This is a genomic window from Dryocola boscaweniae (assembly GCF_025215095.1).
Classification (GTDB): Bacteria; Pseudomonadota; Gammaproteobacteria; order Enterobacterales; family Enterobacteriaceae; genus Dryocola; species Dryocola boscaweniae.
In genome coordinates, this window is record NZ_JALHAP010000066.1 from 1 (window position 1) to 56,304 (window position 56,304).

The 56,304-nt window shown below is 47.4% G+C and carries 55 protein-coding genes and 6 pseudogenes; 46 read left to right on the forward strand and 15 right to left on the reverse strand.

All coding sequences use genetic code 11. The features are described 5' to 3' along the window. Positions 1-946, forward strand: a pseudogene (locus MUA00_RS01485) (Ig-like domain-containing protein); the annotation flags it as partial. 316 nt (positions 947-1,262) lie between these two features. Here MUA00_RS01485 and MUA00_RS01490 read toward each other — a convergent pair. Further along, positions 1,263-1,705 (reverse strand): annotated as a pseudogene (locus MUA00_RS01490) (transposase); the annotation flags it as partial. Between the two features lie 27 nt (positions 1,706-1,732). Here MUA00_RS01490 and MUA00_RS01495 point away from each other — a divergent pair. Next, the gene (locus MUA00_RS01495; RefSeq protein WP_271121368.1) at positions 1,733-2,212 is read left to right on the forward strand and encodes an adhesion domain-containing protein; all 480 of its coding nucleotides are present in this window, start codon (positions 1,733-1,735) and stop codon (positions 2,210-2,212) included. A gap of 325 nt (positions 2,213-2,537) precedes the next feature. Next, on the forward strand, positions 2,538-3,803 hold the full coding sequence (pilV, locus tag MUA00_RS01500) for a shufflon system plasmid conjugative transfer pilus tip adhesin PilV (protein WP_271121369.1): 1,266 nt from the start codon (positions 2,538-2,540) through the stop codon (positions 3,801-3,803). 106 nt (positions 3,804-3,909) lie between these two features. Here the strand turns inward: pilV and MUA00_RS01505 are convergent, their stop codons facing one another. Further along, entirely contained in the window at positions 3,910-4,755 is an 846-nt protein-coding gene (locus MUA00_RS01505) for a prepilin peptidase (RefSeq protein WP_271121370.1), read from the reverse strand. 318 nt (positions 4,756-5,073) lie between these two features. Then, entirely contained in the window at positions 5,074-5,640 is a 567-nt protein-coding gene (locus MUA00_RS01510; RefSeq protein ID WP_271121371.1) for a hypothetical protein, read from the reverse strand. 215 nt (positions 5,641-5,855) lie between these two features. Here MUA00_RS01510 and MUA00_RS01515 point away from each other — a divergent pair, with 215 nt between their 5' ends. The 3 genes from MUA00_RS01515 (at position 5,856) to MUA00_RS01525 (ending at position 8,493) form a co-directional block, all read left to right on the forward strand. Then, positions 5,856-6,296: a type III secretion system chaperone gene (locus MUA00_RS01515; protein WP_271121372.1), complete on the forward strand. Its 441-nt coding sequence runs from the start codon at positions 5,856-5,858 to the stop codon at positions 6,294-6,296. Then, positions 6,297-6,713 (forward strand): CesT family type III secretion system chaperone, encoded by a 417-nt coding sequence (locus MUA00_RS01520; protein WP_271121373.1) that lies wholly within the window; start codon positions 6,297-6,299, stop codon positions 6,711-6,713. Positions 6,714-6,945: 232 nt separating this feature from the next. Beyond that, positions 6,946-8,493, forward strand: a complete 1,548-nt coding sequence (locus MUA00_RS01525) for a hypothetical protein (protein WP_271121374.1) — start codon at positions 6,946-6,948, stop codon at positions 8,491-8,493. A 541-nt stretch (positions 8,494-9,034) separates the two neighbouring features. Here MUA00_RS01525 and MUA00_RS01530 read toward each other — a convergent pair. The 3 genes from MUA00_RS01530 to MUA00_RS01540 form a co-directional block, all read right to left on the reverse strand. Next, a complete protein-coding gene (locus MUA00_RS01530) occupies positions 9,035-9,223 on the reverse strand; it encodes a hypothetical protein (RefSeq protein ID WP_271121375.1) in 189 nt (62 codons plus the stop codon). Between the two features lie 228 nt (positions 9,224-9,451). Continuing rightward, positions 9,452-12,700: an inverse autotransporter beta domain-containing protein gene (locus MUA00_RS01535; protein WP_271121376.1), complete on the reverse strand. Its 3,249-nt coding sequence runs from the start codon at positions 12,698-12,700 to the stop codon at positions 9,452-9,454. 66 nt (positions 12,701-12,766) lie between these two features. Then, positions 12,767-13,462: a LuxR C-terminal-related transcriptional regulator gene (locus MUA00_RS01540; protein WP_271121377.1), complete on the reverse strand. Its 696-nt coding sequence runs from the start codon at positions 13,460-13,462 to the stop codon at positions 12,767-12,769. A gap of 232 nt (positions 13,463-13,694) precedes the next feature. On the opposite strand from MUA00_RS01540, the gene MUA00_RS01545 reads away from it, so the two are divergent. The 38 genes from MUA00_RS01545 (at position 13,695) to MUA00_RS01730 (ending at position 44,597) form a co-directional block, all read left to right on the forward strand. Further along, the gene (locus MUA00_RS01545) at positions 13,695-14,117 is read left to right on the forward strand and encodes a hypothetical protein (protein ID WP_271121378.1); all 423 of its coding nucleotides are present in this window, start codon (positions 13,695-13,697) and stop codon (positions 14,115-14,117) included. Then, positions 14,114-15,619 carry an EscC/YscC/HrcC family type III secretion system outer membrane ring protein gene (locus MUA00_RS01550; RefSeq protein ID WP_271121379.1) on the forward strand — a complete coding sequence of 502 codons (1,506 nt, stop codon included), beginning with the start codon at positions 14,114-14,116 and terminating at the stop codon, positions 15,617-15,619. Before MUA00_RS01545 ends, MUA00_RS01550 begins: the two co-directional genes overlap by 4 nt. Positions 15,620-15,625: 6 nt before the next feature. Continuing rightward, positions 15,626-16,849 (forward strand): type III secretion system inner membrane ring subunit SctD, encoded by a 1,224-nt coding sequence (sctD, locus tag MUA00_RS01555; protein WP_271121380.1) that lies wholly within the window; start codon positions 15,626-15,628, stop codon positions 16,847-16,849. Positions 16,850-16,859: 10 nt separating this feature from the next. Next, entirely contained in the window at positions 16,860-17,117 is a 258-nt protein-coding gene (locus tag MUA00_RS01560) for an EscE/YscE/SsaE family type III secretion system needle protein co-chaperone (protein ID WP_271121381.1), read from the forward strand. Then, on the forward strand, positions 17,104-17,469 hold the full coding sequence (locus MUA00_RS01565) for a hypothetical protein (protein WP_271121382.1): 366 nt from the start codon (positions 17,104-17,106) through the stop codon (positions 17,467-17,469). The genes MUA00_RS01560 and MUA00_RS01565 overlap by 14 nt, the downstream gene beginning before the upstream one ends. Positions 17,470-17,478: 9 nt before the next feature. After that, a complete protein-coding gene (locus MUA00_RS01570; protein WP_271121383.1) occupies positions 17,479-18,855 on the forward strand; it encodes a hypothetical protein in 1,377 nt (458 codons plus the stop codon). Next, the gene (locus MUA00_RS01575) at positions 18,855-19,334 is read left to right on the forward strand and encodes a hypothetical protein (RefSeq protein WP_271121384.1); all 480 of its coding nucleotides are present in this window, start codon (positions 18,855-18,857) and stop codon (positions 19,332-19,334) included. The genes MUA00_RS01570 and MUA00_RS01575 overlap by 1 nt, the downstream gene beginning before the upstream one ends. Continuing rightward, positions 19,331-21,280 (forward strand): type III secretion system translocon subunit SctE, encoded by a 1,950-nt coding sequence (sctE, locus tag MUA00_RS01580; RefSeq protein ID WP_271121385.1) that lies wholly within the window; start codon positions 19,331-19,333, stop codon positions 21,278-21,280. Before MUA00_RS01575 ends, sctE begins: the two co-directional genes overlap by 4 nt. A 17-nt stretch (positions 21,281-21,297) precedes the next feature. Continuing rightward, the gene (locus tag MUA00_RS01585) at positions 21,298-21,909 is read left to right on the forward strand and encodes a hypothetical protein (RefSeq protein WP_271121386.1); all 612 of its coding nucleotides are present in this window, start codon (positions 21,298-21,300) and stop codon (positions 21,907-21,909) included. After that, positions 21,890-22,315, forward strand: a complete 426-nt coding sequence (locus MUA00_RS01590) for a hypothetical protein (RefSeq protein ID WP_271121387.1) — start codon at positions 21,890-21,892, stop codon at positions 22,313-22,315. Before MUA00_RS01585 ends, MUA00_RS01590 begins: the two co-directional genes overlap by 20 nt. Positions 22,316-22,402: 87 nt before the next feature. Further along, positions 22,403-23,116, forward strand: a complete 714-nt coding sequence (locus MUA00_RS01595; protein ID WP_271121388.1) for a helix-turn-helix transcriptional regulator — start codon at positions 22,403-22,405, stop codon at positions 23,114-23,116. A 5-nt stretch (positions 23,117-23,121) separates the two neighbouring features. Further along, entirely contained in the window at positions 23,122-23,337 is a 216-nt protein-coding gene (gene sctF, locus MUA00_RS01600) for a type III secretion system needle filament subunit SctF (RefSeq protein ID WP_271121389.1), read from the forward strand. Further along, positions 23,334-23,582 (forward strand): DUF1039 domain-containing protein, encoded by a 249-nt coding sequence (locus MUA00_RS01605; protein ID WP_271121390.1) that lies wholly within the window; start codon positions 23,334-23,336, stop codon positions 23,580-23,582. The genes sctF and MUA00_RS01605 overlap by 4 nt, the downstream gene beginning before the upstream one ends. 26 nt (positions 23,583-23,608) lie before the next feature. Next, entirely contained in the window at positions 23,609-23,953 is a 345-nt protein-coding gene (sctI, locus tag MUA00_RS01610; RefSeq protein WP_271121391.1) for a type III secretion system inner rod subunit SctI, read from the forward strand. After that, a complete protein-coding gene (sctJ, locus tag MUA00_RS01615) occupies positions 23,950-24,792 on the forward strand; it encodes a type III secretion system inner membrane ring lipoprotein SctJ (RefSeq protein WP_271121392.1) in 843 nt (280 codons plus the stop codon). The genes sctI and sctJ overlap by 4 nt, the downstream gene beginning before the upstream one ends. Next, complete coding sequence (locus MUA00_RS01620) at positions 24,776-25,375, forward strand: type III secretion system domain-containing protein (RefSeq protein WP_271121393.1); 600 nt, start codon at positions 24,776-24,778, stop codon at positions 25,373-25,375. The genes sctJ and MUA00_RS01620 overlap by 17 nt, the downstream gene beginning before the upstream one ends. Then, a complete protein-coding gene (locus MUA00_RS01625; RefSeq protein WP_271121394.1) occupies positions 25,372-26,040 on the forward strand; it encodes a hypothetical protein in 669 nt (222 codons plus the stop codon). The genes MUA00_RS01620 and MUA00_RS01625 overlap by 4 nt, the downstream gene beginning before the upstream one ends. After that, the gene (locus tag MUA00_RS01630) at positions 26,027-27,091 is read left to right on the forward strand and encodes a TyeA family type III secretion system gatekeeper subunit (protein WP_271121395.1); all 1,065 of its coding nucleotides are present in this window, start codon (positions 26,027-26,029) and stop codon (positions 27,089-27,091) included. Before MUA00_RS01625 ends, MUA00_RS01630 begins: the two co-directional genes overlap by 14 nt. 5 nt (positions 27,092-27,096) lie before the next feature. Then, the gene (locus MUA00_RS01635) at positions 27,097-27,468 is read left to right on the forward strand and encodes a hypothetical protein (protein ID WP_271121396.1); all 372 of its coding nucleotides are present in this window, start codon (positions 27,097-27,099) and stop codon (positions 27,466-27,468) included. A gap of 5 nt (positions 27,469-27,473) precedes the next feature. Beyond that, entirely contained in the window at positions 27,474-29,510 is a 2,037-nt protein-coding gene (gene sctV, locus MUA00_RS01640; protein ID WP_271121446.1) for a type III secretion system export apparatus subunit SctV, read from the forward strand. Then, complete coding sequence (locus MUA00_RS01645; RefSeq protein WP_271121397.1) at positions 29,491-30,813, forward strand: FliI/YscN family ATPase; 1,323 nt, start codon at positions 29,491-29,493, stop codon at positions 30,811-30,813. Before sctV ends, MUA00_RS01645 begins: the two co-directional genes overlap by 20 nt. A 1-nt stretch (position 30,814) precedes the next feature. Further along, positions 30,815-31,201 (forward strand): hypothetical protein, encoded by a 387-nt coding sequence (locus MUA00_RS01650; protein ID WP_271121398.1) that lies wholly within the window; start codon positions 30,815-30,817, stop codon positions 31,199-31,201. Next, positions 31,188-31,643: a hypothetical protein gene (locus MUA00_RS01655; RefSeq protein ID WP_271121399.1), complete on the forward strand. Its 456-nt coding sequence runs from the start codon at positions 31,188-31,190 to the stop codon at positions 31,641-31,643. Before MUA00_RS01650 ends, MUA00_RS01655 begins: the two co-directional genes overlap by 14 nt. After that, positions 31,624-32,637 (forward strand): FliM/FliN family flagellar motor switch protein, encoded by a 1,014-nt coding sequence (locus tag MUA00_RS01660; RefSeq protein ID WP_271121400.1) that lies wholly within the window; start codon positions 31,624-31,626, stop codon positions 32,635-32,637. The genes MUA00_RS01655 and MUA00_RS01660 overlap by 20 nt, the downstream gene beginning before the upstream one ends. After that, complete coding sequence (sctR, locus tag MUA00_RS01665; RefSeq protein ID WP_271121401.1) at positions 32,621-33,283, forward strand: type III secretion system export apparatus subunit SctR; 663 nt, start codon at positions 32,621-32,623, stop codon at positions 33,281-33,283. The genes MUA00_RS01660 and sctR overlap by 17 nt, the downstream gene beginning before the upstream one ends. A 4-nt stretch (positions 33,284-33,287) precedes the next feature. Next, entirely contained in the window at positions 33,288-33,560 is a 273-nt protein-coding gene (sctS, locus tag MUA00_RS01670; RefSeq protein WP_271121402.1) for a type III secretion system export apparatus subunit SctS, read from the forward strand. Continuing rightward, positions 33,557-34,336 (forward strand): type III secretion system export apparatus subunit SctT, encoded by a 780-nt coding sequence (gene sctT / locus MUA00_RS01675; RefSeq protein WP_271121403.1) that lies wholly within the window; start codon positions 33,557-33,559, stop codon positions 34,334-34,336. Before sctS ends, sctT begins: the two co-directional genes overlap by 4 nt. After that, positions 34,333-35,391 carry an EscU/YscU/HrcU family type III secretion system export apparatus switch protein gene (locus tag MUA00_RS01680; RefSeq protein WP_271121404.1) on the forward strand — a complete coding sequence of 353 codons (1,059 nt, stop codon included), beginning with the start codon at positions 34,333-34,335 and terminating at the stop codon, positions 35,389-35,391. Before sctT ends, MUA00_RS01680 begins: the two co-directional genes overlap by 4 nt. Positions 35,392-35,922: 531 nt before the next feature. After that, positions 35,923-36,363 carry a CaiF/GrlA family transcriptional regulator gene (locus tag MUA00_RS01685; protein ID WP_271121405.1) on the forward strand — a complete coding sequence of 147 codons (441 nt, stop codon included), beginning with the start codon at positions 35,923-35,925 and terminating at the stop codon, positions 36,361-36,363. A 98-nt stretch (positions 36,364-36,461) separates the two neighbouring features. Continuing rightward, complete coding sequence (locus MUA00_RS01690; RefSeq protein ID WP_271121406.1) at positions 36,462-37,064, forward strand: TcpQ domain-containing protein; 603 nt, start codon at positions 36,462-36,464, stop codon at positions 37,062-37,064. Between the two features lie 281 nt (positions 37,065-37,345). Then, positions 37,346-38,665: a PilN family type IVB pilus formation outer membrane protein gene (pilN, locus tag MUA00_RS01695; RefSeq protein ID WP_271121407.1), complete on the forward strand. Its 1,320-nt coding sequence runs from the start codon at positions 37,346-37,348 to the stop codon at positions 38,663-38,665. 3 nt (positions 38,666-38,668) lie between these two features. Then, entirely contained in the window at positions 38,669-39,919 is a 1,251-nt protein-coding gene (pilO2, locus tag MUA00_RS01700) for a type 4b pilus protein PilO2 (RefSeq protein ID WP_271121408.1), read from the forward strand. Continuing rightward, positions 39,909-40,343, forward strand: coding sequence for a hypothetical protein (locus MUA00_RS01705; protein ID WP_271121409.1), 435 nt, complete (start codon positions 39,909-39,911; stop codon positions 40,341-40,343). Before pilO2 ends, MUA00_RS01705 begins: the two co-directional genes overlap by 11 nt. A gap of 2 nt (positions 40,344-40,345) precedes the next feature. After that, positions 40,346-41,857: a GspE/PulE family protein gene (locus tag MUA00_RS01710; RefSeq protein WP_271121410.1), complete on the forward strand. Its 1,512-nt coding sequence runs from the start codon at positions 40,346-40,348 to the stop codon at positions 41,855-41,857. A 14-nt stretch (positions 41,858-41,871) separates the two neighbouring features. Further along, positions 41,872-42,960 (forward strand): type II secretion system F family protein, encoded by a 1,089-nt coding sequence (locus MUA00_RS01715; protein WP_271121411.1) that lies wholly within the window; start codon positions 41,872-41,874, stop codon positions 42,958-42,960. A 23-nt stretch (positions 42,961-42,983) separates the two neighbouring features. Beyond that, positions 42,984-43,553, forward strand: coding sequence for a type 4 pilus major pilin (locus MUA00_RS01720; protein WP_271121412.1), 570 nt, complete (start codon positions 42,984-42,986; stop codon positions 43,551-43,553). A 76-nt stretch (positions 43,554-43,629) separates the two neighbouring features. Further along, positions 43,630-44,139, forward strand: a complete 510-nt coding sequence (locus MUA00_RS01725) for a type IV pilus biogenesis protein PilM (RefSeq protein ID WP_271121413.1) — start codon at positions 43,630-43,632, stop codon at positions 44,137-44,139. Beyond that, complete coding sequence (locus MUA00_RS01730) at positions 44,139-44,597, forward strand: lytic transglycosylase domain-containing protein (RefSeq protein ID WP_271121414.1); 459 nt, start codon at positions 44,139-44,141, stop codon at positions 44,595-44,597. Before MUA00_RS01725 ends, MUA00_RS01730 begins: the two co-directional genes overlap by 1 nt. Positions 44,598-44,613: 16 nt before the next feature. On the opposite strand, the gene MUA00_RS01735 is transcribed toward MUA00_RS01730, so the two are convergent. The 3 genes from MUA00_RS01735 to MUA00_RS01745 form a co-directional block, all read right to left on the reverse strand. Continuing rightward, positions 44,614-45,177 (reverse strand): tyrosine-type recombinase/integrase, encoded by a 564-nt coding sequence (locus tag MUA00_RS01735; RefSeq protein WP_271121415.1) that lies wholly within the window; start codon positions 45,175-45,177, stop codon positions 44,614-44,616. Positions 45,178-45,199: 22 nt separating this feature from the next. After that, positions 45,200-45,616, reverse strand: coding sequence for a LuxR C-terminal-related transcriptional regulator (locus tag MUA00_RS01740; protein ID WP_271121416.1), 417 nt, complete (start codon positions 45,614-45,616; stop codon positions 45,200-45,202). A gap of 975 nt (positions 45,617-46,591) precedes the next feature. Continuing rightward, on the reverse strand, positions 46,592-47,554 hold the full coding sequence (locus MUA00_RS01745) for a Wzz/FepE/Etk N-terminal domain-containing protein (RefSeq protein WP_271121417.1): 963 nt from the start codon (positions 47,552-47,554) through the stop codon (positions 46,592-46,594). A gap of 643 nt (positions 47,555-48,197) precedes the next feature. On the opposite strand from MUA00_RS01745, the gene MUA00_RS21265 reads away from it, so the two are divergent. Next, entirely contained in the window at positions 48,198-48,626 is a 429-nt protein-coding gene (locus tag MUA00_RS21265; protein WP_408639682.1) for a CaiF/GrlA family transcriptional regulator, read from the forward strand. A 740-nt stretch (positions 48,627-49,366) separates the two neighbouring features. On the opposite strand, the pseudogene MUA00_RS01750 reads toward MUA00_RS21265, so the two are convergent. From MUA00_RS01750 to MUA00_RS01760, 3 genes and pseudogenes are all read right to left on the reverse strand, one after another. Next, positions 49,367-49,687: pseudogene (locus tag MUA00_RS01750) on the reverse strand (integrase core domain-containing protein); the annotation flags it as partial. A gap of 195 nt (positions 49,688-49,882) precedes the next feature. Further along, complete coding sequence (locus tag MUA00_RS01755; protein ID WP_271121418.1) at positions 49,883-50,911, reverse strand: IS110 family RNA-guided transposase; 1,029 nt, start codon at positions 50,909-50,911, stop codon at positions 49,883-49,885. Between the two features lie 50 nt (positions 50,912-50,961). Next, a pseudogene (locus MUA00_RS01760) lies at positions 50,962-51,461 on the reverse strand (transposase); the annotation flags it as partial. A 79-nt stretch (positions 51,462-51,540) separates the two neighbouring features. Here MUA00_RS01760 and MUA00_RS01765 point away from each other — a divergent pair. Beyond that, a pseudogene (locus MUA00_RS01765) lies at positions 51,541-51,863 on the forward strand (Hcp family type VI secretion system effector); the annotation flags it as partial. 80 nt (positions 51,864-51,943) lie between these two features. Here the strand turns inward: MUA00_RS01765 and MUA00_RS01770 are convergent. From MUA00_RS01770 to MUA00_RS01780, 3 genes and pseudogenes are all read right to left on the reverse strand, one after another. Continuing rightward, a complete protein-coding gene (locus tag MUA00_RS01770) occupies positions 51,944-53,701 on the reverse strand; it encodes a P-loop NTPase family protein (RefSeq protein ID WP_271121419.1) in 1,758 nt (585 codons plus the stop codon). Next, positions 53,694-54,782, reverse strand: coding sequence for a hypothetical protein (locus MUA00_RS01775; protein WP_271121420.1), 1,089 nt, complete (start codon positions 54,780-54,782; stop codon positions 53,694-53,696). The genes MUA00_RS01770 and MUA00_RS01775 overlap by 8 nt, the downstream gene beginning before the upstream one ends. A 243-nt stretch (positions 54,783-55,025) precedes the next feature. Then, positions 55,026-56,283 (reverse strand): annotated as a pseudogene (locus tag MUA00_RS01780) (integrase arm-type DNA-binding domain-containing protein). Between the last annotated feature and the right edge of the window lie 21 nt (positions 56,284-56,304).

Genomic DNA, 56,304 nt, shown 5'->3' on the forward strand with positions numbered 1-56,304 from the left:
GAAGCTGAACGGCTGGAAAGGTCAGTCCGAGTCGGCGGCCTACGCTATCACCTCTTCCCAACCGGCACAGGAAACTTCCCTCATTACTACCGACAACGCTGCTTATATCTCCGGCGGCACCATGCAGATAACGGTAATGCTGAAGGATGCGGCGGGTAACGCGGTGAGCGGAGCGGCCTCTGCCCTGACCGCAGAGACGGTAACGGTGGCGAATGCAGAACAGAAGGACGGTAGCTGGAAGGACAACGGTGACGGAACATACAATGCGGCTTATACGGCGACCGTGGCGGGTACGGGACTGAAGGCAGCCCTGAAGCTGAACGGCTGGAAAGATCAGTCCGAGTCGGCGGCCTATGTCATTAAGGCTATTGTTGTGAAAGGGTTTAATGTCAACGGATATAGTTTCAAAAAAGATGACGGTTTTCCCTCTACAGGCTTTAAAGGTGCGAAATTTTCTCTTGAACTGGAAAATGGTAGTGCATCAGATTTCGCGTGGACGTCGGATACATCTTGGGTATCGGTAGGGAATGGAGGAGTAGTCACATTTACAGAAAACGGAAACTCAGACAAGGTGACTATTATTGGTACGCCAAAGAACGGCTCCGGAGAAAAAATAACCTGGAGTTTCAGTTTGAAATTTTGGTATATAAATAACGGCGAAACTTTATTGAACTGGTCTGATGCTGACGCATATTGCCGCGGCAATGCAGACTATAAATTGCCCTCAGTTGAGCAGCTTAGTCTTTCGTACAGGGGGCCGAATGCCCTTTGGAGTGAATGGGGAGATATGAGTTACTACGACGGAGCGGGCTTCGCACACGCGAATTACTGGGCTTCAGAACTACACGATACGGGATCACATATTATTGCGGGTTTGGGGCAAGGTACTCATTCCTGGGTGATGGATAGCACCCCACTCCATGTAACATGCATAAGGGCCCTCTGACATTTTTCATTTTAAGCTGTTGTAATTATCTTGTTCAATAACGAGGCCTTTTCTAAGGCCTCTGAATTGATGACGTTTTACTGAGGTCTTGAAGTAAGCTAATAATTTTATTTGTACGCGTCGCACGAGACTGAAGTATAACAAGAAAAGGGTGTCCGCTCATTTCATTCTTGATGATTAGGAAACTCAATCGCCTCCTTTTGAGTTTCCTAAATCATGAACCGTAGCGGATGACACATCGCTGGGTGAGGGGTACAGCGTAAGGTTATATGTAAAAACAATAACTTTAGCGCATTTTTAATCTAAAACCCATTTTTCAGGCGCACTGATCCAGATATGGGTCTGAAGCCATCGTTTTTTCGCTGTCCGATGCAGCCTGTCAGACAATAGTTTGGTGGCGTACTCACCTGCCACTGCGCCGGCAAAATGCAGCCAGCCTTTGCAGAGGATGCGCTGGTACGGAGCTGTGCCCTGGAAGCCTTTCCTCAGCACCGCGAAACCTGGCCGTTTCGGTTTTCCCCTTACCGTCATCTCCAACGCGTTATACACCTTCGGCAGCAGCGAACCCCGTTTGCGATTGGCCAAAAAATCATAGTACCGCACCATTTTAAAATGCCGCGCCGGGATATGGCTGACGTAACGCTGCAGCATCTCCTCCTGGCTGATTTTCTGGCGTTTGTGCTGCTGCGTGCGGTGATCGTAATACTGATGCACCACGGCACCGCTGCGGTAATGCCGCAGTTGAGAGGCCACTGCGGGAAACGGAGGCATGGATAACGGTGGCGAATGCAGAGCAGAAGGACGATAACTCAGCCTGGCGGAATTGGCGTTAAAACTCTATTGAAGTTCTCTGCTCAGGAAATTAATGCTGAAACGGATGTGATTTTTACTGTCAAAACAAGTGCTGACACAGATAAAGCGCAAATGTGGGGCCATATGAGCGACAGTATAACAATTATTGGTGTTAGAATTGGTCGCCCTTTGCTGGGCAATGAAGCTGATGGTAAAGATGAAAGCAGAGAAAAGTGGCTTTATGACACAACGCAGGTATCGTTTGCTGCTTGTACGGCTGTTGGTGGTACGTCGATTTCTTTGGACGATGCTGCAAAAATAATTTCCGTTCCCCGAACATTAACTTCTTTATTGAAAGATTATGGCTATCCTGTGGCAGCTGATTATTGGGTCGGCAATGATACTGTGGATGTTCAGAAAACAAAGGCAACTTCAATAGATGGAAATCATATTTATGATAGTAGTGAGGGGTAGTCCATTACAGAGCTTGTTTGAAATATAAATTTCGGTTAATGCCCCTCATCCCTGTATCCTATGCTGGGATGGGAGGTGGTTAGAAATAGCAATGGGCCTGAAATGCAATAATCTATATCAGCGTAACTTGTTATGAATAAACCAAACCCTGTCCAATACTGATTAAATTTAGATGCCAAAATGCATTCTCCTGAAGCAAATGCTAGTTTCTTTTCGATATAAACAATTTATGTTGTAAAGTACGCTGGTGTTTTGATTCTGAAGATACAATGATGCGCAGGGAAGGTCATTTTCCCATCTATTAATACGCGCAGGAAGTATAAAAATGAAAAGAAAACAGTCTGGTTTTACAATACTGGAAATGATTGTGGTGCTGATGGTGATGGTAGCCGCCATCTCCGCAGGCTCGGCTTATATGAAGAAAAATGCAGATAACAACCTGAATCAGACTGCTGCGGCCAATCTGCAGAAGCTGGCTCAGGCCGTAAAATGGTATGCAAAAGATAATTATGCCACGCTAAAAAGTGCGGGAGAAACTACCCTTTCGATTGCGGATTTGATTGATAACAAATATCTGGAAGAGGGATTTTCAAAGGTCAACAGCTATGGGCAGAGATACACAATCAGTATCCAGCCGGATGCTAAAAATAGCGAGTTGCTACAGTTACGGATTATTACCGAAAATGGATCGGTGATCGCTACCGAGAATATGAAGAAAATAGCTGGCATGGCGGGTAGTGATGCCGGCTATGCCACGACGACCAATACCATTACGGGAAATCAGCAGGGATGGAGTTTAGGCGGGCAGGAGATAATGAAAGGGCATCTGGCATCGGTGAGCTATGTCTCAGGGAAAGATATCGTTAGTGCTGAATCTTTCCTTCGCAGGGATAAATTCGACGGTCATCCAGAATGGAATCAGATGAATACTGATTTAACCATGACTAAAAGTAGCAGCATTATTGCAGAAAGCGATAAAGGCAACGCTGTACTCGACGGCCAGCAGCTAGTTTTTAACGATCTTGATACCAATTATACTGCATCACTAAGTGATAAAACGTTGACCTTCAATAATTCTGGCGCTACCGGTTCTTTATCCAGTGACGAGCTATACCTTGCGAAAGGAAGCAATAAGACATCAGTCGCTGATAACCAAATTTCTGTTACCGATGGTCGCAATACAACGACGATTAAAAGCGATAGCATCACGACAAAAAATGTGACTGCGGATGGTACTATTCAGGGGGAGACGATTATTGGTGATCAAATGATATCTCGTTCATACGAAACCAGTACCTCAACATCGAAGGACCCTGGGGGCAGATTGCGTAACAGCATTGGTATGTTTTCAGAAGCCACGCCAAACTACCTTAAAATACCCTTTATTCATACCGATTATTACTGGAGCCATTCTTCAGCTGATACAATCGCGAATGATGCAGGCCTTATAGCGAAAAGAATGATTGGTTGCAATACTAATGACTTAACTACGCAGGGGCGGATGGTAATGGTTGGTTCTAACACCGTAGGCCATAAAGTTGTACTAATTTGTAGTGAGAGTTCTTTTAAGCTTGTCCAATATTTAGATTAGTTATTATTACCCTGGCCCTGTCCTGGCGTCAGGGTATATATCTTTAAGCAACTTCTTTTAAAATTAATATTTATCCCAATTAACGGATGGAATCCGGTAGCTTACGTTATGGCAAGGGCGTTATTAATGTAAAAGAAGGCGTCAGTGTATAAAGCCAGCCGGTAAACAGAGGCTGTAGAGCTGGTGTCAGACTCATTAGCCAGATACCCGCGCCAGCGATTAGCGCCGGGCCAAATGGCAGTAGCCTGTTTTTTTTCGGATTAGAGATGGCTAAAAAAGCCACCAGCATCAACAACGAAGCAATCAACGCAACGCCATTAACACTCTCGACTCCCAGCCAGGCGCCTAGCGCCGCAAACAGCTTCAGATCGCCTCCGCCCATTCCTTCCTGTTTTTTCAACCAACGGTACAATATCTGGAGCATCCAGAGCGAAAGATAACCTGATACCGCGCCGTAGAGGGCTGAATGGAGGCTCACCAGTCCAAAGGGCGTGGCATTAAGCAGCAGTCCGCTCCACACCAGGGGGAGTGTCAGAGCATCCGGCAGCAGCATATGCTGGTAATCAATCACTGCCAGGGCAAGCAGCAGGCTGGCAAAAAGGCAAAGTGCCAGCGTCGTCACCGGCGAAGGCCACTGCCAGGCAATCAGCGTAAAAAGTCCACCATGCAGTAATTCGACCAGCGGATAGCGCAGCGCAATGCCCACTTTACAGTGTGGGCAGCGTCCGCGCAGCCACAGCCAACTGACTACCGGGATCAACTGTAGTGGACCCAGTGCACAGCGGCAGTAAGGGCAGTGTGAACGCGGTCGGGCCAGAGAGAAATCTGCAGGGAGTTCGGCAAAGCGTTCCGGCTGCTGTTCGCGAAGCAGCATAATGGGCAGACGATAAATTACAACATTAATAAAGCTGCCAATGCAGAGCCCCGTAATGGCAAAAATAAGGAGTAACACGGCAATACCTAATAAATAGAGAAAAAACGAAAGGCTATTTCCCTGTCGTCAGGACCTATTTATCAACACGCGAACCCGACTGAATCAGTGCCCTTGTCTTTCCGGTCTGACGACCGGAAAGTCCTCCATGTTTAAAAATCAGCGATAGCAAACGAGGAGACGATCGGTGTTATCACAGGCGTTTTGCGCGCATTATGGGATCCATGTGGGGCAGGACAGCGAAGGGTGCTGGTGGTTAAGCTATACGCCGCCGCTGGTGCCGTGGATCCTGCTTTATGTTGCGTGTCAGTTGGGGGCGTATCCATTACTAAGAATTCATCAGGGCTGTTCTAAGGCATCGGAGGAACTTCTGGAGCCGGAATAACGGGAAATTTGACGGTGACAATAGGCCGCCGCCCCGGTAAACGCCCCGTTAATCGCACCTGACAACCCGGATACAATCGCTATGGTTGTGCTACCACTATTCACTGCAATAGGGATCAGATTGATAACGATACCGAGCTTAGCTCCCGCCATTAATCCACTCCCGGCGCCGAGGGCTACCTTCGACTCTTCTCCGGTTACATATTCTGCCAGCTGTGCACCCGCGTAACATCCGCAGACGGCACCGTTTATGCCGTTGTAGATCAGCGGCGTCCAGTCGCCCACGTAACGGGAAAGAACGAATCCTCCCGCGCCCATAACGCCTCCTGCTACGAGCGAGCTGGCAAGCAGCCCTCCGGTATTTATAGGGGGCCTGTTGTACTGACCCTGCTGCAGGTCTCGTGCTACCCGCTTGCTGTTTAAATCCCCAGAGGAGAGACCCGTATTTTCCGGGCTTTCTACGTCAACGATACAATGAGAAGATGGGCGCTCGATGCTCTGATATGAATGATTTGGATCCATTAGTCTTTCCTTTTCAGATTTAGAATCTACATTATTCTCTGTTTCTGGCCGTTAAAAAATAGAGGGTAATTCCCCTTAATTATTTATTAAGGGGGATATTTGATCCCCCCTGGATTCCGCCGTCGGCGTAGCCTTGTCAGACCGGGACTTACGACGCCATAATTATTTTGAACGCTTGATTTAAGTACTGGCATTATAAATAAAGGACAAAAGTTATGAATCCAGTCATTGATTCCATTCTGCAACAAATATCCGTTGCGCTTAATTCAGAATTAACCAGAGAAGAGGATCACGCATGGATTATTCCCTCTGCTGCACCTGAACTATTGCTGACGCTTATCTGGAATGAAGACGGGCCACAGGATGAGCTGATTATCTCTCTGGCCATTGGGCGAGTGGACGACACGCAGCCATCGCCTCTTGCAATGGAGTTGTTAACGGCCAATCTGGGGATGGCGGTATTAAACGGCCCCAGGCTTGGTTATTCCCCTTCCAGCCAGCTTATTACCCTGCTGGACTCCGTGGCTTGCCGCTATGGCGATGAGGTTGCCCTTGGTGAAATGGTTGCATCGCTGGTGGCCGCCGGGGTCAATATTCGCCAGAAAGTGCTGGAGGTCGGGTACAGGCTGTTCAGCGATTACCCGGAGGAACACTAAATGACGAATGAAGAGCTGTTGCTGCTGTTCGGTGAATATGTGGGTATCCGTCATTTGCGGTTCGATATCAGCCGCTCGTGTCAGCTGCAAATTGGCAGTGATTTTTTGGTGATGATTAATGAAATCAGTGAAGAAAGGCTGCTGCTTAATGCCGTGGTTGGGAAAATCACGCCGCAGGGAGCAGAACAATCGGCATTAACCATTTTGAGTATGAATATGCTCTTCGCCCATGTGGAAGGCCCCTACGTTACCTTCGATCCGCATCAAAATATTTTAATGCTAAGCCGACCGCTGGAAACTATCGGATTGGATGCTATGGCGATGGAAGAGAGTATCCGCTATCTGCTACAGAATGTAGAGCATATACGGGGAGCGTTAGAGGAAAAAGAGGTGGCGCTGAAGATAGATATAAGCTGAATATACGCCTCCACCATAAAGCAATATCAGGTAATGTACCTGGTTAGCGTGTGTGTGGGGGGATTATCCCAGATAGCATATCAGGCATGTATAGCATATCGAGCAGGTGGGTTTATGAGTAGGTTTGTTTCTCTCCTTTTCAAGGGTGGGGCTGGCGCATTTTAAATGGGAATGCGCAACTGGTTGAGACTATATAGCGAAAGTTAAATGTAAAATATAAGAGGTACATGTTATGTCTAGTATAACTGCAAGTGATTTTACTCGTAATATCGGGATATACAAACATTCGGAGTCTATAGAATGCAAACAGCCGCAATCAGGCCGCGATGCTAAACGCTTAGCTAAAGAAATTAATAAAGAGGGGTTAGCCGCCATTAAAGCAACCGCAAAATTTCTGCGCCGTGATAGATTGCAAACCGATAAAGTAATGTCGCCAAGTGTTGGCGGTCTTCGTGAGAAGACTCCACTGTTTAGCACTGTTTCAGACAAACTTCCTGAAGGTAAGGAGGTGATAACGCAAGTTACAATAAATAAGAAAGGCGAAGAAGAAAAAGTTTTAGTTAGTGTAAGAGGAGTTAAGTCAGAAAATACAGGAAAACAATTGTCTATGGCGCCCCTGGTCGGTATGTGCATCGGTTCCGACCAGGAGAGGAATTCCGTAGAGCAGGGAGTACAGATTAACGAGGGAGCGTTTTGCCAGGCTCATTCTGAATTACTGAGTAAGCGCCAGACGAAAATCCAATCCCTGGAAGACGAGATAAAGAAGCTTCATAACGCCCTTGATACTGCACAGAGCAAACAGGCTGTTGCCGATAAGCAGAGTACGGACGAGTATAGCAGTCTGATTAATGATCTGAAGAACCAAATAAAGCTTGGTAATAAGGAAAAAGAACGCATTGAAGAACAAGTTAAACAACAAGTAGCCCAAGCCGAAGGGCTGACTGCTGAGAATGCAACTTTGGAGGTAACCGCAAAGACTCTGGCCAACGACGGAAAACGCAGCTATGGATGGGCAATTGCTTTATCTGGCGTCACTGCCGGCATCGCTGCTCTCATCACCGCGCTTGGAGCTTCCGGTATTATCTCCGGAGATAGCCAGGCCGATAAAGCTGATGATGCAATAAACACCTCCGAACAAGATCTGGATACGGCAACTAATAATGTGGAAGCCGCACAGACAGAGGTCGTAAATGCCGAAAATGCGGATTATGACACTGCAGGCGTAACCGCAGGAAATACGGCTATTACGGAGCAAATAGATCAGGACCGGCGCGATTATCTTAACGCGCAGGGCTCTGGGGATACGGATAAAATGGCTGAAATAGCCGGGCGTTATGGTGTTATGCCAGATGGTAGTACACCTAATTTTAATCTGAATGGTTTGAACGCCTCCGGTGAGGAGTATATGACCGATTATTACAATGAAGGATATGAAAGTGGCGTAACAGAAGCCCGAAATGAGGCTGTGACGGCGGCAAAGAGTATGCTTGCAGAGGCCAAAACCTCAAAAACGCATGCCCAGACAGCTCTTGACAACGCTGGAGCTAGTAAAAATAATGCTAAGGAGACAAAAGAAAAGGGGGTAGAAACGCTGGCCGTTGGGCTACCAGTAGCGCTGGCCGTCGGAGGTTTATTAACGGCAATTAATGCGTTACACGTTCGTCGGAAAAACACAGCAATTGTCGATAATATGAAAGCGGTGGACAAGAAAGAGTACGAGAATGTTCGACCGGTTGCTGATGCTGGTATCAGAGATTATTTAAAAGTATTCAGCCGATAAAATCAGCGCGAAAGAAACCTAATGCCGACCACTTAAGGAATAAAGCCCGAGGATTCGGGCTTTAAATGAAGGAAAACAGGGCTGGAAGCCTGATTTTTTCGTTTTTTCTTTAAGCATACTTATGATTTTATAGTCATTAAAATGCTTAACTGACCGGCATTACGAAAGAAACCTGCTTTTAGCCATTATTCGCTTCTGCAGCCGACTACCTTCGACTTTTTGCCTGGCTCACACCTGCGTAGCACGCAGACGATGCCGCTCATGCCCTTGTTGTAGAGTAACTGCGTCCAGAGGCATGGCCCACGGGAGTCTTCGCCACGTTCAAAGAGGTGTACGATACAGTGCTGTCGTCCTTGCTGATATCTGAAGTCTCTGATGCAGGTCACTGAATGGCAAATCTGGATACGCTGCGTCCTATGGTTTACCCGCAGGTGCACCATCTATATGGTACGTAATTGCCTGAAATACGTGTCATGGAAAGGTTACAAAGCTTGTCACCCACGGGTTGAAAATAGTGTGTGCCAGGCTCCGACAGAAGAAGCTACATTGATAGCGTTGGATAAGTTTGCAGACGTTCGGGATGATAAATACCCGTAAACCAGTGAAAGCTGGCGTATGTACCGGGGAACTCCCATTCTTCAGCTATCTGGCTGATATCCTTAAAGCTATTCACACCATAAATGTTATCAAGCTGCTTAAAGGCATGAATCGGCAGGTGATAAAGAGTCATAAGGTGTTCACGACGCACAACTCCATACGTGAAGTGACTTATTTGGCAATCAAAGGCTCAAAAAAATAGAATATGCCAACCCAGAACAAGGGCTGGGAGTATTACTGAGTTGGTGGCCGCCTGAACGATCGCTTTTAATACAGAAATGTTTACACAGAATTAATTACAGTCTGAAGTAAATCCCCGTCTGTGAGAGGCGGGGATGATAAGTGTTTAACTGATGTGGATTTATTTACATACTGCCCAAGCCTGACCGTCCGCTATTGTTATATTGTCATGCGAGGTACCTTCGTTAACGCCACCAAAATAGAATAGTGTTGCCGTATTGCCTGCTGCAGAACCGCTTATCCACACAGGTAAACCACCATAACCATCTTTCCTGTTAAGCTCGGTACTATATTTGAAGAAATTGCCCCATACGTTATAGATGCTCTTCATTTCGCTTTCATTATCCACAGCGGTTGCTGAACGACAGCCTGCCGCACTGGCATTGATATTGGCGTAGTAGAAGACAGCCCCATCTGGTAAGTAATACCACTGCCCCGAATTCTCGACACGGAAGGATGTGGAGCGCGTTTCCAGGCCGCTGGCCTCTGCCGTCAGGGTCACGTCTCCCCCTACATTGTCATTCAGGGTAATGATGTGCTCCCAATTATCGCTACCCGATACAGGAAGCTCTGATGAGCTGCTGGTCCAGGTATAGCGCACGATATTGCTGGTACTACCGGTTGCGGTAACTTTGATCTCCCCACCTTTAATCCTCACCCCACCAAATTCATTCCCTGTTTTAGGAGTTGACGTTCCCAGAGTTTGATACTGGTTAATTGTGGGCGGAGCCAGAAACGTAATCGACTTTGTGGCACATTTGTTGCTGTCAGTGGCGCTACAGATTTTTATCGTCCGGTCACCTTCTGCGGCATTGCCATCCAGAGTCAATGTCGCTTCAAGCTTCCCGCTACTGTCCGTTTTTGTCTCTGCTGGGGACGAACAGTCAGAGCAGTTGCTGATATCCCAGATCAATTGCTCATCAGGAATGGCTGCGCCACTGGAATCGTTTACCTCAACGGAGAGCGCAGCACTTCTGTCAGTCCATTGGTAGTGTGGCTGTGCGTCTGAGAATGTGATGGAGCCAATTTCCTGAGCTGCTGAGGTAAAGCTAACGTTAGCGGTTCTTTTGGCTACCACATGGCCTGTTTCATCGGTGAGTTCAGCGATAATGTTGACGGGACCTTCTAGATTACTGGTTATAGAAGTGGAGACATTGCCATCGCTATTGGTCTGCAGCGTCGCGTCTTTAGTTGTTCCATCAGGATATTCAAACGTCCATTTTACATTGTAACCGTTCAATGCATTGCCATTATTGGTGGCTCTTGTGATTAAGGCTATGGCATCCAGGCCATCGGCTTTAGCTGAATTTTTGTCGGATGTGATTGTATCCAGATTATATTCGCTGGTGAACTCAGCCGCCTGGCTTGTCGTCTCGGCTACCTTTGTGCCGCCGGCATTGATTAGCGTGGCCGTGAGATTGACTCCCCCTGCCACCGTGCTGGTTAACCTGACTTGCGCCTGACCATTCGCATCAAGAGGGGTTTCAGCTGTGCTGAGATCGCCCGCACCGCGATTACTCCAATGAATAGTATATTCATTCAGCTTAATGTCGGTATTTTGAGCTGGAACGGCCGCTTTTAACGTATAGGTGACAGGCGTCGATCCATCCGCGGGGGCGCTGGTAATGTCCGGTGTCAGACTGGTGATAGTCACATCCGGCGCTGCCGACTGCTCAACGCGAATCAGGGTTGAAGCCGTATTAGAGGCGTTGCCCCGGGTGTCGTAAGCGATGGCCGATATTGAATAATCACCCGCGCGGGAAGGAAGCGTTATCTGATACTGCATATTATTTACTTGCTGTATGCTTCCGCCCGCTGCAATCAGGTTTGCGTCATCCCACTGAAGTCGGGACAAGCCATGCTTTGCTTTTACCGTCGCGATAAGGGTCTGCTGTGCACTGGCATTACCGTGTAGGCTGGCAGGCAGAGAAAGCTTAATGACGTCCATTTTTTTATATTGCATAACCATATTGTTATTACGGTTAACAAATTCCAGACGAGACCCGTTAAGCGTTCGGAGTGAGTCTACGGCATCCGGGGATATTTGCTGCTGCCATGGCACCCCGAACAGGTAGTTGAATTGTAAGTTAAAAAGCGTGTCATTGGCGCCGTCTTTGCCTTGCTTATAATCCAGGCCCGCCGTAACCAGTGGGACAGGGGTATAGTTCACGCCTGCGGTGACCGCAAAAGGATCGCTTTGCAGTTTATCTTTCCCAAACAGGCCAACGTTATCGCCGAAATATTGTTCGTAGCTGAGTTTTGCTCCGAGTTGCGGCCAGTCTGGCAGATAACCTTCACCGCGAAGATCGAAACCGGAGGCGGCTTTTTCTTCGTAGTCTTCCAGCGTTTTTGATTCTTTCCAGCCCGTTAAGCCAATATAAGCATTACCGGCCAGCTTAAGGTAATCACGCCAGTATTCGGTGCCCAGGCCCAGGCGGGTGTGGTTATTGCGCATTTCCTGATCGATGAAGGCGTTATAGCCAAGCATTTGCTGGCCGCCGAACCAGCGCTGGCCCAGTCCCATATTGAACGTGGTGTAATCGTCTTTATCGTGTATGCCAAGCTGGGTGAAGATCAGGCTTTTCCCTGTATCATAGAGAGGCAGTAACAAATCTGCATTGCTGCCGTCAAGATGCCCCTGGTCATTAACGTTCAGCTGGATCCTTGCGTGACCAAACTGCGCAAGCCACGCTTCAACGCTACTGCTGGTCGCTTGAGTCGCGCTATTTAGCGCCAGCGCCTTTGCCGCTTCGCCGCTGTTACTGCTATTAGCGATGTTGCCGGTTTGCGTTAGCCATTTTGCCACCTCCTTGTCCTGCTGCTGTGTATTATCTGCAGGAGACGTGTCGGCAACGGCATTCCGATGAGCGAGCGCAGGTGCTGGTGTGGCAAGAGCTGCCGCCAGTTCCGCCTCACTCATTTCGCTCAGGGTATGGTTGGCCAGATTGTAACAATCAAGCATCGCCTGCTCGGCTTCCTGTGGTGAGGTCCAGCGCGGTATCATCAGCCAGTCGCCAACCTTAAGCCGATAAAAATCAGCATCGTGCGGATACTGAATGCGATTAATTTCGCGTAACGTAAGCAGGCTAATATGGCTTTTTTGGGCCACCTGTTTGAGGGTATCGTAATTCGTCAGCGTATAACCGATTTTAAAGTGATTGCGGGATATATAGTTTGATTCGACTACCGCGCGCTGCTCAGGCGTTAAGGAGGCCATGGTGCGGAGTTCATGGCGGTTGGGAGAGGCTGCCATTGCCGGAGTAAAGGCCAGCATAACGGGAGTCGCCGTTTGCAGCAGCAGCAGCTGGAGGCAGGCAACAATCCGGGCCTTACGGAATACCTGCCGGGTCTGAGTGACTTTTATTTTCATCGCACTATTCCATTTTTAAATTTAATTATTTCAATGATGTATGTTTAACGCTTGGGTAAGACGACCCTAGGCGAGATTTAAACGGTTGGCCCACTTAATCAAATCAACAATATTGTGAGCATCTAATTTCTTCATCATATTCAGTCGGTGACTTTCTACCGTTTTCGGGCTGATGACTAATTTATTGGCTATCTCCTTATTTTTTAATCCCTGCGTTATTAATGTGAGGATTTGCCTTTCTCGTGCTGATAGTTTTGGCGTAGATAATGGATTCGCCATGAAATCCATTTTCAGCGCGTCGTGGCTCATTTTTCTGGATGCGGGTGCTAACACGGCATCCATAAAGGTTGTACCCCGGCTTACCGCCTGTATAGCCAAAAATAAAGTATTAGGTGGGGAATGTTTTAATACCAGTCCGTGAATTCCCAGGGTGATATATTCGTTCAGTCTGAACTGACTATTCTCATGGAAGAAAATAATGAATTTTAACTGGGGGTTATAACGCAGAAGCTGTTTAATGAGTTCGTAGCCATCAATGCCAGAAAGATCGGGATCAATGATTATCAGATTTGGTGATGATTTTTTGCATAATATCAATGCATTATGTCCATCGGTACATTGTCCGACGACATTCAGATAGGGATGGTTGGTTAATAGTTTGTTAATGGCGAAGGCAACGATCGTCGTCTTATCAATTACAAAAATCCGACTAACGGGGCTTTCATTACAAAAGTTCGATTTGGTAAGTCGATAAGCCACCATTTTTGGAAAACATCCTTAAGGTTAATTAAAAGACTATTTACTCAGGTAAGAGTGAATAACTTAACTTTTAGTTTGTTGATTGAGTTATCAAAAAAAGAAGGTATTTTTGTTTTTTGAAAAAAATAACCAGATGGCGGCTGGTTGGGGGGTTTTCCTGCTTGACGGAAAGAAACTGACGACTCAAAAGTTAAAGGAAATGGGTGAAGCACCTTATGCTGAGTGGTTGTGAAACATGATAAATACTGTTTCGACAAATGGTTCTTCATTGTCGGGTAGTTGGCAAATGATTAATGCATTATTTGAAATGCCTGAGTTGATGATTGAAGGTAATGAAAAGCAGTACTGGAATTTGCGAGCCAATGGTTACTGTGGTCGTTTTTATTCGGCCTGTGGCGGGCCAGCACTATTCTCAATAATGCTACCTTTTGTTGCAAAAGAGAGTATTTCATCTCTGTTGTGCTGGAATAAACAACTGGCGGGTGGAGAAGGGGGGGGGGAATGCGCACTGCTTTATCACACACAGCAGTGGTGGCTGGCGCAGCAGTTTATGGTAATACCTGCTGACATGGCGCAAAGCATTCGCTGGCAGCTTAAGCTCGCTGACTGCATGTTGTTACTTAACCGGCAAAAGCTGCGTGAAGGGGGGCGACGTTGAAGCTGCGTTTATCTGGTGCGTTATTACTTGCCTGCCTTATTCCTCTTCAGCAAGGGTATGGCGCGGAGCCGCGCTGGCAGGGGGAGCCGTTCTTTATCCATACTCGCGGGATGCCTGCCAACGCGTTGCTACGCGATCTGGGTGCAAATTACCATGTCCCCGTGATTGTGAGTGACCTGGTGAACGATGTGTTCGTTGGCGAAATCAATGGTGATGGGCCTCAGCAAAGCCTGGCCCGGCTTGAGCGCCTGTTTAATCTGGTTTCATGGTATGACGGGCAGGCGCTGCACGTCTATAAGGCCCGCGAGGTCGCATCCACCGTCGTGACGTCACAATATTTACAGCCTCAGGCACTGCGCAGTTACCTGAACCAGAGTGGAGTGCTTTCCGACGCCGGATGTCGGCTGCGTCAGGTCGCCGATTTTCAGGCGTTTGAAGTTCAGGGGGTGCCCGCCTGTATTCAGCGGGTCAGTCAGTTGGTGCAGGAGGTCGACAGCAAAGCACGCATTCGCGCCACCAATACTGAGGCGTTACGAGTGATCCCACTACGTTTTGCCTCCGCTTCCGATATTACTTACCAGTATCGGGAACAGCAGGTAGTGGTGCCTGGCGTCGTGTCGGTCCTTAACCAGATGCGCAGCGGGAAAACGCTGCCAGTTGGGGACGATAAGGGCATTGAGACACGAGAATCCATTACGACTCAGTTCTCGGCCGATCCCAGCCAGAATGCGGTCATTGTGCGGGCCAGGGAGCTGGATATTCCACTTTACCAGCAACTCATTGCTCAGCTTGATAAGCGCCAGCATCAGATTGAAATATCCGTCGCCATCATTGATGTGGACATCGGTAACCTCAGGCAGCTTGGCCTGGACTGGGGCGGCACCGTTGGCGGCGGCGGTTTCAGCGTTGGGTTTAATTCAGGTATCAGCGGCGACAGCAGTAACTATATGAGCAGCGTGGTTAGTGATTCCTCGGACTTTATGGCGCGCGTCAGCGCATTGCAGCAAAACTCGAAGGCCAGAGTGCTCTCCCAGCCCTCGGTGGTAACCCAAAATAATGTACAGGCGATTCTGGACAAGAATGTCACCTTTTATACCAAGCTTGAGGGAGAAAATGTCGCCAAGCTGGAGTCGGTGACCTCAGGCACGCTGATGCGGGTAACGCCCCGTATTGTTGAAGATAGTCAGGGACGCGGCATTATCCAGCAGATCATGCTGCAACTGAACATTCAGGATGGTCAACAATCCGGCGTCACCAGCCAAACTGAGCCGCTGCCCCAGGTTCAGAATTCAGAAATCACCACTCAGGCCACGTTAAACCCCGGCCAGAGCCTGCTGCTTGGCGGGTTCGTCCAGGATAAGCAGATTGAGTCGAAACGTGGCATACCTTTGCTGGGCGATATCCCGCTATTGGGCGAATTATTTAGCACGACGCATCATGAAACCCATAGCGTGGTACGTCTGTTCCTTATTAAGGCGCAGCCAATTTCACTGGGTGGATAACGGTTGATGAAATTAACGCTGAAGTTATTAAACGGCCCGATGCAAGGGCGTAGCCTGCGTCTGCCAGAAGGGGGGATCACTATCGGCTTAGGGGATACCGATCTTCAACTGCCATTAGAAGGAGAATTTTCCCGCGTCACGCTGCGGGTTACGGCGGAAGCCTGCGTTCAGCTACTGGAGCCGGCCCCTTGCTGGGTCGAAGGTCGAAAGTTACAGGACAGGCGGTTACCTCCGGGCAAAATTATCGATCTGGCTGGCGTGGCTTTTGTCCTGCTGACTGAAGGAGAAACATTCACTTCTCGACGCATCCCTGAACGCCTGGTGCCGGGGCGATGGCAGTTCACACGTATGCAGCGACGTATTGCGACAGGGGTGGGGTTGGTATTGCTGATGTTGGCGAGCGGTATAGCGTTTTATTACTGGCAACATCAGGAGAGTGAGGCGGAAAAGGTTAGCCGGTTGGGCGTACAGCGCTGGCTGGTGGAGCAGCATCGTCGTGACGATCTGAAAAGGCTGGGATTCGAGTGGCTGCAGGATGGCACGCTACGCGTCTATGGCCAGTGCCCGCGGCAGCAGGTACTAACGGAGGTATTGCAGCAATTACGTATCGCAGGCGTGTTCTGGCGACTGGAGACACAGTGCCAGGATCAGTTGCTGGATGAGATCCGACAGTTGCTTGAGCAGAGCGGCTACCGGGACGTTGAGGTCATCGACGGACGCTATCCTGGCGAAGCGAGGATCTGCGGAGATATCCAGGCCGATGCGCGCTGGCAGAAGGTGGTTAAGCAGTTGGCCGAGATGGAAGGGTTAAAACGCTGGGACGTTAGCGGACGTTCCGCAACCCAGGGACGCGGGCTGCTTGAGGCAGTGCGCAAGGCTGGCGCTTTGGGACAAATAAGTCTGGAAAAACAGGGGCATCGCTTGATTATCAGCGGCCTCCTCAGCGCTGAACAACATACTAAGCTGGCCGACGCTTTGCGGCCCTTCAGGCTGGAAACGATTTTTCAGCAGATCCCTCCGCGCGGTACGGCCGATAGCACCCTGTTTCCGCAACCGGTGGTGAGTATTGGCGGCAACCGGCGTAATGCCTGGCTGGTGCTGGCGGATGGGCGTCGCCTGCAGGTAGGTACAACGTTGAATAATGAGTATGAAATTGTCCATATCGATCCGGCATCAGGTATTGATTTGTTCCGGCGAGGCAGTCTGCTGCATTTGCCCATGACGTTTTAAGGAGAATGCGTTGCCATCCATTACCTCACTTGAACTCATGCTACGCCATCCGGACAGCAGGCGTAACGCCCGGAACCTGTGTCGGCTACTGCAGCGACGCAGTGAACGCTTGCGTCAGCACTGTCGCCAGCCGATGGAGCCGGAGCGCTATCAGCAGTGTTTGCAGGCGGCGGTGGCGTGCGATGCGGCACGGGAAACGATCGTCATTCTCTACCGCCGTTACCACAATCAGACGATGGAAGGAGAAAATGATAATGACGACACCTGAAGAATTTCAGCTATTTATCCAGCAGATGCAGCGTGATACGGCACGGCTGGATCGTCAGGCCTGCGCTTTTGAGGCGCTAAAGAAAACGCTGGAGGAGCTGAAAGAAGCCGCCCCCCACGATCCGGAGGCGGCTCGGCGGCTGGAGCAGGTGAATGCACTTCACCAGGACGCCAATTTTCAGACACTTTATGCTCAGGCCGAGCGGGATCTGCGGATGCTTAACGGTTGGCTGGCGCGTGCTAACCGCCAGGCTGCGCAGGCTGAACGTACCGCGACAGTTCCGCAGTCTGCGGAGAAAGTAGGGCCCGGAAAGCAAAAAAGCGGGCGACGTAAGAAACATAATTTTGTTTGAGGTGATTTGATGATCCAACAAAACATGGCGATAGCCCAGCCTGGACAGCTGGCGGCTTGCGGTCCGACACAAAGGGACGGAACGTTAACGCTTCAGCAAATGATGTCCCGGCTTGAGCTTATCAGTACCTCCGGTGGTGAAAATGCCCAGCTTGCAAACCAAATGTTGGGATTGCTTAACCGTGGTGACCGCGTCTCACCAGCGCTACTCCAGTCGTTGGGGACGTTATTACAGAGCAGCGACGGCGATACGCTGAACGCGGGTTTAAACAAGCTGCTGGCATCGCTCACTCAGGGAGGGCGCGACGCGAAGAGTGCAGTCAAAGCGCTGGGGAATTTACTGATCGGACAGATTGTTGAACCTTCCACACGGCCAGGCGGGAAGACGTCCTCGCTTCTGCGCCAGCTGAGCCGGGGTAATCTTAGTGCGCAGACCTCCCGGCAGCTCCAGCAGGCTCTGCAACAATTACGCGGCTCGGGTCTGCTGGTGAATCAGCATGATGTCAGTGAACAACTTCAGGAGGTTCTGCGCCAGGTACAGCAGGAGCTGGGCCAAGGTAAGGATGCTGCGATGGCAAAACCGTTGACTGAGTTTGCCGTGCGTCTGAATCAGCAGCTATCAGCTAACGCCGCTTTTCAGGAGAGCGCCTGCCACGTAGTGCACGAACGCCAGGGACAGGGACAGCAGCAAAACTCCGGGCAGCAGCAGGACAATGACGATGATCCGGTGGAACAGATTGACGCTTCCAGGAAGAAAAAGGTCGAGTTTCCCTTTTATAAGGCTGGCTATTCGTCTGCTGGAGAGGTTAACGCCGGACGTCAGGCCACCGGTTTGCCCGGCATCACTATTTCAACGTCGAACTCGTCGGTAAGCTCAATACTCAATGGCGACAGCGTGTTCACTTACGGTCTGAGCGTGCTTTATCTGTTTATGCAAATGCTTTCCGATCAGGCCAATTCGCAATACGCCGGTATGGAAAGTAATTCAACGATTTCCAGAGAGGCGCAAAGCTACGCCTCACAGGTGGATTCGGTACTAGCCGATGTTTCTGGCAGTGATAATAAAAACGCGACCGGCAAATTAAGTGAGGAAGTGATGAGTTATCTTGAGGATAACCACATGGAGATCGATGGCGTCTGTGGCTATGGATCGGATGGGGTCTGGGCCTGGAATAAGGATCCGTCCAATGGCTTTAATAAAGGCGATCTCACGGCTATCAAAGGCGCGCTGGATAACGTCGCTAACCGCGCCTCCGATTTTATTTCCACGGCCCAGCTGCAGCTGCAAAAGGTGATGCAGACCTACAACGTTTGTTCATCGCTGATTAACAGTATGCAGACCCTGTTGGCGGATATGAATAAGACCATCGCTCAGGGAATTCGTTGATGATCGCGCCGGATGATATCGGCCAGCTCAGGGCGTTTTTTGCCTCCGGCGGTGCGCTCTATATGCTCAATGATACCTCACGGGAAGAGATGGATACCCTCTGGCGCTACGCCTGTCAGCTCCTGCAGCAGGACGATGCCGCCGGGGCCCGCAATCTGTTACAGCTGCTGGTCTATAACGACGGCTGGAATAGCGACTTTCTGCTAACGCTGGGCGTTGCTTGCCAGCGAATGAAAGCTCATGAAGAGGCTTTGTTCTATCTGGCCCAGGCTGCACGGATTTTAGTTGTCGATCCGCGGCCGAGTTGGCTGATGGCACAAAGTGCTATGGCTATGGCTCGCTGGGATAGCGTAAGCGAGCTTTTAACTTCGACTCTGACCCTTGCCGCAGAGCAGCCAGCGTATCGGGAGCTGGTCGCGACGGCCAGAAAGCAGCTTTTACGCTGTCAAAGGCAACTATCAGAAGGAGAAAATGGATGAGTTATAACACGCTGAAACAAACTTCCGGGTCCCGGATGGCTGGTTCGTCGGGGGCCCAGACAATGGTGACCAGCGCTCAGGTGATGCAGTTTCTGGAGGATGTGGGCCCACAGGGTGGGCGCTGTGGCCTGATGGCACAAAATGTTTTACAACTCATGCAGCAGACGCCCGCACTACATGGTGATCTGACCCGGCAGCTAACGCCACTGGTGCAAATGAACGCGCCGGGGGAGAGCCAGATCGCCCGCACGCTGGATGATATCAGCGTTCGCTATCAGCCACAGATAGCCGCGCTGCCGGCGCGCGCTGGTGGCGAGCGCCAACAGGCGGGGCAGCGGTTGGCTGAGACACTGACTAATTTATCCGCTGCGCGTACCCCGCAAGGCATACAGCTGCTTTCCCGGCTACGTCAGGGAGACATCTCTTCCGGTTTGCTAAAGCAGCTTGAAGGTCTGTTGTATCACGCGGCTACGGCAGGACATAGCCTCTCTCAGCCTGCGCTAAAAGAGGCGCTGAGTCGTCTGCAGCGCGCAGTCCCGGAATCGAAAGCGGAGTTGAGCAAGCTGAGTAAACAGCTGGATAATCCCAATGAAGCGAAGATGGGAGAGATGCACAGCCGTGAGAAGACCGCGGTGCAGAAATCAGTTGATACCTCAGAACAGTGGTTCGTCGATACCGGGGAGCAAAAAGCCCCGCTCGGTGAACGGCATCAGCGCGGGCGAGAAGAAGAGTCTGGCGCTGGCGGTCAGGCATGGAACGATGATGAAGAGTCAGAGACATTATGTATTGGCTCATTCTCCCCTGTGCCTGGCGTTATCAATGAGGCAATGCGGCCATATAGCGATGTTACAGCCCGAGAAGCGAAGAGTCAGCCGGTGATAAATTCAACGCCGACAGCGCTGCATGCTGAGGATGTTAGCGCCCGGACGTTAAGTATGGTGCTGCCCCCGGCTGCGGCCACTGTCAGTCCACAACAAGCCCAATATAGCGTGCAGCACATTCTGAAGGATAACCACATCACGCTAAGCAGCCTGGTTTCAGGGTCGCTGGATAATATGTTGCTGCAGGCTGCGACGCTTGGGCTTAAGACCTTCAGCAACAGCGCAGAGGCGTTAAGCAAAAGCATCAAGATTAATGGCGATGCGCAGGAAGCGTTGATGGACAGAAAAATCGCCGACTACCGTGAGCAGTTGGCCAAAGCGCAGGAACAGGCGGAAAAGGCGAAAAAAGGCGGTATTCTCGGCAAAATTTTTAATCCGATCATGACGGTTATCAGCGCAATTATTAAACCCGTGATGAATCTGCTTGAGAAGATCCCCGGCGTGAAAAGCGCCATGGATTTTATTACCAAAAACCTGAGTGAAATAGCTTTCCCGCTGGCGGTAGTGACCGCTATTTTTTGCCCCATGTCATTACCTATGACCCTTGGGCTGTTGGCGGTAACGGCGACCACGGCGGGTTTCTCCATCGCGGAGAAGGTGATGGGGGATAAGGCTCCGTCCTGGCTAAAAATAACGGATCGGGTGGGGGATATGGTTTCAGGTGCCGCCATGGCGGTGTGTACTGGCGTGATGGCGGGCGGACTTTTGCGCGTCAGCGGAATTGCCGGTCGAGTTTCCGGCTGGTTGAGTGATAGCGCACTAAAAGCCCTTGAGAAGGCGGATTTTATGACACGCATGCTGACGGCGATAACCGATACGGGGAATGGGGTCGCTCAGGCGGTATTGGGTGTTCAACAGGCTAATTTGCAAGGCGAAATTGGAGTGATAGATGCCCGGCTCGGTTGGAACGATGCGCAGGCACGTTGGCTGATATCGGCCCAGGAATACACCGTTGATCGGGTGCAGCGTGAAATATCCCGCTCGGCTACGGTGGTGGAAAGCGCCAGCAAAATGTTGAGCGAGACGGCGACGTTGCGTGCGCGTATTGCTGGTTCATTAATTTGACTATAAAGGAGTTCATTATGACTGTTATCACCTCACCTTCCTCTTCGGCTACCGCTTCCGCAGCGTCCGCATCCGTCGGTACCACTACAGTCGGTTCCGCTTTACCGACACAAACAGGAGATGATGTCGATATGAGCAATCTGATTGTCCTGTTGCAAAAAACCAATCAGGCGTTGCGTGACACCCTTCAGAAGCGCTCGGTATCACAAATGCAAAACAGTTACCAAATGGCCGTTAAATCGGTGGAGAACAAGCAGCAGGCTGCGAGTGAAACAAAAGAGGCCACGCTAATAAACAGTCTTGCGGGTGGTCTGGGAGGGTTTGTGGGCGGTGGCCTTGGCTTAGGGGGACTAAAAGGCGGCAACTGGGACATTGTTGGGAAGGCCGGAGTAGCTGCAGTGCCTGCGTTAGGGACCGCAATCGGCAATCTGGTCTCAATGGGTAACACTCAGGCAGCCAGTAGGCTACAAATAGGTGCTGATTATATTAATGACAGTAAAAATATCTACGATAAACAAAGTGATGTCGATGGGAATAATATGCGGATGTTTTCCCAAAAGATAACAGATACGACTCGTAGTCTGACCGACCTTTATGGTGCGATGCTAAATGCAGCCAGCTGGAAATAACCATGCAGCGCTTGAGCAGGGTGCCGTTTTTCATTATCTGAGCCGCCAGGGATATGTTCAGTCGCCGGCGTTTTTTCAGCAGACGGGCTATCGCCTGGGATGGGAGTTTAGCACTCAGCTTTACACCATGAGCTGGCGACAGCAGGATAACTGTCTGTTGGTATGCCATATTCAGGCGTTGCCTGGCCGCCAGGGGCTGGAAAGTGCGGTCACGGCCCTTATTCGCCTGTGGCGAGAGCTTCTGGCCAGGGTGAGCGAGATCGATGAAATTCGCGGTATGATTGGACGCTACGGCTCTCCTGAGGCGCGGCGGCGACGTAATAAAATGCAGACGCTGTTACTGCGTCATGGTGGTGTGTTACTGGAAAACAACCACGAGGATAGCTGGCTGGTATTTCGTCGCTAAGGTTCTGATAGACAGGCGCAGTATCTGCGCCTGAAGTAATAAAAACGGATTAACCGAATATTATTCTCGCTGTGGGAAGGTGTTTTTATGGCCGCTCTACATTTTATTCTTTTCAAAGAAATGAATTTCTTACGTCTTAATAACGAGAATGTTCGCGTCGATGCTAATACTCTGGTGGTTATATCCGGATGCTATGAAATCCTTATGCCAGAGGAACGTATTGAGCTGTCCTGTAATCAGCACCAGCTACTTTCTGTTTGTGAGCATATTATCGGCTATACGGGACAAGGCAAAGCGACGGGCGATGCTGGGGTGATGCATATGGTGGATTTTACCGAATCTGCACAGCAGACCCTCTCTTTTTTTATACATGCCGACCGTAATCAGGTGATTCCTTACCTTATTTATTATTGTCTGGCGTGTGACTGGCAATATTTCTGTCACATGTTTTCTTCCTTACTCGCTCAGGGAGGAGAGCTGATTGATTTTATGTGTGAATATGCATTTAACCCATGGCCCGTGGAACGCTATGCCGCGATGCTTGGGCTACATACCCGCAAATTTAATTATCTGTTCAAAGAAAGCTATGGCGTGACGCCCAAATGCTGGCTGCGTGAGAGAAGACTGACCCGGGCCCGCATGTTATTGGAACAGTCATCGCTGGCGGTGGCGGACATTGCTGAACAGAGCGGCTTCAGTAATCACGCCTATTTTTCTGAATCCTTTCGCAAATATTTTTCCTGTTCTCCCTCCAGATGGCGGGAAAAATATTTATTAAATATTTCCGGTGATAAGGAGTAATACCCATGAATCTGCAATCAACTATAACGCAGCTTTCCCAGCAGGCGACGACAGCTTCACAGGGGCTGGAAGATATTCTTGGCGCGGTTGATATTAACGATCCGTCCGCCATGTTGCAGGTCCAGTTCGCTCTTCAGCAGTATTCATCAATGGTCAATTATCAAAGTAGCCTGGTCAAAACGGTACGTGACCTGGTGAGCGGCATTATCAGCAAAATATGATCCTGTCCCGTTCTTTGCGTCGTCTGCTGGTCATGAGCGCGCTGGCGGCGGCGAATCATCGGCTTGTGCATCAGGCCCGAGAAATACAGGATGCCTTCCCTCTTCTGATTGAGGATGCGCATTTGCGCCAGCAGTGTCATGCGGCAATGCTGGCGCTACTTGACAACGCCAACCTGACGTCAGCCAGCTATAGCCCGATGTCTGAGGTGGCTCGCGCGCTTACGGAAAGTGGGGTCGGGCAGTAAATTAATTTATGTTAGCAGGAGACAGTATGACGGTTTCAGCCATTCAGGCAATTCAGCTTTCTGGCAGCAACGTGGACGGGACTTTTTCTCAGGGGAAAGTCGCCAGCGCGCAGGATATCGAGATGTTTACCCAGCGCCTGCTGGCGGGGAGCGCCTCTTCTCCTGAACAGAATGCGTTAACCCAGATCCAGCAGGCACAAAAGAGCCTGATGTCCGGCATTCGCGATGTGCCTTCAGCGACGCAGATGAATCCTGAGCAGGCGCTTGCTACCCAGACGCGGCTGGCTGGCAGCGTTATCGGCGTTGACATGGTGGCCAAAGTAGCGGGCTCTTTTTCGCAGGCGGTGAATAAGCTGGTGACGATGCAATGAAGTGGCGCTATCGCACGGTTGTGCTGGCAATGGTTATGCTGCTGAGCGGCTGTAAGGTCGATTTGTATAGCGGTCTGTCTGAAGTAGACGCCAACCAGATGCTGTCCCTGTTGGTCAGCAGTCAGATCGATGCGGTTAAGGTGGTGGATAAATCTGGCGGACTGCTCCTGCGGGTGGAGAAGAAGGATTTTGTCAGCGCGGTAGAGATTCTGCGTCAAAACGGATTTCCCCGTCATACCTGGCGGTCGGTTGACGATCTCTTTCCCTCCGGACAGTTGGTGACTTCACCCGTTCAGGAGCAGGCCAAAATCCGCTTCCTGCGTGAGCAGAGTCTGGAGCGCATGTTGGGCAATATTGAAGGGGTCATTGATGTGAATGTTGTGATTGCGGGCGCATCGGCTGAGGAAGAAAGGGAGAGCAGCGCGGGGCAGGCGTCGGCATCTGTGCTGGTTAAATATTCCCCTGAGGTAAATCTGAAGGCGTTTTCTGCACAGCTAAAAAATCTGATAAGGAACGGGCTGCCCGGGGTTAATCCGGAAAATATCTCTCTTATTATGCAGCCTGTTAATTATCGGGTTGCTTCACCAGGTGTCTTTGCCTCCGCTTCGCTGCCGGACAGCAAAGCTACGCAGGCCAATTCTGCATCAGCTGCCGCTGGTGCTTCTGAAAATGGCGAGGTCAGAACGTCGGGCAATCGTTCTCTTACGCAAAAGGTGAAGCAGATAGCCTTATCTGCCTGGAGCCTGCTGGCTTTCTGGCTGGTGGGCTGTGCGGTGGTGGTCTGGCATGGCTTACACAGGCACAGAAAGGGAAAAGAGAAGCATGGCAGCGGCGAGTGAAACTGTCCTGCGGGTTTTTCAGCTATGGTGGCAACCCGGGGAGCAGATGCATGGTGACTGGTGGCAACGTTTAGAGCTCTATGGCTGGCAGGCGAAATATACGCAGCTTTCCCTGGGCGCCAGGCGTGAGTTGGATCGCCTGATTTGTCAGCGGCGAGCCTTCCCGAAGCCGATGGATAGCGCAGAATTTGCTGAGCTATCACCGCTGCAACAGGCGTTACTGCGGGCCGGTCAGCGTATGCCGATGCTGCTATTGGCCATGGGGCTGTTATTACTGGACTGTCCTGACTATTTGCTGTGGCGCCCCTACCGGGAAACATTGTCCTGCTGGTTGAGTGAGGCGCAGTTAGAGCAGTTACAGGTACTGTGGCGCAACGGCCAGCTTTCGCCACAGCTACCGCCTGAGCTGCTGGTACATGAGGCGCAGATGAGCGCTCAGGCCGCACTCGATCGGCTGCTGTGGGCCGATCCTGTCTGGCAGGCAGTACGCTATACCCTGCCCGCAACCGATGCCCGGCAGGGATCCGCAAGGGCCGTAACGGCAGGAGAACATCTGTTTATACGACTGGAGCATTTTTTATGAATCTACCCTTTTCGGTCCCTGTGATTTTCGTAGATAGCGAATGGCGCGGCTGTACGGTTATTCCGGCCGCAGAGCTTAGTCGTATCCTTGAAGCGGAAGATATTATCCACCGTGGCCGGTGCCTGGCCGCAGAATATTTGCAAACTGCACGTCGCCAGCGTCAGCGATGGCGAGCGAAGAATCGTCGCCATCTGCTACAGCGTCAGCGGGCACAGCGGCGCCATTATGCGAAATGCTTTCAGCAAGCCAGGGAGAAGGGGGCCGCCGCCGCAATCGGCTGGATGGTGGAACAACATGGCTGGCAGCAACAGGTCTATCGCCACCTGACGCAGCAGATTGTACAGCAGCTTGCGCTGCGGCTGATGCAGATGAGCGCCAGTTTTCCCTGGGAACAACTGCTGGAGGCTGAGGTGATGGATTTGTACCGGGAATTTCAGCACGAGCCAGCCTTGACGCTACGGGTATCGCCGCGCATGCGGGAAAACTTACCTGAGACGTTAAAAACGCTGCCTGTCAGTATTGAGAGTAGCCCCGATCTTTCTGAGGGAAGCGCGTTGCTGGAAAACCATCTGATGCGTATTGAACTAAAGCTGCCGCATCAGCTGGAAATGGTGTGCAACGCGCTGAATGCATTAACCTGGGAGCAGTTAAATGAGCCAGATTGATGCTCTGTGGAGCAATAGCTATAGCGAGATCAACCGCGAGAGGGCGGATGACATCTCAACCACGAACCAGCAATTATTTCCCGCAACGACGCCGTTAACCGCTCAGGTTGAAGAGGGTGCCGAGGCTTCTTTGATGGAAACCATGGAGTCTATGGGCCTGGTGATGGGGAGCCGTCTGCTTCAGGGAAATGGCCGTAAGGACGATGATAAAGACAAGAGCACCCGGCTGTATGAGATGCTGCTGAAATGGGTACCCCGGGTAGAAGGAGGGGCGTTGGTTGAGCTGGTTACCGGTTTCTCAACGCTGGGAAACGATCCCGGCGATGTGGTTGAGCAGATGCGTGAAGGAGGTGTGCCGGAAGGCGCTATGGTGCTGCTGCTGGCATCGCTGCTCGCCGATCCGCAAATTGAGCGCAAACGCCGGCGTCGCTTGGAAGATGCTCTGACGTTTTTACTCGACGATGAGGCTATCAGCATTGATCTTCTTGCCTGGGTAGAGCTGGGGAATTTGCCTCGTGATGCGCTGCTACCGCTGCGCCAGATTTACCAGCAAATTCGTCAACGGGATGACGATGAAGCGCAGCAGGAAAAGGGGCTGGCCGGCTGGTTTAATGAGGTTCGTGAATGGCCGGACAGGCGAACTCGTCTGCGGGTGCTGATCCGCGCACTGGCGTTGGATCTGCGAGCCGATGCCGATCACCACCCTGTAAAAGTGGTGACGGCGTTGGGTGAACTTAAGCGACTCCTGCTGTTTTTCAGCATGGAAGATCACTGTGCTTCAGTCGCATTCAGCGTGGGCGTTGAACCCGAGCGCATGCTGGCTGAGGTGCTGCATTTGCTGGAACAGACCTGGATTTATCCCGACTGGCTGGAACAGCGAATAGGGATGATGGGGATTAGCGGTAGCCGTATCTTTACGTATCTGCGCCAGATGCAGGATCTACTGCGCTTTATGCCCTCACCCTGTTTTCAGGACGACGATCAGGCCGTACAGCTGGCAGAAGCCTTTGAGCAGCTACAGGAACAGCATGAAGATCAATGTGATGGGTGAATGATATGCAACCAATTCCTTTGTTCAGCCAGCGAAATCTGGAACGTTTTCTGACGCTTGTAGGGATTGACGGGCCGCAGATTACGGCAGGCGCGATGAGTTTTTGTCTTCGCGATCACCTGTTACATCTCGAACTGGGGGACGACAGACTTTCCATGATGCTCTGTACCTCTCTTTGTCTGAATGACGCGCAAATGCTCACGCTTTGGGAACGCGCCAGCCCTGAACGTTTTGCCGGTTACTTGGTTCGTCTTTTGGAGCTGAAAGCGGGGGTGGCATTACAGATCACGTTGCCACCAACGTTTTTAGCTGAACAGTTGTTGCGTATTTATCGGGCGTTGCTCAGTACGCTGTCGCCTTATGGAATGCTGAAATAACGATGATGCAAAAAATTTCTGACTGGTTAAGGCTGTTTTCGGGGCGGCAGGACATTATCCTGGCGGTCATCCTGATCCTTGCTGTTTTTATGATCATTCTGCCGTTGCCGACGTTGCTGATCGATATTCTTATTGCCGTCAATCTGACCATTTCCCTGCTGCTGATGATGATTGCCGTGTATGTCAGACAACCGCTTGAGTTTTCCTCCTTCCCCGCCGTGTTGCTGATCACCACGTTATATCGCCTGTCGCTAAGCATTAGTACTACCCGACTGATTTTGCTGCAGCATGATGCCGGCGATATCGTCTATACCTTCGGCAATTTTGTCGTAGGAGGCAACCTGGGGATTGGCCTGATTATTTTCTCCATTATTACCATTGTGCAATTTATCGTCATTACCAAAGGCTCGGAACGCGTGGCAGAAGTGGGCGCCCGCTTTTCTCTTGACGGTATGCCCGGCAAACAGATGAGTATCGATGGTGATATGCGAGCTGGCACTATTGATGCCCATGAGGCCCGCCGCCAACGCTCAATGGTGCAAAAGGAGAGCCAGCTCTATGGTGCGATGGACGGAGCGATGAAGTTCGTTAAGGGCGATGCCATTGCCGGAATGATAATCGTCATGGTTAATATTTTTGGTGGTGTTGCCGTCGGTATGTTTGTGCACGGTATGTCGGCATCCCAGGCAATGCAGACCTATGCCATTCTTTCGGTGGGCGATGGGTTGATCTCCCAGATCCCTGCTTTACTGATCTCCATTACCGCCGGGATTATCGTCACGCGCGTGCCGGGTCAGGAGCGCCAAAACCTCGCCAGCGAAATGGTTGAACAAATGGCTAACCAGCCCAGGCCGCTATTTCTGGCCAGCGGTATGCTGTTGCTGTTTGCCCTGCTTCCCGGTTTCCCTACCCTGGTCTTTCTGACACTGTCGTTAGGATTGGGGATTGGCGGCTGGGCGCTTATCGGTAAACCCTGGTGGGGAAAGAAACAGACGATAACGGCGATGAGCGCATCGGGCCAACCGCAGTCTGACGATCTTAAGCCTGGATCGGTGCCATTGATGTTGATATTGCCGGAAAATTTGGTTAGTCCAACCCTTGAAAAAGCGCTGACGTTATTACGCTGGCGGATGTTTGAGCGACTGGGGATCATCATTCCTCAACCGCCGGTGCGTATGGTTTCTGCTGGAGAACCTTGCCGCATTGATCTTTATCAGGAAGCCGTTGCGAGCCTCCCTTTGCAGGGTAAAGAGAGCGTCTGGCGCGAGCTGCCGTCAACGGAAGCTGGCTCGCTCAATCCCGTTACGCTGTTTCCCGGGCGAACCCTTTGGTTGTCCGACAGCGCTGAGAGCACGGAACCTGAAACCACAGAAGTCTGGCGTGATGACGCCCGTTTTACCGGTTGTCTGGAACTGGTCATTAACCGTTACGCTAAGGAGTTTATCGGGGTACAGGAAACGCGGGTATTAATGGATGCGATGGAGCAGGATTATGGCGAACTGGTGAAGGAAGTCCAGCGCCAGCTGCCGTTGGGTAAGATCGCTGATATTTTGCAGCGGCTGGTGGAGGAGGGCATCTCTATCCGTGACCTGCGCACTATTTTTGAAACGGTGATCGTCTGGGCGGTAAAAGAGAAAGATACCGTGATCCTGACGGAGTATGTACGTAGCGCTCTGCGCCGTCATATCGTGCATCGTTATTCGAAAGGGGAGCAGTGGCTGGACGTTTGGGTAATTGGCAATGCGATTGAAGAGCAGATCCGAGAGTCTATACGCCAGACATCAGCGGGCACTTACTCTGCGTTGGAGCCGGATGAGGTTGCCCGCATTGTCGGGCAAGTTAAGGCTGTATTGGGCGAGGCCCACAGTGGTTTGTTGATCACAGCGCTAGATGTCCGGCGCTACTTGCGCAAGATGATCGAACGCGAGTTAATCGATGTACATGTAGTGTCATTCCAGGAAATTGGTGACGCGATCGAGCTGAATGTCCTTGGCAATATTGAGCTGATTGGGGGGCTAGTAAATGACCCATCACTTTCCTGACCCATCACAGCTTGCTTGTCCGCTGCGGTTGCCTGAATGGCCGCAGAGCACTTCCCAGCGCCGTTTTGGGAAATTGGTTGAGGTTGGAGAGATGCTGCTTAAAGCCGTGATGCCATGGGCCAGGCTAGGGGAGATCTGCTATGTACAGCCGCAAAATATCCCGGCAGAAGTCGTATCGATCCAAGGACGTCACGTACTGCTTTCTCCTTTTTCCTCCCCGCAGGGACTGAGCTGTAACCAGTGGGTCTATTCAAGCGGTGAGGAGTACACCATTGCACTGGATGATTCACTGGCCGGCATGATGGTCGATGGGCTGGGGCGTCCGCTATATGGAGAACTTAAACAGGTAACTGAACGTCGCTCTCTTTATTCTCCGCCACCCGATCCTATGTCGCGCGCGCTGATTGAACAACCGATGCCGTTAGGCGTGCGGGCGCTGGATGGGGTGTTGACCTGCGGCATCGGCCAGCGCGTCGGCATCTTCGCTGCGGCAGGGGGCGGGAAGAGTACGCTGCTGAGCATGGTGTGTGACGGGGCGCAGGCCGATGTTGTGGTGCTGGCACTGGTGGGGGAGCGCGGTCGTGAAGTGCGTGAATTTACCGAACTGGTGTTATCGCCAGAGGCGCGAGCAAAGAGTGTTATCGTTGTCGCGACCTCAGAACGTCCGGCACTGGAGCGCCTTAAAGCCTGCTGGACGGCGACCACTATTGCCGAATATTTTCGCGATAAAGGGTTAAATGTATTGTTGATGGTGGATTCGTTAACCCGTTATGCCCGGGCGGTTCGCGAAGTGGGGTTGGCTGCGGGTGAACCGCCGGTATCGGGAGGCTTTCCTCCAACGCTGTTCTCCCAGCTTCCCCGCCTGCTGGAGCGTGCGGGGCCGGCACCGAAAGGTAGCATCACCGGAATTTATACTGTGCTGGTGGAGGGAGATAACCTTAACGAACCCGTGGCAGATGAGGTCAGGTCGCTGATTGACGGCCATATCGTGCTGTCCCGCAAGCTTGCAGAAAGCAATCACTATCCGGCTATCGACGTGGGGGCGAGTGTCAGCAGGGTTATGCACATGGTGACCACACCACCGCACCGGGCGCTGGCGGGCAAACTTCGACGAATGATGAGCCTGTACCGGGAAATCGAATTATTGGTTCGGGTGGGTGAATACCAGCCGGGGCAGGATCATGAAGCGGATGAGGCGCTGCGGCGCTGGCCGCTAATTCGTGCGTTTTTATGCCAGGAAACCGATGAGCGCAGTGACTATAAGCAGACCCTGGCGCGGTTACAGCAGGTAGTGGAGGGATAAGATGCTTGAGGAACTTCTGGCGTTAAAAAGACGGCGCGAAGGACGTCTGCGTCGGCAGATAGCCGCAGGAAATCAACGTTATCAGCGGTTAATCAATTGTCGGCAGGCGCTGGAGCAGGAGCGTGCCGAACGCCAAAAAGCCTGGCGCCAGCTCGGCGAAGAGGGGCGAGGAAAACTGGCCAAAGAGCGGTTGCATAACCTCCAGCGCCAGCTAGAAGCGTATTTTCAGCGTGATAAAGCCCTGGAGAGTGAGATTATGCAGACGGAAGCTGAATGTCAGCAATGGCTGCAGGAGAAACAGCGGTTACAGCAGTTGTTTCAGCAGAATCGTATCGACCAGGAGAAGCTACGCTACGTGCTTGATGAGGGGCTGGATGCGCATTCATAGTCAGGTTAATGCTCGCCGGACCACCGGGCGAGAGGAGCAGGAGAGGCTGCTACCGCCGGTGGAGCACGCCCGGGATTTTTCCCGCCTATTAGAGGATAAGGATAAATCGGCGCCCGGCTCCGATACCGCATTGCGTCAGCAGCGGCTTACCGCCTGCTTTCAGACGCTACTGGAGGGAAACTGCGGCTGGGAGGATGGCAGCGTCAGTATCCGGCTGTCTGGTCATGGGCGATTGCAGTGGCGTCTGTTAAATGGTCCGTTGGCAGGATGTTCAATTTTTGCCTGCTGGGAAGGCAGTCATCTTAGTCTGGAGATGGTGGCAACAGGCAGCCTTGCCTGCCAGCTTGCTCGTATTCGTCCCCGACTTGAGAGCCAGTTAGGCCGCTCGTTTAATCGGTTTTTCATCACATTAAAGGTAACGCGTGAAACAGGATATGTATGATGCCGCATGGCGTGAATTGAGTTTACATATTGGTGCAGGGTTGCTGGCGCCCGAAGAGGATATGGCACTGACGCTTGAGCACCATAACGATGCTGATATTCGCTGGCGCGAGAAGGGGTCGGATAACCGTGAGATCTGGTGCCGGCAACAGACGCTGTGTGACTGGCTTTCGCCGCTTTTTCCGGTCAATGAGTTTGCCGATTATCCAGTAGACAGTTATCCCCTACTGACTGAACTTTGCCTGGAGAAAGGTAACTTATTTCTGGCTAGGGCTGCCTTTAGCGCAGGGTCGCTGGCTTCCGGTTTATTACCTTCAGGTTGGCGGATTACCCTGACACTGCGTAACGGTGAACGGCGATTAGCACTGATGCTGGCGGGTTGGTCTTGGCAGCAGATATGCCAGCTAACTACGGGCTGGCTTCCTTTCGCTTCTGCAACGGGTTCTTTGCCCCTTTCACTACCCCTAAGCCTGGGCTATTGCGAATTAACGTTGTCCGCACTCTTGGCATTAAAGACTGGCGACGGAATAGTGCTATCTACTGCGGATATTGCCGCCGGTGGATTGTGGTTATGGTTTGGCAGAAAGAGGGTAACGATGATACAGAATGAACATGCAGATTTGCAGGTGACGGAGGTTATGGAGGCGATGCCTGCGATGAGCTGTGGTGAATTGGTTTCAGACAGGATGATGGTGCCTTTAACCCTTGTTGCGGAGGTTGGTCAGATTGCGCTCTCCGTCGCAGAACTGGTGGCGCTGGCACCTGGTGCGGTACTGGAAGGCAAAGCCTCGTTGGCTGGAGGGATCCGCCTGACGGCGAACGGCTGCTGTATCGGCTATGGCAGCTTATTGACGATGCGTGATAAGTGGATCGTACGAGTCGATACGTTGATCAATACCCGCATTGCGCCTCCTGAAATGTCCAGGTCAGGGGAAAATTCGCAGGCCGGGTCTTTGCATAATGAGGATGAGGAGCAGTATGGACTGGCTGGTTAAATTTGGCGATCAGCCTTTAATGCTTATTGGCTTGTTGTTTGCACTTTCTTTATTACCGTTGTTAGTCATTATTGGCTCCAGCTTTCTTAAAATTGCTATCGTTTTGTCTTTATTGCGTAACGCATTAGGTATTCAGCAGGTACCACCTAATATGGCTATTTATGGAATGGCATTAATATTGACGGTGTTTATTATGACACCGGTCGCGTATCAGATTAGTGATAATTTACAACAAGCACCTTTGACGCTCGAATCGGAAAACCTTTTTGAGCGACTTGACCAGGAGGCATTAAGCCCTTACCGCACCTTTCTGTCCCGGCATACGGAATCCCGCCAGGTGAAATTTTTCAGCCAGTCGGCAACCCAACTCTGGCCCGATCCGGTGCGCAAAATGGTGCCGGAGGATTCTCTGTTTATTATGCTGCCGGCATTTATGGTCAGTCAGCTAATTGAATCTTTTAAAATAGGCCTGCTGCTGTATCTGCCATTTATTGCCATCGATCTGATCATTTCTAATATTTTACTGGCAATGGGCATGATGATGGTTTCGCCAATGACGATATCGCTGCCGTTTAAATTACTGGTCTTTATTATGGTGGGTGGCTGGGAACGACTGCTGATGCAGTTGGTTCTGTCATATAAGTAATATTATGAGTGAAAGAGCGATTGTTCATTTAGCTATCGAATTGCTGTGGCTGGTATTGTTATTGTCGTTGCCAGCAGTTCTTGTCGCCTCGGCGGTGGGAATTCTGGTTAGCCTGCTACAAACGCTAACGCAGCTACAGGATCAGACATTACAGTTTTTGCTTAAGCTGGTTGCCGTAAGCCTTACGCTGGTGGCCACTTACCAGTGGACCGGGGACAATTTGTATAATTATACCCTGCTGGTTTTTGATCAGATTGGCAATATGGGGGCCGGATGATGCCTCTATTCTTATCAGAGCCTCAGCTGCTGTTTTTTGCGCTACTGCGTCCCCTTGGTCTGTGCATCATGTTTCCGATACTGGGCAGTAAAAACCTGGGCGGAGGAATGATTCGTAACGCGCTAGTACTGGCTCTGAGTTTGCCGATCCTGCCGCTTTTTTTTGACCGGCAATATATCAATGCTCTCGAGGCGCTGAGGTTGGCTGGCATTTGCCAGGAACTGATGGTCGGGATTCTGATTGGCTTCGTGGTCGCCTTACCCTTTTGGGCTCTGGATAGTGCGGGGTATATTGTCGATACCATTCGCGGGGCCTCCATGGGGTCGGTGCTGAATCCCAGCCTGGGAGAAGCGGCCTCAATGATGGGTATACTCTTTGTTCAGCTTTTTATCGCCTTTTTCTTTATGTATGGCGGGCTAAACCACGTCCTGGACGTCCTTTATCAGTCTTATCATATTATCCCTCCGGGGAGCGGATTACAGGCAGGCGATCGCTGGTTAAAATTGCTGATCGCCCAGTGGCAAACGGCGTTTACATTATGCGTTAACTTCATACTGCCGGCGGTTATCGTCATGGTATTGACGGATCTGGGAATTGGTCTTATCAACCGTTCTGCGCAACAGCTGAATGTCTTTTTTTTGGCTATGCCTGTAAAAAGCGTGCTGGCATTGCTGATGCTGATTATGAGCCTGCCCTTTGCCTGTAAACTCTATTTTTCCCATCTCGATAAGCTTCCACAGTATCTGGGTCTTCTGCTCAGAGAAATGAAACCATGAGTGAAAAAACTGAACAACCTACCAGCAAACGCTTACGTGACGCGCGTAAAAAGGGGCAGGTAGCGAAAAGTGTGGATGTGACGGCGGCGGTGCAGTTATGCGTTATCGTTCTGTTATTTGTACTATGTGGCGAAGGGTGGTATCGGGATATTTTGCAGTTGCTGGCACAATCGTTGGTGCTGATTGTTTCGCTGGCGGAGGGCAGCGTCGCGACGGTTACGCTGATGTGGGTTCTGCTGTTGGCCAGAATTGTTGGGATCGTTGCCGGGTCGCTGATTGCCGCTACTATCGGAATTTTGCTGGCGCAGGCCGGATTTCTCATTTCCTTTGAGATTTTTGCTAAGGCGGGGAGCAAACTCAACGTTATCGCCAACCTGAAACAGATGTTTTCTGCCCGCAATTTATTTGAGCTGCTGAAGTCGCTGATGAAAGTCATGCTGGTGGGGCTTATCTTTTATACTATTTTACAGCGGCAATTTTCTTCTTTTCAGTACCTTCCCATCTGTGGCATCCGCTGTGCGTTTCCACTGATGTCGCATCTGTGCTTTGAATTATTTATGGGCTTGCTGGCTGGTTATATTCTGTTTGGTACAGTTGATTACATCTTCCAGCGCAGAACGCTGATGAAGCAGTTACGTATGACCAAAGAAGAGGTGAAGCAAGAATATAAAGATTCTGAAGGTAATCCGGAGATTAAGCAGCGACGACGCGAGTCCCACCGGGAGATGCAACATGATAATTTGCAGCAAAAGGTACGTAAAAGTAGCGTGGTGATAAAAAATCCGACTCATATTTCCGTGTGCCTTTGGTTCGACAAAACGCTCTGTCCGTTACCTAAGGTTATCGAAAAGGCGAGTGGTAAGCGAGCGCTTGAAATTAGCGTGTTGGCGGAGCGGGAAGGTATACCGTTAGTAGAAAATATCCCTCTGGCGCGTGGTTTGATGCGTAGCGTGGAGGTTGGGGAATATATCACGCAGGAATATTTTGATCCCGTGGCTGAAATACTGCGTATGGTGATGGATCTTCCTTACGATCCTGAACCGCTGGAGCCGTAGTACGGGTATGTTTTTTTAATATAACGCACAAATAACATTTAACTTGGGAGTAAACATGAGGTTAACATAAAATAATACATCATATTATCATTTGTTTGTTTTTTCTTATTATTCAACGCGTTGTTATGTGAGTTTAGATCAGCTGACTTAACAAAATGAACCATTTTGTTAAAATTATACTCCACTAATGAACTCAGCACTACACCCATCTACCAATTTAAGTAAAACACCCTAAGCTTTTGCGTGTTTCCTCAACTATTAACATTAGCTGTCCTGCCTGCTTTTCAATACAGGTGTTATCCAGATAAACATTCACTAACAATATCCAGAATTTAGATAAACTTTCCGTAACAATTATTGTTGGCATACTTTGCCTTGTTAACGCATTTATTCCCGCCGTACGGCGGGACTTAACAAAATGGTTCATTTTGTTAAGTCAGACGTACAGAGTGCATGATTAAAAGGATGTGAGGTTCGGTGCCGGAGCATTTTTATCTCGTTCACCACACTCTGTGCTTGAGGAGCATATGTATGCAAACAGAGAAAAAGGTTCAGGGTGGCTTGCGTGTAATTGATGCACGTCAGTCTAATCATTGTTCTTACATTCTACCACGCGAGCTTTGGGCATATGAGGAACATGCTCTTTACCGTTATGTTGCTCTCTGGAGCCTTATCTGCAAAAAATATATTTGCTGTGATGATGTGGCTGCTAATTTTGGTATCAGCGTTCGTCAGGCAACCAATATCATCTCAATGATCCATCGTCGTTATGGCGATGTGATTCAATGTGAAATTAAGAGGGTCAAATCTGAAAAAGGAAATTTGACTAAAACCCATATTCTTGTTACCCACATTCTTTCTGAAACCAGGAGGAAAAAGGAAAACGATAAAATTGAATCAGTAAATGAGAATGACAGAGCTGCATTAATAAACATGCGTGACTTTTTCCTTTATAAAAGAATGCACTCTTGATTTCTTAGTCTTTTTGACAATTAATTTTAGGTAACGATAAAGTGAACAGAAAGTGGGTATTACCTTTATGTATGCTGGGGATACTCAGCATCCCCGCTATGGCCTCCTGTGATGTAACAGGCAGCTCGGCTTCCGGGAATCGTTTTTTTCACCCGCAAACCGGTGATATGCAGGGGAACAAATGCGCCGATCCTTTAGCTCTCCAGGAAACACAACTCGATACACAAAGTGTTCCGGCAGCGGATTCTCCGGTGCTGAAGCCCAGCGATTTTTCATCGCAGAAAGATACCCGTTGGGATGCTCCGATAGAGAAAAAGCGCGATCCGGATATTCAGCGGGCTGACGCGTTGGTTAAATCGGCGAAAAGCTATGGAGAAGAGGCATTATCAACCTTCAATGTCCCAGCTTCGAGTGCGGATATAACAGGGATGCTTAATACAGGTGACTTGGAGTCCAGCGATGTATGGTGTGTAATTAAAGATAAAACGCTGAGCGAAAATATGCGTGCATGGGCGGATAAGGCACGCTGGAGCATTAAATGGCTTGCCGAATACGATTATCCAATTGTCTCACCGTTTTGTATCTCAGGAACTTTTCCACAGGCAATAGGTAGCGTAATTGGCGCTTATGCAAATACTGCCCAGGTGCTATCGCTAGATCTTTATCCCAAACAAAATATCGCCACCATATCTTCAAAATAGTTGAAATAAAAAATATGCTTAATTCAAAAACGGCTCTTTGCGCAATTATTGCCAGTAGCTTGCTTTCTGGATGTTCATTTTCGCATACGGAGCGGAATGAAAAACAGATAGAAAATGCTTTTCAGCATGGCTCTTCTCTTATTAAAGAGTTACAGGCAGAAAAGGGAAATAATGTACGGGTGCATAAGTCACCGTGGGTGGCGAATACGCCATTCAAAATAAATCATGCAAGGTTACCGGCTACTAAAAATTGTATGCTCTCTTTTGCAACCGGGATGCCCATGAAGCTCAACGAGTTCAGCAAAACGGTCAATAAGCTTTGTGGCGTGCCGGTAAAAATCACGCTGGATGCCGAACAAAAAGTAAATGGTATGCTGGGGGCAGGGCAGAAGAAAAGCGCCGCTGCGGGCGAGGAACAGTTGGTTGATATCCGCTGGGAGGGAACGCTGGATGGCCTGCTTGATACCGTGGCCTCCTCTTTAGGGTTGTCATGGAAATATACCGATGGGGAGGTCAATCTTTATTATCTGGAGTCGCGAACCTTTAACGTCTTTGCCATACCTTCCCAGACAGATATGCGTTCGATCGTCCAGTCTGGTATTGATGCCGGTATTGGCGGCAGCCAGGAAGGCAGTACAGCCAGTTCCGAAAGTAACGGAAAAGGCCAAAGTTCCCAGACTACTTCGGTGTCGCTACAAAGCGATATGGTAAATGATATTCAGAAAAGCGTGGAAACGATGCTGACCCAGGGAGTTGGCAGGCTATCGGCTTCGCCTTCAACCGGCAAGCTGACGGTGACAGATACACCTGAAGTTTTGGCCCGGGTACAGCGCTATATTGATAGTGAGAATAGCTCTATTACAAAGCAGGTATTGCTCAACGTCAAGGTGCTCTCCGTTACCCTGGATGACAGCAATCAGTTTGGCATTGACTGGAATATGATTTACAGCGGTAGTCGCTTTGGGGCTTCAATGCTGGGAGCTATGACATCTTCGGGTGCCACGGCCGCCAGCGGGAGTAATTCTGTTTCTGCATCTATTCTGGACGGTAATTTCGTTAACTCCAGTTCGCTGATTAATGCGCTGGCGCAGCAGGGAAAAGTTTCGGTAGTGACTTCTCCTTCGGTTACCACACTTAATTTACAGCCTGTTCCTGTTCAGGTGGCTACGCAGACCAGCTATCTCGCGCGAGTTGAAAGCAGTACCACGGCAAACGTCGGAACGTCCATGACGTTGACCCCGGGCACGGTGACCAGCGGATTCAATATGAACCTGCTTCCGTTTGTTATGCCGGATAATCAGATGCTGTTGCAGTACTCTATTAACCTGAGCGAGCTTAAAAGCCTTAAAGAGGTGAAAAGTAGCGACAGCGATGATGGCAATAAAATCCAGGTTCCTGAAATCGAAAATCGTATCTTTTCGCAGAAGGTCAAGCTGCGTTCCGGTCAAACGCTGGTGCTGTCCGGCTTTGAGCAGAATTCAAGCAATGCCAGCCGTAGCGGTTTCGGCAGTGTTTTTAACTGGTTGATGGGGGGCGGGGTTAGCACGTCGGACAAACGCAATATCATCGTCATTATGATTAGCCCGGCGGTTATGGAGTAATGGATGAAGAAACCCCATAAGCATAAGCAAAGTACGTCAGCAACAGAAGATAGTGCGCTTGCCCTGCTGGCAATAAAGGGGCGAGATATGGCGGTTGCCGGGCTTATCTGGCAGCCAATCCATACTGTCAGAAACGTTCAGGCCGAAGCGCGTGGACTTTTGAAACAGGAGGGGTGTGAGTATTTTTTGACCTATGTGAAGGGCAATCGTGCGCAGTGTGGTATGACCCGATATCTGCCTTCCGGTAAACGTTGCTGGAGTGCCGTCATGATGTTATGTCAGGAGCTGGGCGATTCCTGGCTGGGGCTATTTTGCCTGCCTGATGGTCGTTACTGGCTGGCTGGTACCGATAACGGCATGGTAGTCCCGGGTTGTGACACGATTTTCGACCAGCGAGCGCAGGCGGCAGAACGCTATCGCGATTATGCTGATATGTTTGCCTGGCAGGCAAAGTATGTTTCTGGCATTGGCATAGAGAAAATTGACGGTCAGGATATCGATCTACAGTCGGTATTGAATAGATGCACGCTGAAAAACAACCTGCGTATCGCCTTTGCCCATGAGACGCGGCGTCGTTTACGGCGCTTTGCCTCGTTAGGCATGCTATATGGCGTTCTGATCGCTGGCGTGTTAGGCGGATGGAAATATTATCAACATCGGCAGGAAGAAGAGCGGCAGGCTCAGCTCCGGGCAGAATTACTGGTTCGCCAGCGGGCTGTTGGTTTTGCGGAGCGAGCCTGGAGATCGGCCATACCGGCTGCCACTATGCTTAAAGGATGTCTGGAGGAGATAAATAAGCAGCCTGTGCTGATTGGCGGTTGGCAGATTGTTGGCCTGCAATGCGATGGTAGGCGCGTTATTGCTTCTTATAAAGGCGGGCATAATAGCACTAGCAAAGAGTTTATTCAGCAAATGCAAGGGCAGAACTATAAATTCCAAAAAGGAATGACCGTTGAGGTTACTGGCACGCTTAAATTATCCGGGGATCGCCGCCATGAAAAGCTTCAGCCTATTGCTGTGGTCGCAGCAGATTTTCTTGAAAATCTGCAACTCGGAATAGCTAAGGGAAAGTTTGATGATGTGCTTTCCACAGGCAAGAAAGTGGCTAAATATGAATTGACCACTGAGCTGTCGCCTCTGACATTAGTGTCAGGATGGAATATGGATGGTGTGGTGGTTCGCAGGCTGGATACCAAATTTTCCGCTCAGGGAATTGTTAGTTGGACGATGTCAGGAGAAATCTATGGTAAATAAATTTATCAAGAGGCTGATGATGTTGGTTTTGGTAAGTTATATGCCATTATCAGCTGCCGCTTTAACGGTAGGAGATATTAGTAATAGCCAGCAAAGTACTATTATGCTTAAGTCAGCTCTGGAGCGTGCAAAGCTTGAAAAAGAGCTTAGCGATATGAAGGATGTTAAGATTTCGGCGTCTGAAGTCTGTACCAATAAAGGGGTGGGCATGTTGACGTTGAAAGCCGTATATGGTGTTAAAAATTTGCGCTACGCTACTTTTTATTATAATCCATCAGCCATTATTGAAGCTCGGATTGGTGATAACTTATTGTGTGGTGAGAAAGTAATGGCTATTCAACTGGATAACGTTAAAGTTGAAAAAGATGGGGTTGTTTATACTATTACGGGCTCATCACGTACCGTAGCAAAAAATCAGGGTTAAATATGGAAGATGCCAATAAGGAACTGATTTGCCTTACGGCTGCTGGAGGGACTTATGAACTTAACAGCGAAGCAAGGAAAATTATTTGTTTCACGGATACTGGTGAGTTATATATTTCTGCTTCGCATGAGAAATCATATTGGGTTCTGGCCTTTATCGATAAGCTGAGGCGTAACTCTGTTAATTTTAAAACTAAATACGTTGGCATTGAAGATATTTCCCGGTTATACAGTAACAATGTTTCTCGTACTCATCGTAGCCAATCTTCTTCCGGTCGTCAGGAAGAGGTTATTACTATCATTTGTAGCGCCGTAAATATCAAGGCGAGTGATATCCATATTATTGTCAGAGACAACGTGACCCATGTTAAATATCGGGTAGATGGTGAGTTAAGGCAAAGTCAGGAAATGTCTGAGAATGACGGCCATGATATTTGTGCCACTATTTATCAGACCATGTGCGATGTTGCAGAACCCGTATTTAATCCGCGCCGTAGTCAGGATGCGCGACTGATGGCTTCAGCGTTAGCAAAATGTGGGCTCTATGGTGGACGCATTGCAACGCGACCGACCGATAACGGTATGCTGATGGTTATTCGACTGTTATACGATCGCGGTAGTAGCTCCCTTGAACTTGATCACCTCGGGTATACATCTGAACAAATTACGATGATTAACCGTATGGCGGCCAGAAGATTCGGCATTAATATCCTGGCGGGTCCTACGGGGTCAGGGAAATCCACCACGCTTGAATGTGTTCTGAAGAGAATCATTAGCCAGCGAGAGGGGAAAGCACACGTCCTGACGCTGGAGGACCCGCCCGAATATCGTATTACTGGTGCGGTTCAGACTCCCATCTTGTGTGATAAAAGCGATGATGAAGGAATAAGCCGGGAATGGGCAAGAGCGATAGCTAACGCAATGCGTCTCGACCCTGATGTTTTGATGTGTGGAGAGATTAGGGATCTCCATTCCGCGGTGGCAACGTTTCGTGCTGCGATGACGGGACACGGTGTCTGGACCACGGTACATGCCAACGATGCGCTAGCCATCCTGACTCGTCTGCAGGATATTGGTGTCTCACCGGCGATTTTAACGGACGCGACGCTAGTGACCGGGCTTATCAGCCAGGTACTGGCCCGTAAATTATGCCCCGATTGTCGTAAGCCATGGCACGAGCACAGGAAGAAAATTGCGACGGATATTCGTTCAAGAGTTGAGAAATATTGTCAACTGGAGCAGATCTATTTACGTGGTGAAGGCTGTATCTCCTGTAACTTCAGCGGAATTAAAGGTCGAACCGTTATTGCGGAAGTGATTGAACCCGATGATATGCTGATGGATATCTATAACCAGCAGGGAAAGAATGCCGCTCGTCGTTACTGGATTGAACAGTTAGGAGGATTAACGCGCAGGGAGATTTTGATCCGCATGATTAATCAGGGCCTTATCGATCCTTGTGAAGGTGAACAGGATGTTTGCATGTTGGATGATGATGAAATCCTTACTCTTTAAGAGGCTGACAGCATATGCTTAATGAACTGAATGATTATCTGGCACCAGTAAACCGATATTTAACTAAGCTTTCTTTCACTGGAAGTACCCGACTCGATTTTTATCGCTCGTTATTATTACTGCTTGATAATCAAGTGCGGCTTAATGAAGCGCTGGCCGAACTTTATACCGTTTATAGCAACTATGGTAAACGAAAGAACGCACCTGTTGCCGTTATTATTGATGAATGCTTGAAGAAGATGAATGAAGGGGAATCGTTTAGCGAAGCTTTAAGCCGGTGGCTACCGGTGGAGGAGGGGATGTTGCTTCATGCTGGGGAAATGGCCGGGAAACTCGGTAAGGCATTCAACGAAGCAGAAAAAATAATGGCGGCGCGTAAACGAATTATTGGCGCTATTGCTGGAGCTTTGGCATACCCGTTATTGTTGTTTGTTATGATGGGCTTTTTGCTCCATATGATCGCCACCGATCTGGTCCCCAAACTGGCAAGAGTGGTTGATCCCGCTAAATGGAACGGAAGCGCCGGGTTATTGCGCGATATGGCTTTTTTTGTTACCCAGTATGGTGTAGTAGCCGTCATGGCGGCGGTCGTAATATCTATTCTTATTGCAATAAGCTTACCGCTTCTCAGGGGGAAGTTACGGATTTTACTTGATACTATCCCGCCCTGGTCTATCTATCGCCTGGTACATGGAACCACGTTTCTTCTGAACATAGGTTCCCTGATCAAATCAGGTATGCGATTGAATACTGCACTGGATAAATTAAGCGTTGGCGCCAGTCCATGGTTAACTGAGAGAATTGAAGCCACCAGGGATGGGTTAACTGAAGGGAAAAACTTTGGTGAGGCGCTGATTTCATCTGGGTATAATTTTCCGGATCAAAAGGCTAATCGTTTTTTGGCTGTTATTTCTGCTTATAGCGGGATTGATAATGCAATTATTAAATTCAGCAACCGGTGGTTAGATGAGACGGTAAATAAGATTCAAAGCGTAGCTAAAATTATGTTGATGTCAGGGGTCGCTGGCGTAGGTATTATTATGTTACTGGTTATTGCCGGTGCTGGCGGTATTCAGGATGCCATCCAGGCATCCGTTGGTTAATTTTTTAATAAAAAAGGATTCTTATGTTCCAGACAGATATAGCTTCTTCTTATTTACCCCAGCCTGTGGTAAAACAAAAAGGATTTACCGCGCTTGAGTTGATTATTGTGCTAATAGTCGGATTTTCGATTATTGCTTTATCAGCGAGTAAGATGGGGCAACTATTTTCCAGTTCAAGCACCAATGAAGCGATGAACAGTGTATTGAGTATTTATTCTGCCACGCGTGCGCTACAGAATGTCAATGGTTATGGTAGCGTTGGTGATGAATTATCGACGATCCTTATTGATACCGACACGATGCCAAAAAATTTGAGTATTGATACATCTTCCGGGAAAGCCAAAAATGAGTGGGCCGGCGAAGTTGCGATTACGGTAACCAACGATGGTAATGGCTTTGATATATCTTATCCAATGGTTCCCAAAGAAGCCTGTATTAAGCTCTCACAGCAATTAGCGCATTCAGGAAACTTCGATAGCATCAGCGTGGGAGGCCAGAATATCAATAGTACTAGCAGTCTGAGCGAAGTCAGTAAGGCCTGTTCGGCTGATAAGAATGATATGATATTTAGGGTAAACGCGGAAGATGAATAATACTATTCTGCGCTTTAATTAACTAAAAAATAAAAGGCCATGATTGTAAAATACAGTCATGGCCTGGAGGTGAGTTGTGGTCTACGCGTTTTTCTTCTTTTTAGCTCTGATTCCCGCAAGCTATAATGCTTTATTAACAGATCTGAGTAATGTCTCCAGCAGCAGTATAAACAGCGCTGTAAATTATATTGATAATGTGCGCGGCGCCCTTGAACGATATCGCGCAGAAAATGCGGATAAAGAGGGGACTGTTGCGTTTAGCAAGCTTCTCCTTCCTGATTCGGCACATCTTGTAGAGCGCTCTGATTCGCATTTTCTTATCGATAGCAACGGAATCTATATTGTTTTCGATAAACCTTTTCCCGGGCTTGCCGATGCTTTAATGAAAAAATATTCCGACGACACAGGGCCGTTTCCCGAAGGTGAACGCAAGGGCCTCATTGGTTACTACCATACCGGGTTTAATCGTAACGGCTGTTTGATGACAGTAGCCAGATACCCTGAAGAATCGTCAGGCTGTACCCGTCCTTTGCCGCCGACAATAGCTGAGGGTGCTTTAGTTTTTACTGACAGAGGGCATGAGTGATGTTGCCTAACTGGCGGTGGTTATTATTACTAATATTTCTCTGTTGTCATACCGCAACGGCCTGGTGTTTTAATCTGGCCGCTGAGGAGTTTCATCTTGAACCACAAATTATTTATGCTATTGCTAAAGCAGAATCAAATCTGAACACGAATGCAATCCATACCAACCATAATGGTAGCTTTGATATTGGATTAATGCAGATCAACTCTATACATGAGCCAGAACTGGGGCGTCTGGGAATTTCAATGGATGAATTAATGGAGCCATGTAAAAACATTATTGTTGGGACCTGGTTGCTGCGTAAAAGTATCGATCGCGCCGGAGAACTGTGGAAAGGGATAGCTTTGTATCATTCGGCGACCCCTGCTTATGGAATAAAATATGTTTTGCGTATCCGGTCAATATATTCACGATTAAGCAATCAAGAATTGCGTAATTTCGATAAGGACGCGGGCTAATGCTTGCCCTTTAAATTTACCAGCGAATGTTGCGAAATCTTTCCGGATTGCTAGCGGTATAACGAACGGTATGGCTAATATTACGGTGCCCCAGATAATCCTGAATGAGACGTGTATCCATCCCCTTGTTTGCTAATTCATAACCACAGGCATGGCGCAGCATATGCGGATGGACATTAATATCCAGATTTGCCATCTGACCGAAGCGTTGGATCATTAAGTAGATGGTCTGCCGACTTAACATTATTCCACGAATGGAAGGGAACAGATAGATGGACGTCCTGAACCTGGCTTGCTTTTCCCTGACGGTTAACCAAGTTTGCAGTGCCCTGAACACTCTCGGACAAAGAGGATGTGATGACGATAATCCATTTTTCAGTCGGCGCACATAGAGTATCTTCCCTTTCATATCAAAATCAGACAATTTCATACCTCGTAATTCACTAACACGTAATCCATGAAAATAACAAAGTAGTAACATGCATAAGTTTCGTTCCTGATTTTGCCCCTTATTTGCCTGAATAACTAACTGTTCTATTTCATGTTGGGTTAGGAATGTTCTGGTGTTTTTCTTTTTCATAAATTATCCCTTCAGTATGTTATTATCGGATTGTATCGACAGGCAAGATATCCATTATCTTGAAAAGTAAAGGTTTAGAAATTTTGCACTTATTTAAAACGGTGTTTTTATAACGATATATTGCTTTTATACTTTTATTCATTTCACTGGCTATTGCCTGTGAGCTATACCCTTTTTTCCATAACTTGAGTGTCTGTAACTCATTTTTAGACAGAACGATATCGATGCTTTTTAATCTATACGTCTCCGGTAAAAAAATTATCAAAGCAATATTATGCATTGAGGTTGTTTTACTGATCAGCAGAATGTGTTTGTTAATCCTTAGTATATCCAATGGGAAAGAAAGATTAGAAAAGCAAATGATTCTATCAACGTTTTGTGGCGTTTCCTTGGCAACCAGGTGTAGTGTTTCAATTTCGCAAAATAACGTCTTATTCACATTGCGGTGCCTTGTGCATATGTCAGGGAGATCGCTCCGGCGATAAAGTACTTCATGACGCCACGGTTTTACATCCAGGATATGTTGTAGTGCAGTAGCAATATACACATCACATTGGTACAAAATGGCTATATTTTTCATGGCTTGATTTAAGGCTATTGGTTTTCTTAAAATTATATGTGTCGTCAGCTTGGGGGTGTCAATTCTTCTTAGGAGGTGCTAAAGCTCTGATGGCCCATTACATCCCTTGAATCGAAGTTTCTTCTTCCATCTGGAGCTGAATAAGCATAGCAATCTTCGATTGACGACGTTACGCTATAGCATGTTTTTCTAAACGTGTATATTTTTGTTAGAGCAGAGCGAGTATGAAATCTTATTTATTTTTAGCGTTGATATTAATGCTTCTCTGCTGTGATATTTCATATTTTAAACTGAATACTCATAATCAAAGACAACAGGCAAGATTCAACTACCACCAGACATACCACCACTATACAGAACGAGAATATCGGACTTGAGTACAAAAGTAAAAATAGCTTTGGTGATATTCTGTGAGAGATGAAGGATAAAAATGTGGTGACAGGATGTTATGTTGATACAGTTTCTGTTTTCAGCCATGGAAACTCAATGATGATTTTAGCCTCTGATTTTGGAGGTGTGAAGGCTCTTCTGCTTCCAGAGCAGCAGCGCTATGTAAACCAACTGAAAAAATGACCGGACCAATTTGGTGTGTTTTGAAATGAAGTTTGTGAATTATATGCTAACAGGTAGCAACTGTATTATTCACAACCCTTACGAACATTAGCACTTATAAAGATGATAAAACGGATTTTTCCTTATAATATATCTTCTCTATTTTATTATCGCTCAGCGGGGAAATTTTCGCACCTCCCTTTCAGGTGTTTTTCTGCAAAGCCCTAAAAGCCATTATTTCATTGTTGTTAATGGTTGTTAGTCCAGCAAAAGGTGCTTATGTCATGGGGGGGGGTAGCCTAAATTTTGTCGATGACAAAAAGCATTCCTTACCAGTACGATGCATATACCGCTCATAACGCCCAAAAGAGAACCCAGAATCATTGTCAATATCAAATTCTGATTCGTGCGACGTGGTAGACTGGCATGCTGAATATAGCGATACGCAGTGAATCTATCTCGGTCATTTAAGTAAATGTTTTCTAGCTGCAAGAGTTCTTCCCGGATTTTAAAATAGCTATCGTCGTAGGGAACAGGCCAGCTACTGGCATTATTAATCATTGCCTGTAGTACGGCTGTACCCAGCAGGAAAAGCGTTTCATTATACTTTGTTGAGCGTACTGGCATAGTCTTATGTAGGTTTGCTGCTGTAGCAACTATTAATGCATAACGTAAATTTTTTATGTAGTCACTTCTCTCTTCCTGAAGGCTCAATACTTTAATCTCCAGCTTTTTTTGCAGTGCAATAGTTGTGGTATGCAGACTATTGCGTGCAGCAATAAAAGAGTTTGCTTTGATATTCTGATTTACCTCAGCAAGGAGTTTATCGAGTTTACCTTGGGCATCCTGCGCGTTTTGGGCAGTATACTCTACAATAAATGCATCGTTAGCTGGCTTGGTTAGAGGCTTAACGGTAAGAGCGCCCTTGCTATAGATTGTCCGGTTTTTAATATTTTCAATCGCATCTGTAAACAGGCTGTTTAATATATTTTGCCGTTCGAGGTCAGACCATATTTCGCCTTGACTGGTTTTAACAGCTTCAAGGTATGTGGACACATCACTCGGTTCAGGGCGGGTGATTATCACGCTGGATATCCATCTTGCTGGAGTGGCCACAAAACAGGCGCCAGCCAGTACCATAGATAATCCCATGGCAGTAATAATGATATAGCGCCCCCACCATAGCTGTTGTAGCAAGCCAATAAGATTCACTTCATTATGGAATTCGTGTGAGAGCGCATTCATTTGATATCCCCTGCAAAATAAAATCTGTGATAGGCAAACAACGAGATACAGCTCACCTGGTTATAATGAAATGTGTTTTGTTGCGTTCGATGTGGGTATTTATGCTGTCGTCAGGTGCGAAAAGTAAAATAAATAGAGCCAGAGGCACTTCCTTTTAAAGCCATTTTAAAATTTAGTGAACTGATTGAATGCCTACAAGTAGAGGTCTTATTTGAAGTGCCTTAACTAGTGAGTTGAATAAAGATGGGTTTTCAGTCTTACAGATTCGATCTGTTGTAGAATCTGTATATTAAACGTATTCTTGCAGATAACTATCTTATTAAGCAATAATCCATCTTCTGGCTCTCATCTTTAAATGAGTTACTCTTACTCTATACATATTTAGCGCGAAATTAAGCCTGTTTGGATACAATCTATACACCAGAAGCAAATGTAAACTAAAAAGCATCAATTGTTTTAGTTGTTAAATGTTAAGCAGGTTAAATATTCTAACTTCGATACGTGTAAGGATAACTGTTGTAATTGTCATACAATTTTTGTTAGTATTTGTACATGACATGCTATAAAGGACTTTAGTTATCTTGTGATATTTGTTGACTTTTCATTAACGATGAAGAGCTTAGCGTTAAAGAGGTTTTGGAAAATGAATACACCCATTATTATTAAACCATCTCAGGCAAATCATTTTGCTTATCTTTTACCTGAGGAAATAAAATTCTCATCTGTAAAATGGCTTTACTATAACGTCGCGCTCTGGGGTTTGACCCGCAAGAAACCCATTTGTTGTCGTTGTGTGTCACATCATTTTGGGATAAGTATTCGCCAGGCAACTAATGTTATATCGATGATACATAGACGCTATAACGATATCATTCAGTGCCAGGTTAAACTCATCAAAAAAGATGGTGTTATCCTTACTCATCTGACTATTACGAGCATCTCTTCTCGCAATATTCGACGTTGTCGTTCTGTATCTGATGTTTCGAATATAGCAACCGGTAGGTCAGAACTGCAGCTATGGAAACAGCGTTTTTTACATGGGGCTGGGTGGTCAGCTGGAGAGCGGTTGTAGGATATGATGGCTAACTATTTTTCTGCAGTAAACAAGATCCTCTGATACTTATTTAAGCCTTTAATGTACTGGCTGTTATTTTTCCATGGGCTTATTTATCTTTATGATTCTAATAAAATATTAATCGGTAGCGAAACGTGAATGTATTTTAATTGTTAATGAGGGCCAGACGCCTGTAAGGAAAATACAATTGTTCCACTAAAAGATAATTTTAATTTATTTGGAATGGCTTTTTCAGAAAGCTATTCATATAAAATATATTGTGTTGAATTTGCGAATAAAACACAATGCACTAACTTTTTAGTTAATAAATTAAACGGCTTGATAAAATCTTTACAACTTTTGAGCCATTCTTTCCTGTCGATGGATACTTTAGTAAATGTTATTTTCTTTCCTTCTCTTTAGCTACATTTAGACGTGCATTTTGTCATAAGTATGATGGTTCAAATTCCATGTAAGCTTCTTGAACCTGGTAGCGATTATTTTGCATTTTTGACCTGACGACACAACCATGTATCCATATGATTGAGCTAGTGATGGGGCCAGTAGATGAATGGATTAAAGAAAACATTAAAAAACATAACCTTCTCATATGAAGCTGTATTAGCATTGGCAATATGTCTTATATTCCTTGGTTGCGCAATTCTGGGATTGTGTATCTACACTTTTTTTCTGTGAAGTTTTTTGACTTATAATATCAATTCAGAAACTGTGAAGCTGATATTGTAAGCACACCCGTTTTAGTTCCACGCACTTTTTGAGAACTCCGGATTTTCGGCCATCAGCCTGTATTCTTCAGGCGTCAGGTTATTCAGGGATTCATGAGGCCGCTCGCTGTTATATTCTGCCAGCCAGCGCTCTGTGATTTCCCGTGCTTCATTCAGTGTTCTGAACAGATAAAAATCCAGGATTTCTGTCCGGTACGTCCGGTTAAAGCGTTCGATAAAGGCATTCTGCGTCGGCTTACCCGGCTTAATAAAGTCCAGCATCACACCATGCTCTTCGGCCCACTGCGCCAGAGCCAGTGATATCAGTTCGGGTCCGTTATCCATCCGCATCTTCAGTCGTCTAATCAGTCAATATCAGGATCAGATGGGGTCTTTGTCGTCTTCGTAGTCATCTATTGATGCTACAACATGTTGCAAGACGTCGTCTTCATTCCTATGTGATTCCCGCAAGGCTTTTACCCTGCAAAGCGTGTCCCGGAATTGAAGTTAAAGACGAGCTCACTCTGATTGATCATGACTTTTCGCTTGTTAATTTACCGCGTTAAGGCGTTCATTATAAAAAGTTTCTGACTTCCACATACTCAACATCAATGTTGCCAGTTTCCTCGACAATGCAACAATAACCTTCTTATAGCCCATTCTGTGTCGGAGCTCATTTGCCCATATTGCCAGGCTTGTATCAGTGCCGTAACGGGTTAAAAGGCATGATGCTGCTTCGTAGAGAAGCGTGCGTGTCATTCGGTTTCCCTGCTTTGAGATCCCCCCATTTCTGTCAACCTCGCCGGATTGGTACTTTTTGGGTGTTAATCCGAGGAAGGCTCCGGCATCGCTTACACGTCTGAAGCGAAAGGGGTCGTCAATTGACGTTTTAAAACTTAATGCTGTCAGAACACCCACTCCCGGAATAGATTGCAATATTTGGCAAACTGGATCTTTTCGGGCTAGTTTTTCCAGGATGTAGTTAAACTTTCTTATTTGCCCGGAAAGATGTTCCCAGGTATCAAGTAACATAATAACTGCAGGTTTGACTGTTTCCAGCGAAGGGGATGACTCGAGAACGGCACGTTCAAAAACACTATTTTTTCCAGGTGGAAGAACAACCCCGAAGGTTTTCAGAAGTCCGCGGATCTGATTCGTTACGGCAACACGAAGCTGGACCAGTTTTTCCCTGCTGGTAAGAATAAGTCGCTGTTGATGGCATTGAAGACTTTTGACATGTACTGGCTTGTACCATCCTGAAAGAACCAGTCTTGCTATACCAAAAGCATCATTTTGATCGGTTTTATTTAATTGCATAGATAAAGCAGCATGAACATGCCGGGCGTGGATACAGTCAACGTCCAGGCCAAAACCTTTAAGCGAATGGTAAAGCCAGACGCAAAGTGGCCCAGTCTCTAGACCTACTTTTGACTTATCAAATCCTTGAGAAAAGAGATAATTAGCTATAACACCGGGATGCGTATCGACGTTAACCATCCGAATTTTATTACCGTTTTGGTCTATAACGCAGATGCTTGTTTTCTTCTGAGAAACATCAAGTCCAACAAAGGTTTTCATGGCAGCCACCTCAGATATCACAGACTGGGATCGTATTAAGATTACAGCATGTGATTCCAGGCGTGCCCCTGCCTGCGCATAACCTGAAACAGCTTCTTAAAACCGTATCGTGGGTAGCGTTCCGCCAGCTCAGTCAGTATCTGGATAACCGGTTCATCACGGCGGGTATCGGGCGGGTAAAAATAGACCGTCCTGCTCAGCGATAACGTCCTGCATGCCTGGCGGATGCTCATGGCAAATTGTGCGGTCAGATAGCCAACAAGCTCACGCTTTATCGCTGTTTTTAAAGCTTTTTTTCGATGACATCTTTCAGAGCCCGGCATTCAAGACTGAGATCGGTAAACATTTGTTTGAGACGGCGGTTTTCGTCCTCAAGGTCTTTCATCTTTTTGATATCAGAGGCTTCCATCCCGCCATACTTTGCTTTCCAGTTGTAGTACGACGCCTCCGATATTCCGGCTTCGCGGCAGACATCCTTGACCGTACGTCCGGCTTCAACAGACTTCAGAACGGCGATGATCTGGTGCTCAGTGAATCGGGCTTTACGCATGGCGATCTCCTCAGGGGGACATAATCAGTATGTCGGAAGATCTCTAAAAGTGGATGGTTCGTTTTACCGGGATACTTACAAGATCACTGGTAAGCGTTCCCATTCTCCGATGATGATTGAAAAAGAGTTTGATAGTTCCAGCCCCTATCTTATCTTTACAAGGCTGTCGCTACTGGTCAGACGCTGAAAAGTGCGGAGATTCGCTGGTATCGCATCAATCATGCTGGGCAAGAGGAATGCTACTTTATCATGACCATTGAGGGTGTTAAAGTCACAGGCATTAACCTTGGAATACCAAACGCTAAAATGTCAGGCAACTCGCAGATCAATCACATGGAGTCAGTTTCCTTGATGTACGATAAAATCACTTGGCGTTATGTCGATGGCAACGTGGGAGCGTAACCAATAGAAAAGGGAATACACTCATGTGGGTAAAGAAGGGCTTAAGGCCCTTCTTTTGGTTTATAATATTTGAGGCTTTATTATATTGTTTCCAACAAGGAGAATGCATCATCTAGTAAAAACTGCTCGTTAATGTTTAATTCTTGTTTTCGTAAAAACGATCTTATAGATTGTGCCTCCCCAATGCAAATTTGTTTAGCATTTCCAGAGAAGTATTTGTTGTTGATTTCATTAATGTCGAAAAGTGGATCTCCATTTAGTTGGTTTTTGTCTTTTTTATATTCAGCCACAGTGAATAATATCTGTTTGTTATTCCTTGCTTCGTTTCCTAGAAAACCGAAAATAAGTTCTCTATTCCCAGTGTCAATATCTTCTTTAAATACAGCATCTAATAAAAAAGGGAATTTATGTATTGTAGATCTTTTGTCAATTAATTGATGAAATGAAAAATGGTAAGCCATAATTATTTTATGTAGTTCGACACCTTGGTAAGGAAAAGATGTAATGGAATAAAGATTCTTATACCTTGAGCTATCTGGGATTTTTACTTCCAAATACGCAGCCTTCTCTTGAAATATTTTAAAGAATTCTTTCTCTATTCCATAACGTAGTTTATCAATTTCTGTATCGTTCGCTAAGTTATCTATATCTATTTGCAGGTCTGATATTTTTTTATCGTAAATACTTTCTTTGCTTTTAATTTCATTTAACATGTTAATGTTTGAATGATGATTAAGCCAGTTATCAAATCCTATATTTTCAATTCTTGATTCTGTTAATACCTTATATTCACTGTTAATTAGCTCGCTACTGTTTTTTATCTTTTTTTCAACGGAATTTAATGAGGATGAGACTGCTTTGATTTCATCGGAAACACGATCCTTTTGCTTTAAAGCATCATTAATATCTTGAGTGTATATATATAACTCTCGGATATCACCGGGTAAAGTTTGTTCACATACAGGGCATCTGTCTACTCGCGGTTTTTGTAGCTTTAAATTTCGTATTGTTTGCAAAAGTACTTTTTGTCGTCCCCGAAGCATACTTAGCTTGTTACATAATTTTTCATAATTAGCTTCTTCTGAAAGTAATGTCGTTGCTAACGAATCATAAGTCTCCAAATAATCAAGAGCCTTTCCTTTGAATCGAGATTCTAATATTTCAGATAGTTTTAGGGAGCTATCTTTTGATTTATATTGAATTAATTGATTTCGCTCATATTCAAGTTGTTGTTTTTCTTTTTGCAACGTATATTTTTGTAATCTGTCGGTGCGATTTTTTAGCCCTGTGTAATAATCAAGGTAGTCAAATTTAAAATCTTTGTAAAATCGATAATCACCAATCGATTCTCTTAGGTAAACCCATCCAACTGACTGTGATATGTAGAATGGTAAAAATGCTGCCTCAATTGGCGCATTGGTAAAATCAGTTTGTTTTTGTAATGTTAGTTTAAAGTCAAATAGCTGATTAAATAACTCTTTATATCTTCCGTATTCAAACGAGCTATTCCCATTGATACCATCAAACCTTATGGGTGGTTTATCAGCAATTCGAATGACAAGGGTGTCGTCTAATCGAACAAAAACAACTTTTTCAAATGTATTTTTTTTCTGTATTTCACACTCAAGTCGAAAAATCACATTCTCATTGATTATGTCAATTAGATTCTCCTTTGAGTCATTAACCCCCATAGAGTAAAGAATTGATTGCATTAATGTACTTTTACCAGATGTGTTTCTACCATGAATAATATTAACTAGATCTCCAAACTCAGTGCTAAAAAAACCTTTACTATTTATAGAATACGCTAGTATATTTTTCAGAATTAACTTAGCCATACATTCCTCTTGTTTCTACATATGCAGCTATAATTGCGAAAGCAATCATATGTTTTTCTAGCCTTGAATTATATGTTGTAACATAAGTCTGATATAATTCAGTAATACAATCAGCTTCGTTTATATGTTTGTCATCAATATGTGTATTTTCAGATACATATTTATAGATCTTCTTATATTCTAATTGTTGAATATCTTTAAAGAAATCAAAACAGTTATCTAAAAGTTCTTGCGCCCTTCTTTTTATAGGGAGCTTTATAAGCAATCCCTTTGCTAAATCATCTGCATGAGCTCGCCAAAAGTTGAAAGCCTTTTTGCTTTCTGTGAAAATATTAAATGTCGCATCTATTTTTTGTTTAGTAAGACGCTTTGACTTATCTGTAAGTAAAACATATCCACCATTATTATATGTTAACTCTATATCTTGAAGTAGAGCCATTAGAGTGGTTATTACTGCTTCATGATCGCTAACTTTGCAACCTAAAACCTCAGTGGATAAACCAGTTAGAATTCTTTTCCATCCTTTATGGTTTTGGGGGAGATCAATAAAGCTAAATTTTACATTGGATAATTGTCTAAAATCTGCAATCTTTCCATCTGTTAGTTTTGTTTGAATATTTTCTTTGATTTCATCGTGAAGCGCGGAATAATTTATGGATGTGTTTGATACTTGTATTTTTTCAACGTGCTGTTTTTTATCTTTTATTTTTTTACTCTGAAGATAAATATTTCTATTTGTTAGAAAAGATAGAGTGTGTCCGTAATTATCTGACTTTGGATGCTTATCATTTAGAAGCTCATTTCCTACGAGGGACATTTTCCCAATAATCTCACAAAATGCTTGATCCGTTTTCCAGTCATCTCTTGATTTTTTAGCTTGATAAGTATTAATGGTATTAATACAGCCATTTTCATCAATAAAAGCAAAAAGAAAATCCTCATGATGCTCAACGCATATGAAATAATCTAGCTGCTGTGAGTTTAGTTTTTCGTAATCATCAAAAAGAAGGTATACAACACAACATCGCTGGAAGGTATAACCTGAGCCACCTTCGACTCCCGAATTGACGCTTTCTGACATTTCGTTATCCCTGTTAATCAACTTCATTACGTGAGCTTAATGAACATATGTTTAACATCATTATTACGTATGAAATACACACATACCTTTTCAACAGAATATTATAGAATTGCTTGAAAATCACCTAACTCCCTACAAATTGTGGAGTTTTAATGTTCAAGTGTGATGAAGTCCTGGTAAGGTCTGTTATCCATTCAGACATCATTGTTTCTAAAAATCTGCAGAAAAAATAGTGGTGTAGTCTCAAGCCGCAATAGCCTTATGTTTTTGTGCCTGAACATAATCTCCCCACCACTGCATTAACGTTGCTCTTTCTGCCAGATACTCAGCTCGGTTGTAGGCCGCAATAATCTCATCTTTTTTGGAGTGAGCGAGAGCAGCCTCAAGAACATCTGTTCTGAACTTACCGCATTCTTCAGCAGCAGTTCTTGCGATAGATCGCATACTATGAGCAACCAGTTCACCACCTAATCCCATACGAATTATCGCTGCATTGGCAGTTTGTTCATGCATGTGGGTTAGTGGAGTTTTTATGCGGGGGAACACCCATTCACGATAGCTACTGTATTTGCCCCTTGATGATCCAGCTACTGATAGATCGCATCGTCTCGAGGATACGTAGTGCTTCTTTACTTAGGGGAATTTTATGTGGACGTTTCATCTTCATAAATTCAGATGGGATATTCCAAGTATTATTTTCTAAATCTATGTCTGCCCACCGCGCACGAACAGCCTCGCCCGGACGAACCCAGGTCAACAGTTGCCATTCAATCAGCATACGTGTTTCCAGACGGACTGAGGCATTAGCTAAGGAAGCCATAAATCTTGGCAGTTCGCTGGGGGGAAGGGCAGGCATATTTTGCTTTTTGGGTTTACTGAAACGTTGACCGAGATTGTCAGCAGGGTTGAACTCAATGAGTTCCTCAGTAGCTGCATAGCGGAAAATTTCATTCAGTCGTGAAATAATTCGCCGTAAGGTTTCCAGAACACCGCATTGCTCAATCGGATCAAGATGCTGCTTTAAGAGCTTAGGGCGTATTTCTTTGATAGGGATATTACCCAAACCGGGTAAGATGTTTCGTTCAAGGCTACGCCAAATGTCTTTTGCGTGGTCTTGTGTGATACCTGAGGTTTTTACCTTCTCATCTAACCACTTTCTTGCAACAGCTTGCAGCGTATTCTCAGTAGCATCTTTTATCGCGTTAGCTTTTTTTTCGTTGTGGGTTTGGGGATCGATGCCATTAGCAAGCAAGGATAGATATTCATCACGTAAAGCTCTTGCTCTTGCCAATGTAAGGTGCGGATAGGTCCCAATACTCATTTTTGTGCGCTTTTTAGTCACTGGCACTGCATACCTGAAATGCCAGTTTTTCTTGCCACCCTTTGAGAGGGGAGCGATTCGTAGAATCAAGCCATCACCGTCAAACAAGTTGATTTCTTTGTCCGAAGGTTTGGTGCTTTTGATTTCAGTATCTGTAAGTTTTTTTGCGAGTTTTGCCATTTTGGGACCCTCAAGTTTTGG

What these genes read in the sequence shown, in the direction of transcription:
- MUA00_RS01495 (WP_271121368.1), top strand. Translation starts at nt 1,733, where the DNA reads ATGCAGAGCAGAAGGACGATAACTCAGCCTGGCGGAATTGGCGTTAAA.
- pilV (WP_271121369.1), top strand. Translation starts at nt 2,538, where the DNA reads ATGAAAAGAAAACAGTCTGGTTTTACAATACTGGAAATGATTGTGGTG.
- MUA00_RS01510 (WP_271121371.1), bottom strand. Translation starts at nt 5,640, where the DNA reads ATGGATCCAAATCATTCATATCAGAGCATCGAGCGCCCATCTTCTCAT.
- MUA00_RS01515 (WP_271121372.1), top strand. Translation starts at nt 5,856, where the DNA reads ATGAATCCAGTCATTGATTCCATTCTGCAACAAATATCCGTTGCGCTT.
- MUA00_RS01520 (WP_271121373.1), top strand. Translation starts at nt 6,297, where the DNA reads ATGACGAATGAAGAGCTGTTGCTGCTGTTCGGTGAATATGTGGGTATC.
- MUA00_RS01525 (WP_271121374.1), top strand. Translation starts at nt 6,946, where the DNA reads ATGTCTAGTATAACTGCAAGTGATTTTACTCGTAATATCGGGATATAC.
- MUA00_RS01530 (WP_271121375.1), bottom strand. Translation starts at nt 9,223, where the DNA reads ATGACTCTTTATCACCTGCCGATTCATGCCTTTAAGCAGCTTGATAAC.
- MUA00_RS01535 (WP_271121376.1), bottom strand. Translation starts at nt 12,700, where the DNA reads ATGAAAATAAAAGTCACTCAGACCCGGCAGGTATTCCGTAAGGCCCGG.
- MUA00_RS01540 (WP_271121377.1), bottom strand. Translation starts at nt 13,462, where the DNA reads ATGGTGGCTTATCGACTTACCAAATCGAACTTTTGTAATGAAAGCCCC.
- MUA00_RS01545 (WP_271121378.1), top strand. Translation starts at nt 13,695, where the DNA reads ATGATAAATACTGTTTCGACAAATGGTTCTTCATTGTCGGGTAGTTGG.
- sctD (WP_271121380.1), top strand. Translation starts at nt 15,626, where the DNA reads ATGAAATTAACGCTGAAGTTATTAAACGGCCCGATGCAAGGGCGTAGC.
- MUA00_RS01565 (WP_271121382.1), top strand. Translation starts at nt 17,104, where the DNA reads ATGACGACACCTGAAGAATTTCAGCTATTTATCCAGCAGATGCAGCGT.
- MUA00_RS01570 (WP_271121383.1), top strand. Translation starts at nt 17,479, where the DNA reads ATGATCCAACAAAACATGGCGATAGCCCAGCCTGGACAGCTGGCGGCT.
- MUA00_RS01575 (WP_271121384.1), top strand. Translation starts at nt 18,855, where the DNA reads ATGATCGCGCCGGATGATATCGGCCAGCTCAGGGCGTTTTTTGCCTCC.
- sctE (WP_271121385.1), top strand. Translation starts at nt 19,331, where the DNA reads ATGAGTTATAACACGCTGAAACAAACTTCCGGGTCCCGGATGGCTGGT.
- MUA00_RS01585 (WP_271121386.1), top strand. Translation starts at nt 21,298, where the DNA reads ATGACTGTTATCACCTCACCTTCCTCTTCGGCTACCGCTTCCGCAGCG.
- MUA00_RS01590 (WP_271121387.1), top strand. Translation starts at nt 21,890, where the DNA reads ATGCAGCCAGCTGGAAATAACCATGCAGCGCTTGAGCAGGGTGCCGTT.
- MUA00_RS01595 (WP_271121388.1), top strand. Translation starts at nt 22,403, where the DNA reads ATGGCCGCTCTACATTTTATTCTTTTCAAAGAAATGAATTTCTTACGT.
- sctF (WP_271121389.1), top strand. Translation starts at nt 23,122, where the DNA reads ATGAATCTGCAATCAACTATAACGCAGCTTTCCCAGCAGGCGACGACA.
- MUA00_RS01605 (WP_271121390.1), top strand. Translation starts at nt 23,334, where the DNA reads ATGATCCTGTCCCGTTCTTTGCGTCGTCTGCTGGTCATGAGCGCGCTG.
- sctI (WP_271121391.1), top strand. Translation starts at nt 23,609, where the DNA reads ATGACGGTTTCAGCCATTCAGGCAATTCAGCTTTCTGGCAGCAACGTG.
- sctJ (WP_271121392.1), top strand. Translation starts at nt 23,950, where the DNA reads ATGAAGTGGCGCTATCGCACGGTTGTGCTGGCAATGGTTATGCTGCTG.
- MUA00_RS01620 (WP_271121393.1), top strand. Translation starts at nt 24,776, where the DNA reads ATGGCAGCGGCGAGTGAAACTGTCCTGCGGGTTTTTCAGCTATGGTGG.
- MUA00_RS01625 (WP_271121394.1), top strand. Translation starts at nt 25,372, where the DNA reads ATGAATCTACCCTTTTCGGTCCCTGTGATTTTCGTAGATAGCGAATGG.
- MUA00_RS01630 (WP_271121395.1), top strand. Translation starts at nt 26,027, where the DNA reads ATGAGCCAGATTGATGCTCTGTGGAGCAATAGCTATAGCGAGATCAAC.
- MUA00_RS01635 (WP_271121396.1), top strand. Translation starts at nt 27,097, where the DNA reads ATGCAACCAATTCCTTTGTTCAGCCAGCGAAATCTGGAACGTTTTCTG.
- sctV (WP_271121446.1), top strand. Translation starts at nt 27,474, where the DNA reads ATGCAAAAAATTTCTGACTGGTTAAGGCTGTTTTCGGGGCGGCAGGAC.
- MUA00_RS01645 (WP_271121397.1), top strand. Translation starts at nt 29,491, where the DNA reads ATGACCCATCACTTTCCTGACCCATCACAGCTTGCTTGTCCGCTGCGG.
- MUA00_RS01650 (WP_271121398.1), top strand. Translation starts at nt 30,815, where the DNA reads ATGCTTGAGGAACTTCTGGCGTTAAAAAGACGGCGCGAAGGACGTCTG.
- MUA00_RS01655 (WP_271121399.1), top strand. Translation starts at nt 31,188, where the DNA reads ATGCGCATTCATAGTCAGGTTAATGCTCGCCGGACCACCGGGCGAGAG.
- sctR (WP_271121401.1), top strand. Translation starts at nt 32,621, where the DNA reads ATGGACTGGCTGGTTAAATTTGGCGATCAGCCTTTAATGCTTATTGGC.
- sctS (WP_271121402.1), top strand. Translation starts at nt 33,288, where the DNA reads ATGAGTGAAAGAGCGATTGTTCATTTAGCTATCGAATTGCTGTGGCTG.
- sctT (WP_271121403.1), top strand. Translation starts at nt 33,557, where the DNA reads ATGATGCCTCTATTCTTATCAGAGCCTCAGCTGCTGTTTTTTGCGCTA.
- MUA00_RS01680 (WP_271121404.1), top strand. Translation starts at nt 34,333, where the DNA reads ATGAGTGAAAAAACTGAACAACCTACCAGCAAACGCTTACGTGACGCG.
- MUA00_RS01685 (WP_271121405.1), top strand. Translation starts at nt 35,923, where the DNA reads ATGCAAACAGAGAAAAAGGTTCAGGGTGGCTTGCGTGTAATTGATGCA.
- MUA00_RS01690 (WP_271121406.1), top strand. Translation starts at nt 36,462, where the DNA reads ATGGCCTCCTGTGATGTAACAGGCAGCTCGGCTTCCGGGAATCGTTTT.
- pilN (WP_271121407.1), top strand. Translation starts at nt 37,346, where the DNA reads ATGAAGCTCAACGAGTTCAGCAAAACGGTCAATAAGCTTTGTGGCGTG.
- pilO2 (WP_271121408.1), top strand. Translation starts at nt 38,669, where the DNA reads ATGAAGAAACCCCATAAGCATAAGCAAAGTACGTCAGCAACAGAAGAT.
- MUA00_RS01705 (WP_271121409.1), top strand. Translation starts at nt 39,909, where the DNA reads ATGGTAAATAAATTTATCAAGAGGCTGATGATGTTGGTTTTGGTAAGT.
- MUA00_RS01710 (WP_271121410.1), top strand. Translation starts at nt 40,346, where the DNA reads ATGGAAGATGCCAATAAGGAACTGATTTGCCTTACGGCTGCTGGAGGG.
- MUA00_RS01715 (WP_271121411.1), top strand. Translation starts at nt 41,872, where the DNA reads ATGCTTAATGAACTGAATGATTATCTGGCACCAGTAAACCGATATTTA.
- MUA00_RS01720 (WP_271121412.1), top strand. Translation starts at nt 42,984, where the DNA reads ATGTTCCAGACAGATATAGCTTCTTCTTATTTACCCCAGCCTGTGGTA.
- MUA00_RS01730 (WP_271121414.1), top strand. Translation starts at nt 44,139, where the DNA reads ATGTTGCCTAACTGGCGGTGGTTATTATTACTAATATTTCTCTGTTGT.
- MUA00_RS01735 (WP_271121415.1), bottom strand. Translation starts at nt 45,177, where the DNA reads ATGAAAAAGAAAAACACCAGAACATTCCTAACCCAACATGAAATAGAA.
- MUA00_RS01745 (WP_271121417.1), bottom strand. Translation starts at nt 47,554, where the DNA reads ATGAATGCGCTCTCACACGAATTCCATAATGAAGTGAATCTTATTGGC.
- MUA00_RS21265 (WP_408639682.1), top strand. Translation starts at nt 48,198, where the DNA reads ATGAATACACCCATTATTATTAAACCATCTCAGGCAAATCATTTTGCT.
- MUA00_RS01755 (WP_271121418.1), bottom strand. Translation starts at nt 50,911, where the DNA reads ATGAAAACCTTTGTTGGACTTGATGTTTCTCAGAAGAAAACAAGCATC.
- MUA00_RS01770 (WP_271121419.1), bottom strand. Translation starts at nt 53,701, where the DNA reads ATGGCTAAGTTAATTCTGAAAAATATACTAGCGTATTCTATAAATAGT.
- MUA00_RS01775 (WP_271121420.1), bottom strand. Translation starts at nt 54,782, where the DNA reads ATGTCAGAAAGCGTCAATTCGGGAGTCGAAGGTGGCTCAGGTTATACC.